The organism is Brevibacterium atlanticum (assembly GCF_011617245.1).
GTDB classification, from domain to species: Bacteria; Actinomycetota; Actinomycetes; order Actinomycetales; family Brevibacteriaceae; genus Brevibacterium; species Brevibacterium atlanticum.
Genome location: NZ_CP050152.1, coordinates 3,106,924 through 3,164,594, shown reverse-complemented (window position 1 = coordinate 3,164,594; position 57,671 = coordinate 3,106,924). Strand labels below are relative to the sequence as shown.

The 57,671-nt window shown below is 66.4% G+C and carries 45 protein-coding genes and 1 riboswitch (1 of these 46 running past the window's edge); of the genes, 30 read left to right on the top strand and 15 right to left on the bottom strand.

Going from position 1 to position 57,671, the window contains the following annotated elements; genetic code table 11:
* Positions 1–81 precede the first annotated feature (81 nt).
* The 4 genes from GUY23_RS14110 to GUY23_RS14095 form a co-directional block, all read right to left on the bottom strand.
* Positions 82–1,365 carry a DUF6716 putative glycosyltransferase gene (locus tag GUY23_RS14110; protein ID WP_228282364.1) on the bottom strand — a complete coding sequence of 428 codons (1,284 nt, stop codon included), beginning with the start codon at positions 1,363–1,365 and terminating at the stop codon, positions 82–84.
* Positions 1,366–1,498: 133 nt separating this feature from the next.
* Positions 1,499–2,599, bottom strand: a complete 1,101-nt coding sequence (locus GUY23_RS14105; RefSeq protein WP_228282362.1) for a hypothetical protein — start codon at positions 2,597–2,599, stop codon at positions 1,499–1,501.
* Complete coding sequence (locus tag GUY23_RS14100; RefSeq protein WP_166973301.1) at positions 2,592–3,998, bottom strand: polysialyltransferase family glycosyltransferase; 1,407 nt, start codon at positions 3,996–3,998, stop codon at positions 2,592–2,594. Before GUY23_RS14100 ends, GUY23_RS14105 begins: the two co-directional genes overlap by 8 nt.
* Entirely contained in the window at positions 3,998–4,969 is a 972-nt protein-coding gene (locus GUY23_RS14095; protein ID WP_166973299.1) for a glycosyltransferase family 2 protein, read from the bottom strand. Before GUY23_RS14095 ends, GUY23_RS14100 begins: the two co-directional genes overlap by 1 nt.
* A gap of 193 nt (positions 4,970–5,162) precedes the next feature.
* On the opposite strand from GUY23_RS14095, the gene GUY23_RS14090 reads away from it, so the two are divergent.
* Positions 5,163–6,857 (top strand): polysaccharide pyruvyl transferase family protein, encoded by a 1,695-nt coding sequence (locus GUY23_RS14090; RefSeq protein WP_166973297.1) that lies wholly within the window; start codon positions 5,163–5,165, stop codon positions 6,855–6,857.
* 152 nt (positions 6,858–7,009) lie between these two features.
* On the opposite strand, the gene GUY23_RS14085 is transcribed toward GUY23_RS14090, so the two are convergent.
* The 3 genes from GUY23_RS14085 to GUY23_RS14075 form a co-directional block, all read right to left on the bottom strand.
* A complete protein-coding gene (locus GUY23_RS14085) occupies positions 7,010–7,897 on the bottom strand; it encodes an N-acetylneuraminate synthase family protein (protein WP_166973295.1) in 888 nt (295 codons plus the stop codon).
* Positions 7,894–9,156 carry a cytidylyltransferase domain-containing protein gene (locus GUY23_RS14080; protein ID WP_166976174.1) on the bottom strand — a complete coding sequence of 421 codons (1,263 nt, stop codon included), beginning with the start codon at positions 9,154–9,156 and terminating at the stop codon, positions 7,894–7,896. The genes GUY23_RS14085 and GUY23_RS14080 overlap by 4 nt, the downstream gene beginning before the upstream one ends.
* Before the next feature lie 322 nt (positions 9,157–9,478).
* On the bottom strand, positions 9,479–11,389 hold the full coding sequence (locus GUY23_RS14075; RefSeq protein ID WP_166973293.1) for a dolichyl-phosphate-mannose--protein mannosyltransferase: 1,911 nt from the start codon (positions 11,387–11,389) through the stop codon (positions 9,479–9,481).
* 236 nt (positions 11,390–11,625) lie between these two features.
* Here GUY23_RS14075 and GUY23_RS14070 point away from each other — a divergent pair, with 236 nt between their 5' ends.
* The 12 genes from GUY23_RS14070 (at position 11,626) to GUY23_RS14015 (ending at position 25,824) form a co-directional block, all read left to right on the top strand.
* Complete coding sequence (locus GUY23_RS14070; RefSeq protein WP_228282357.1) at positions 11,626–12,336, top strand: DUF4190 domain-containing protein; 711 nt, start codon at positions 11,626–11,628, stop codon at positions 12,334–12,336.
* A 225-nt stretch (positions 12,337–12,561) separates the two neighbouring features.
* Positions 12,562–13,053, top strand: a complete 492-nt coding sequence (locus GUY23_RS14065; RefSeq protein WP_166973289.1) for a DUF4190 domain-containing protein — start codon at positions 12,562–12,564, stop codon at positions 13,051–13,053.
* 145 nt (positions 13,054–13,198) lie between these two features.
* Positions 13,199–13,633 carry a DUF4190 domain-containing protein gene (locus GUY23_RS14060; protein ID WP_166973287.1) on the top strand — a complete coding sequence of 145 codons (435 nt, stop codon included), beginning with the start codon at positions 13,199–13,201 and terminating at the stop codon, positions 13,631–13,633.
* Positions 13,634–13,758: 125 nt separating this feature from the next.
* Entirely contained in the window at positions 13,759–14,610 is an 852-nt protein-coding gene (gene rsmI / locus GUY23_RS14055; protein ID WP_208085592.1) for a 16S rRNA (cytidine(1402)-2'-O)-methyltransferase, read from the top strand.
* 397 nt (positions 14,611–15,007) lie between these two features.
* On the top strand, positions 15,008–16,090 hold the full coding sequence (locus GUY23_RS14050; RefSeq protein WP_166973285.1) for a hypothetical protein: 1,083 nt from the start codon (positions 15,008–15,010) through the stop codon (positions 16,088–16,090).
* Positions 16,091–16,624: 534 nt separating this feature from the next.
* Positions 16,625–18,220 carry a methionine--tRNA ligase gene (gene metG / locus GUY23_RS14045; RefSeq protein ID WP_166973283.1) on the top strand — a complete coding sequence of 532 codons (1,596 nt, stop codon included), beginning with the start codon at positions 16,625–16,627 and terminating at the stop codon, positions 18,218–18,220.
* Positions 18,220–19,140: a TatD family hydrolase gene (locus GUY23_RS14040; protein WP_166973281.1), complete on the top strand. Its 921-nt coding sequence runs from the start codon at positions 18,220–18,222 to the stop codon at positions 19,138–19,140. The genes metG and GUY23_RS14040 overlap by 1 nt, the downstream gene beginning before the upstream one ends.
* Positions 19,141–19,414: 274 nt before the next feature.
* The gene (locus tag GUY23_RS14035) at positions 19,415–20,617 is read left to right on the top strand and encodes a resuscitation-promoting factor (RefSeq protein ID WP_166973279.1); all 1,203 of its coding nucleotides are present in this window, start codon (positions 19,415–19,417) and stop codon (positions 20,615–20,617) included.
* Positions 20,618–21,397: 780 nt separating this feature from the next.
* Positions 21,398–21,691 carry a co-chaperone GroES gene (gene groES / locus GUY23_RS14030; protein WP_166973277.1) on the top strand — a complete coding sequence of 98 codons (294 nt, stop codon included), beginning with the start codon at positions 21,398–21,400 and terminating at the stop codon, positions 21,689–21,691.
* A gap of 36 nt (positions 21,692–21,727) precedes the next feature.
* Positions 21,728–23,320, top strand: coding sequence for a chaperonin GroEL (gene groL, locus GUY23_RS14025; protein WP_166973276.1), 1,593 nt, complete (start codon positions 21,728–21,730; stop codon positions 23,318–23,320).
* 255 nt (positions 23,321–23,575) lie between these two features.
* Positions 23,576–24,406 (top strand): ABC transporter ATP-binding protein, encoded by an 831-nt coding sequence (locus tag GUY23_RS14020; RefSeq protein WP_166973274.1) that lies wholly within the window; start codon positions 23,576–23,578, stop codon positions 24,404–24,406.
* Positions 24,403–25,824, top strand: coding sequence for an ABC transporter permease (locus tag GUY23_RS14015; protein ID WP_166973272.1), 1,422 nt, complete (start codon positions 24,403–24,405; stop codon positions 25,822–25,824). Before GUY23_RS14020 ends, GUY23_RS14015 begins: the two co-directional genes overlap by 4 nt.
* Positions 25,825–25,926: 102 nt before the next feature.
* On the opposite strand, the gene GUY23_RS14010 is transcribed toward GUY23_RS14015, so the two are convergent.
* The 3 genes from GUY23_RS14010 to GUY23_RS14000 all read right to left on the bottom strand — a co-directional run bounded on the left by GUY23_RS14010 (position 25,927) and on the right by GUY23_RS14000 (position 30,483).
* Positions 25,927–28,602 carry a PEP/pyruvate-binding domain-containing protein gene (locus GUY23_RS14010; RefSeq protein ID WP_166973270.1) on the bottom strand — a complete coding sequence of 892 codons (2,676 nt, stop codon included), beginning with the start codon at positions 28,600–28,602 and terminating at the stop codon, positions 25,927–25,929.
* Positions 28,603–28,654: 52 nt separating this feature from the next.
* Positions 28,655–29,782, bottom strand: coding sequence for a lysophospholipid acyltransferase family protein (locus GUY23_RS14005; protein WP_166973268.1), 1,128 nt, complete (start codon positions 29,780–29,782; stop codon positions 28,655–28,657).
* Between the two features lie 245 nt (positions 29,783–30,027).
* Positions 30,028–30,483 (bottom strand): hypothetical protein, encoded by a 456-nt coding sequence (locus GUY23_RS14000; protein ID WP_166973267.1) that lies wholly within the window; start codon positions 30,481–30,483, stop codon positions 30,028–30,030.
* A 401-nt stretch (positions 30,484–30,884) separates the two neighbouring features.
* On the opposite strand from GUY23_RS14000, the gene GUY23_RS13995 reads away from it, so the two are divergent.
* From GUY23_RS13995 to GUY23_RS13930, 14 genes are all read left to right on the top strand, one after another.
* Positions 30,885–31,640, top strand: coding sequence for a pseudouridine synthase (locus GUY23_RS13995; protein ID WP_228282355.1), 756 nt, complete (start codon positions 30,885–30,887; stop codon positions 31,638–31,640).
* Between the two features lie 68 nt (positions 31,641–31,708).
* Entirely contained in the window at positions 31,709–32,371 is a 663-nt protein-coding gene (locus tag GUY23_RS13990) for a GntR family transcriptional regulator (protein ID WP_166973265.1), read from the top strand.
* A 212-nt stretch (positions 32,372–32,583) separates the two neighbouring features.
* A complete protein-coding gene (gene guaB, locus GUY23_RS13985) occupies positions 32,584–34,110 on the top strand; it encodes an IMP dehydrogenase (RefSeq protein ID WP_166973263.1) in 1,527 nt (508 codons plus the stop codon).
* Between the two features lie 553 nt (positions 34,111–34,663).
* On the top strand, positions 34,664–36,118 hold the full coding sequence (locus GUY23_RS13980) for a pyridoxal phosphate-dependent decarboxylase family protein (protein ID WP_166976168.1): 1,455 nt from the start codon (positions 34,664–34,666) through the stop codon (positions 36,116–36,118).
* Positions 36,115–37,548, top strand: coding sequence for a lysine N(6)-hydroxylase/L-ornithine N(5)-oxygenase family protein (locus tag GUY23_RS13975; protein WP_166973261.1), 1,434 nt, complete (start codon positions 36,115–36,117; stop codon positions 37,546–37,548). The genes GUY23_RS13980 and GUY23_RS13975 overlap by 4 nt, the downstream gene beginning before the upstream one ends.
* Positions 37,545–40,127, top strand: coding sequence for a GNAT family N-acetyltransferase (locus tag GUY23_RS13970; protein WP_166973259.1), 2,583 nt, complete (start codon positions 37,545–37,547; stop codon positions 40,125–40,127). Before GUY23_RS13975 ends, GUY23_RS13970 begins: the two co-directional genes overlap by 4 nt.
* A 229-nt stretch (positions 40,128–40,356) precedes the next feature.
* The gene (locus GUY23_RS13965) at positions 40,357–41,460 is read left to right on the top strand and encodes a LacI family DNA-binding transcriptional regulator (RefSeq protein WP_166973257.1); all 1,104 of its coding nucleotides are present in this window, start codon (positions 40,357–40,359) and stop codon (positions 41,458–41,460) included.
* Positions 41,461–41,530: 70 nt separating this feature from the next.
* Entirely contained in the window at positions 41,531–42,625 is a 1,095-nt protein-coding gene (locus GUY23_RS13960; protein WP_166973255.1) for a substrate-binding domain-containing protein, read from the top strand.
* 150 nt (positions 42,626–42,775) lie between these two features.
* Entirely contained in the window at positions 42,776–43,600 is an 825-nt protein-coding gene (locus tag GUY23_RS13955) for an ATP-binding cassette domain-containing protein (RefSeq protein WP_166973253.1), read from the top strand.
* Positions 43,597–44,808 carry a sugar ABC transporter permease gene (locus GUY23_RS13950; protein WP_166973251.1) on the top strand — a complete coding sequence of 404 codons (1,212 nt, stop codon included), beginning with the start codon at positions 43,597–43,599 and terminating at the stop codon, positions 44,806–44,808. The genes GUY23_RS13955 and GUY23_RS13950 overlap by 4 nt, the downstream gene beginning before the upstream one ends.
* 224 nt (positions 44,809–45,032) lie before the next feature.
* Positions 45,033–45,166, top strand: a riboswitch (TPP riboswitch).
* Complete coding sequence (thiM, locus tag GUY23_RS13945; protein ID WP_166973249.1) at positions 45,154–46,068, top strand: hydroxyethylthiazole kinase; 915 nt, start codon at positions 45,154–45,156, stop codon at positions 46,066–46,068. It overlaps the preceding riboswitch by 13 nt.
* Positions 46,065–46,868 carry a thiamine phosphate synthase gene (gene thiE, locus GUY23_RS13940; RefSeq protein ID WP_166973247.1) on the top strand — a complete coding sequence of 268 codons (804 nt, stop codon included), beginning with the start codon at positions 46,065–46,067 and terminating at the stop codon, positions 46,866–46,868. Before thiM ends, thiE begins: the two co-directional genes overlap by 4 nt.
* On the top strand, positions 46,865–47,740 hold the full coding sequence (gene thiD / locus GUY23_RS13935; RefSeq protein WP_166973245.1) for a bifunctional hydroxymethylpyrimidine kinase/phosphomethylpyrimidine kinase: 876 nt from the start codon (positions 46,865–46,867) through the stop codon (positions 47,738–47,740). Before thiE ends, thiD begins: the two co-directional genes overlap by 4 nt.
* A 52-nt stretch (positions 47,741–47,792) precedes the next feature.
* Positions 47,793–48,533, top strand: coding sequence for a TenA family protein (locus GUY23_RS13930; RefSeq protein WP_166973243.1), 741 nt, complete (start codon positions 47,793–47,795; stop codon positions 48,531–48,533).
* Positions 48,534–48,842: 309 nt separating this feature from the next.
* Here the strand turns inward: GUY23_RS13930 and GUY23_RS13925 are convergent, their stop codons facing one another.
* From GUY23_RS13925 to nadA, 5 genes are all read right to left on the bottom strand, one after another.
* Positions 48,843–49,058, bottom strand: a complete 216-nt coding sequence (locus GUY23_RS13925; RefSeq protein ID WP_166973241.1) for a hypothetical protein — start codon at positions 49,056–49,058, stop codon at positions 48,843–48,845.
* A 149-nt stretch (positions 49,059–49,207) separates the two neighbouring features.
* Complete coding sequence (locus tag GUY23_RS13920; RefSeq protein WP_166973239.1) at positions 49,208–50,368, bottom strand: cysteine desulfurase family protein; 1,161 nt, start codon at positions 50,366–50,368, stop codon at positions 49,208–49,210.
* Position 50,369: 1 nt separating this feature from the next.
* Positions 50,370–51,221 (bottom strand): carboxylating nicotinate-nucleotide diphosphorylase, encoded by an 852-nt coding sequence (nadC, locus tag GUY23_RS13915; protein ID WP_166973237.1) that lies wholly within the window; start codon positions 51,219–51,221, stop codon positions 50,370–50,372.
* Positions 51,215–53,053: an L-aspartate oxidase gene (nadB, locus tag GUY23_RS13910; protein ID WP_166973235.1), complete on the bottom strand. Its 1,839-nt coding sequence runs from the start codon at positions 53,051–53,053 to the stop codon at positions 51,215–51,217. Before nadB ends, nadC begins: the two co-directional genes overlap by 7 nt.
* Positions 53,053–54,336, bottom strand: a complete 1,284-nt coding sequence (nadA, locus tag GUY23_RS13905; protein ID WP_166973233.1) for a quinolinate synthase NadA — start codon at positions 54,334–54,336, stop codon at positions 53,053–53,055. The genes nadB and nadA overlap by 1 nt, the downstream gene beginning before the upstream one ends.
* 335 nt (positions 54,337–54,671) lie before the next feature.
* On the opposite strand from nadA, the gene panB reads away from it, so the two are divergent.
* The 3 genes from panB to GUY23_RS13890 form a co-directional block, all read left to right on the top strand.
* Positions 54,672–55,625: a 3-methyl-2-oxobutanoate hydroxymethyltransferase gene (gene panB / locus GUY23_RS13900; protein WP_166973231.1), complete on the top strand. Its 954-nt coding sequence runs from the start codon at positions 54,672–54,674 to the stop codon at positions 55,623–55,625.
* On the top strand, positions 55,625–56,488 hold the full coding sequence (gene panC, locus GUY23_RS13895; protein ID WP_166973229.1) for a pantoate--beta-alanine ligase: 864 nt from the start codon (positions 55,625–55,627) through the stop codon (positions 56,486–56,488). The genes panB and panC overlap by 1 nt, the downstream gene beginning before the upstream one ends.
* Positions 56,489–56,721: 233 nt before the next feature.
* A protein-coding gene (locus GUY23_RS13890) for a mechanosensitive ion channel (protein ID WP_166973227.1) crosses the window boundary here: on the top strand, positions 56,722–57,671 show its 5' portion. It continues 478 nt past the right edge of the window; only the first 950 of its 1,428 coding nucleotides appear in the window; it begins with the start codon at positions 56,722–56,724; its stop codon lies beyond the right edge, outside the window.

Here is a 57,671-nt window from a genome sequence, read left to right as displayed (position 1 = left end):
GTTAAGCGCCGAGACCACTGTGTGTGCACCGTGGTTTCGGCGCTCAACCGTTGTCTCGGCGTTCGGTTCGAGACAATCGCGTCAGCGGGCGTAGCGGAGCTTGCGGTAGGCGCTGATGATCGGTGCCGGGGTGACGGTGCGCAGCTCCGCGCGCAGGAGCAGACGCTTCTGTTTGAGTGAGGCCGACCGCCGATTCGGCAGCTGAGCGGCCCGAGCGCGAGTGGCCAAGAGTCCGAGACTGCGACGCAGCTGCCCGTCGTCAGGGTGGAAGTAGTTCTCAGCCAGCCACTCAGGCTCAGGAAACCCGATGTCCCCGGCGGCCACCTCGGCCAGTGTTCCGGTGGCACCGGAATCGGCGAAGACGTCATTGAGCAGCTCGGCGCTGAAACCGAAGTCGGAGACGAGCAGAGTCGGCACACCGCGGTCGATGGACTCGAGTGCCGCTGTCGATGACACGGTGACCAACGCCGATCCCGGGCTCAGGAACTCGCTGAGCGGACCGTATCCCAGCTCGATGCGATCGGCACCGGGAACTCTGCGGGTCCGGAAGTCGGCGAGGATCGCGAAGTAGGAATGCTGCTCGTGATGGGTCTCGAACTCGCCGGGACGCGAGCGCATCTTGACCACGGCCGTCGACTCCGGATTCCGGTCGGCGAACTCGGCGAGTGCCGCAATGATCGCTTCGCGCTCGGCACGCTCGGCTGGGACCTTGGCCTGCGGGGCGAACACGAGGGTACGCGGAACCGCAGACGAGGCGGCGTGCGGGGCACGGGACGATGCGGGACCGGACGTCGGAGGGGCCGCCTCGGTGATGGTGGATGTCGTCAGCTGCGGGATGCCCTCCGTACGGAGCATCGGCAGGCGCCCCAACAGGACCTCACACGGCACCTGAGCTTCGGCGCTGGCCTCGGTGTAGGCGGTCACCTCGGCGAAGGAATGCGCGATGAACGCATCCATCAGCCGGCGATAATTCATGCCCTTGCCGCTGGCCGGCAGGCCCATGCCGGGCAGACCCGAGACCAGAGCCGGCCGGTCGGCACGATTGTGCGCGGTGAGGAAGACCTGCGCGACGATGGGTCCGGTCGCGGCACCGAGGATGATGTCGGGGGAGTGGTCAGCGATGACCTGAGCGAGGTCGGAGCGAGCGATGACGGGGATCTCGCGGTGTTGCCACGCGGTCCCGGCGACGGCATTGGCGATCTGCTCGGCGGTCGGCAGGATCGGGTTGTCGATGAGGAACACGCGGCCCTCGACATCCGGCAGGCCGGACAGAAGCTGGGTCGCCCATTTGAGGTAGGACTCGCTGTCGGAGACCGAGAGGATGCGGATGGGGTCGAGACCGGCCGATCGGCGCGGCGGTCGCATGGGACCGTCCGCGAAGGCCGAGGGGGAAAGGGGGTCGTCCGCGCGTGTGCGCTGCGAAATATGCGACGGCTGCGGCGGCGCGGCAGACAGCGACGGCGGCAGCAGGGGTCCGCTGGCGTGTGGGTCGGTGGGATCAGGAATCGTCATCTGCCTTGACCGATTGGGAGTTGAGGGTCTTTCGCAGACTATCCGGCGAGGCCCCGGTCCACCACTTCGCCGGGATCTCGGTGACCTGGATGTCGACATCGGGGTTGAGCACGGCCAGGGACACCGCCGCAGTCGAGGGCAGACTGCGGATCGTCGACTGCGGGGGCAGGTTGATCAGGCGCAGCTCGATGGGCAGTCCGAGGTTCTTGATCCGCACCCGGTCATCGCGGGCGAGGTCGGTGAGGAAGGCCTCGGTCTCACGACGGTGCGGATAGTAGGTGATCGAGCCGTGGGCGTCGATGATGTCATCGACCCAGGCCCGGTACGCGATGGCGTCGATGAGTCCGTCGGCGGCCAGAGACGAGCCGATGACCGGATTGTCACGTGGGTGGCTGCCGCCGGTGGGCAGCGTCTGGAGGTGTTCGAACCCGTGGCGGGTGATCTCGCCGCCGGCCTTGAGGAACGCCTTGCGCAGCGGTTTGGCCACCGGAAGGGCGGTGTGCCAGCGCAGCTTGCCCACTGTCGCCAGACCGCGCAGCCGATCGGCCACGTGGGCGGCCATCACCGCGCGGGAGGCCTTGAGCTTCTGCCTGGGACGCACCAGGGGGCCGCGCTTGGCGCTGAGGATCTCGATCGTCGAATAGGTGGCCAGGCCGTCGTCGAGGATGACGACCTCGGGCATGCGGCGCTCCAGATACGCCAATGCCAGGGCCTTGTGCACCTGGCCCGAGCAGGCATCTCCGAGGTAGATCCGGTCGAAGGCCGACTTCCGCAGCACTCCCGGCTTCGCGCCGTCGCGTTCGAGACGCACATTCTTCGGCAGCCAGGCGGGATCGAAGGCGTCGAGGAACGAGGCCATGCCCTTCGCGCTCGCCCTGGCCCTGATGAGCAGGTCCTCGTTCGGCTCGTGGGATTCGAGCGCGGAGAGGAACTGCAGCGGGGATTCGACGAAGGCGACCGAGAGCAGCCGCGTGCTCTTCTTCCCCGCGGAGTCGCGGTCCTTCCCCGCGGCCGGCACGGTCGACTGCGCCGACTTCTTGATCTTCTTCGGGTTCGACGTCTTCTCAGCCATCAGCAGTTCAGCCATTCTTCCTCAGCTTCGATGCATCGACGGTGATGCCGTAGTCCTTCAACACGTATTGGGTGCGTTTCGCCTGGGAGACCAGGCGCTGTTTCGCAGCACTGAGGGTCTTCCTGTGCCGAGGAATGTCCTGCTGACCGGGCAGGTCGAGCTTGGTCAGCCGTTTGCGCTTGAAGTACCTCATATCCGGTCCGCCGACCGCCCCGTGAAGGAAGTCGATCGCGTTCTGCCGCAGATAGGCTGCCGAAGTCGACTGCATGCAGTAGGTGACGGCATCGATGAGCGGATTGAGGTCACGTGTCGCGCCGGACCCGGCCCCCACCTCGGCGAGGTCACCCGGCAGCACATACCGGCCCGAGTGGAGAGCGTCGATGATGGTCAGCGGGATGCGGTTGCTGTTCTGGTAGGGCGCGAGCGCGTCCAGCAGTTCCGCGGTGCCGATGGCTGCGGTCTCACACCCGTAGAGTCCCTTCGCAGTCGCCAGTCCCGTCGAGAAGCATGAGACGACGAGTTCGGGACGGGTGGCGGAGACGACGATCTCGGCCAGCAGCGGAACCTCGGCGAGGACGAAGTCGAGGCCGAGCTCCTCACTGCGGCGGCGCAGCGGTCCGATCGTCGTCCGCGCCGACGTGGGGTGAGGTTTGAAGATCACCGTGGACAGTCCTGCGTCCTTGACCTCATCGATCATCTGCAGGTGCAGGTCGAGCTCCTCCTCGGCCGTGATGAGGTCGAGCTGCGCGAGGTACTGCCCGAGGACGAGCGCACTGCCGTCGATCGGCGCATCGAGGTGGGCAGCTCTCAGTTCGTCGGCCACCTCGGCGGTCATCTCATCGATGACCGCGGCGAGGTCCGCGGTCGGAAGCACCACCCGTTCGGGTGCGTGCTCGGCGAGTTGACGTGGGGTGATGCCGGGCAGCAGGTCCGTGTAGAAGATCGTCGACAGTCGCTGCCACTGGGGCAGGGTCAGAGGGTTGCGGATCGGTCCGTAGCTCATCAGACCGTCTGAATGGACGCTGATGTCAGCCGTGGCGAAGATCTGCGTGAGCGCCCCGGCGGGATGACCGGGGAGGGATTCGACGATGAGTGCGAGCGGCTCGTGATCATCGATGTCCCACTCTCGGCGCAGGGCGCGCTCCATGATCGGGGCGCGTTCGCCGGAGATGCCGAAGTCCTTCGGATGGTTCGGCCAGATCGTGGCGTTCCAGTCCACGACCCTATCGAAGTCGTCGAGCAGCCCCGCCGAGCCGGGCATGGCATCGGCAGCCGGGGTCAGCTCCGGAGCGAAGGAATTGTTCGCCACCACGAGGATGCGACGCTCATCCCGATCACCGAGGCGGCCGGAACGGATGAGAGCGGAGAGGTTCGCGAGCTGGTACTGGGTCGAGATCTCGATGATCTGCGTCATCAGCGGGCCCTCCTGACGATCGGTTCGATCACGGGCAGTCGGCGTTCGCCGTAGTTCGTCAGCGCGAGGTCGATGACGTCGTTGCCGATGTTCTTCAGCGTGTTGACGGCGCCGAGGTTGAGCTGCTCGCGCACGGTCCGCGACATCGATGAGCCACGGTTGACGATCTGGAAGTAGAGGATGGAGAGGAAGTTGCGCACGGCCTTCTGTTCGAAGCGGCGGAGACTCGGATCGGTCTCGAGCATCGCGAAGACCGAACGGAAGGCGGGAATGAAGTCGAGCTGACGTTCGTCGAAGATCGCCGTCAACGAGGTGGTGCTGCCCTTGCGATAACACAGGCCGGCGGTGTCGACCACGGCGAAGGAGTCGGACTCGAGATGGTGGCGCCACGTCCAGGGGCGATCCTCGCAGGTGCGCAGGGTCGGATCGAAGTCGAGGAGTCCGCGATCGGCCATCGCGCGCGAGTAGATGCCGGTCCAGCATTCCGGGAAGTCGACCATCGTCGAGGCGTCGTGGGGCAGGATGTGGTCGCGCGGATTGAGCGCCGTGTTGTGCTGTGCGCAGGGCGCCCGCCGCAGCTTCCGGTTGAAGCCGTTGACGATGAGGTAGTTCGTCTTGACGAAGTCGACGCCCAGACCGGTGATCGCATCGGTGAGGGAGCGTAAGTGTCCGGGGGCGTACCAGTCGTCGGCGTCGAGGTAGGTGATCGTCCGTCCGGTCGAGGCCTTGAGCGCGGTGTTGCGAGCCGTGGAGACGCCGCGTGATTGCGCGTTGCGGATCTCGACGAGGTTGAGCCGATCGCTGAACTCGGTGACCACTTCGGCGGTGTCGTCGTCCGAACCGTCATCGACGACGATGACTTCGAGCTCATCCTTGCCGAACCCCTGATTGACGAGGCCTCTGAGGCTGCCGCCGATGGTGTCTTCCGCGTTCTTCGCTGCGATGATGACGCTGACGACTGGAGCTGGCATTGGGTCCTTTCGCGAGACGGTCGTGGCAGTCGACGCTGCCGTGTCCGTGGTGTCCGGGCGGCCGCCCGGGGCTGGTGCTGTGCACGTCCGAACGATGGTAGGTTTCAGATGCGAACAGAAGGTGTCGAAAAGGTGTACAGCAACCGGGATTGCTATTCACCTCGAATTCTTCGGGGGCTCCTAGTCTTGGTCGATGCCGAGTATGCGACTCTTCCACTTCGACATTCCGACCTGGGGCAATTTCGGCGACAAGGCGCTGTTCCCTGTGGTCAGGGATGCTTTCCGCGTGCTCGGCGGCACAGCTGAGGCGGACGGGACACCGAACTTCACCTTCGCCTCGTCGGCCGCTCTGCGGCGCGAGGTCGACGAGGCGGCCGTGGCCCGGATCAATGCCACCGCGGACGCCGTCGTCATCGGCGGAGGAGGGCTGTTCCTCCAGGACACGAATCCGAACCGTCTCTCCGGGTGGCAGTGGAAGATCTCTCCCGAAGCGCTCGCCGCTCTCGACGTTCCGCTCATCGTCTACGCCCTCGGAGACAATCGGTTCCCCGGCCAGCCGGACTTCGACGAGCTCATGCGCACTCATGTCGGGCAGGTGCTCGACCAGTCGGTGTTCTTCGGCCTGCGCAACACCGGCAGCATGACGACGATGAGTGCACTGTTGGGGGAGCAGGATCGCATCATCTTCCAACCGTGCCCGACGACGATCCTCGATCACCTCTACGCCCCGCTGGCGGGCAGCCGACCGGACCCGAGGCAGAAGACCGTGGCCATCCAGATGCTCGTCCATGCTCGTCAGATCGCCGCCGGCTACGATGCCGAGACCATCCACGAGGCGACCGTGCGCGCCGCCCGGATCCTCGTGAGCACGGGGTGGACGGTGGTGAGCACGCCGTTCCACCCCGATGACGCGGAGGTCTCCCATCGCCTCATCACCGAGGTGCCCGAGGTCGAGGAGGTGCGCCTGTACGGCCATGACGTCGACTTCTTCTCCGGCCTCGAACTCTTCACCTCCGTGCCGTATGTGCTCGGTGGCCGCGGGCATGCGCAGATGATTCCCTTCGGGGTCGGGGCGATCCCCGTCTCTGTGGATCTGCATGCGAAGCTGCGGTACTTCGCCGCCGATATCGGTCACCCGGAGCTGGTGGTGCCGGTCGAACCTGAGGGGCTGAGAGGCGGAGAGCCGGGAGGAGCAGTCGATCCCGCCGAGGCGGCCGGGAGCGACGATCCGACGCGGCCCGCCGATTCCGCTGGGTCACGTACCCACGCAGCCCATTCCGCTGGGTCACGTGCCCACACGGCCGCGGCACTGGCCGAACGAATGGTCGCTGCTCTCGAAGACGCGTACGCGTCCGGCCCGGAACTGCAGGCCGATCTTGCCGATTCTCGAGCACGGTTCGCCGCGATCACCGCAGAGAACCTCGCCGCGATCCACGATTCGCTGAGCCCCGGTCCGTCGCAGAGTCACAGAAGTCCGCTCCGCACCGCGGAGGACATCCGTGCCGAAGCCTTCCACGTCGCCGCCATCGCCGAATCCGACGAGGTCGCCGCCCTGCAGACGCGTGCGCTGAAACGGGCCGATCGGGATCTCGACCAGGCACGGCGCGAACACGCACGCGCCCTCGAAGAAGCTCAGATCAGATTCCAGGAGAAGCTGCGCACTGTCGAAGGTGAACGCGACGAAGCGCTCGCCGAGGTCGAGCACCAGCATGGGCGAATCGCCGCATTCGACACGCGGATCGCGCAGCTGCGAGCTGAAGTGACACAGTCTTCCCGGGCGCTCGACGCCGTTCGCGATCGCACTGCCGGTGAGGAGGCGAGGGTGCTCGTCACCAAGCTCCGGCACGGAATCCGGTGGAGGATCCGCCGTCTGAAACGTCGCCGCTGACGACGACGGGCGACTGACCGGCCACCTCGGTGGGCTCGGGAACCCGTCTATCAGCCTCGGCGCCAGAATGCGCATCGGCGCCACCACCTCGGTGAGGTGATGGCGCCGATGCACCGGGCTGTTCCGGGCACGTGCCCGGTGTCAGCTGCGGATCAGACGGTGACCTTGCGCAGCGAATCGATCTTCGATTCCTCACCCGGCATGATGCGCTTCTCGCCGTCGCCGAATGCGGTCTCGAGGACGCGGACGCCCTTGACGAGCGAGGCGAACTCGCGCGGTTCCATCGACGCGGACTGGTCCGAACCCCACATCGAGGAGTCCAGTGTGATGTGGCGCTCGATGGTCACAGCACCCAGTGCCGCGGCGGCGAAGGAGATCTCGAGTCCGAGTTCGTGACCGGAGTAGCCCACGGGCACGCCGTAGCGCTCACGCATGGCCGGGATAGCCTTGAGGTTGACCTCTTCGGGCGGCAGCGGGTAGGTCGAAGTGGCGTGCATGAGCACAAGCTTGTCACGGTCGAAGACCTCGACGGCCCGATCCAGGGTGGCCCAGTCGGACATGCCCGAGGAGCAGAGCACGGGCTTGCCGGTCGCGGCGATCGCGCGCAGCAGCTCGAAGTCCGTCAGCGAGGCCGAGGCCACCTTGTACGTGAGCGCATCGAACTCGGTCTCGAGGAAGTCCACCGAGTCGGTGTCCCATGGGGAGGCGAACCACTGCAGTCCGACCTCCTTGGCGTAGCGGTCGATCTCGGTGTACTCGTCGATGCCGAACTCGACGCGGTGCTTGTAGTCGATGTAGGTCATCTCGCCCCACGGGGTCGAGCGGATCTTCGACTTCTGGTGTTCGGGGACGGCGACCTCGGGGTTGCGCTTCTGGAACTTCACGGCGTTCGCGCCGGCGGTGACGGCGACATCCATGAGCTGCTTGGCGATCTCGACGTCTCCGTTGTGGTTGATGCCGATCTCACCGATCATGTACACGGGCTGATTCGGGCCGACGAGCTGATTGCCGATGGCCACGGGGGCGAGTTGATCAGTCATGAAACCTGCTTTCGATTGGCACGCGGTGTGGCTGCGTGGGTGGTGAGCAGCGGCTGCTGCCCGGTTGACGGTTGACGGTCGGTGAAGGTGGCGGATACGGAGGTCAGGGTCGGTCCGGGGAGGTGCCCGGCCGCCTCGGCGGGGATCGGGATGAGGTCGCAGACCTCGCGGACGGCACCCCTGCCGCCGGGGCGGTCGAGGACCACGCGGGCAGCGGCGATGACCTTGGGGTGGGCGTCGGCGACCGCGATGGGCCAGCCGACGACGTCGAAGGCCTCGAGGTCGTTGATGTCGTTGCCGACGTAGGCGACGCGGGCCGGGTCGAGGCCGTTCGTCTCCATCCACGCGCTGAGGATGTGGGCCTTGTTGTCGATGCCCTGGGCGACGTCGACGTGCAGCTTCTCCGCGCGGCGGGTGACGACCGGGTTGCGTTCCTTCGACAGGATCATCACGGGTACGCCGGCCTTGACGAGGCGGGAGACGCCCATGCCGTCGCCGCGGTGGATGCGGACCTGCTCATTGCCCTCCTCGTCGACGTAGGCGCCGTCGTCGGTGTGGACGCCGTCGAAGTCGGTGACCAACGCGTCGACGTCGATGACCTGTGCGGTCTCCTGCGTGGAGGCGATGGCGCGGACGAGGGAGAGGTCGGACATGTCGTCGATCTCGCGGGCGTGCTCGGGCGGGACCTCTTCGATGCCGATGCGACCGAAGAAGCGGTGCTCGTGCTCGATGAGGCCGGCGGTGCGCATGACGTAGAACGCGCCGGTCTCGTTGAAGTGCTGGGCGCGGTCCTGGCGGCGGGGGCGATAGCTGGCCTCATGACCGACGGCCACGGCGGTGTCGTCGTCATCGAGGCGCCACAGGAAGGAGTGGTCCTCGACGGCGGAGAACACGACGTCGGCGTCATCGTCGCGGACGGTGCGCACCGCATTCTCTATTGAGGCGGAGTCGATGAAGGGGGAGGTGCACTGCATGAACACCGTGATGTCGAAGTCGTCATCGAGGGTCGACAGGGTGTGGATGAGTGCGGATTCGCTGGTCGCGGTGTCCCCGGCGATGGCAGCGGGGCGGCGGGAGACCTCAGCACCGGCGCGCTGGGCTTCGGCGGCGATGCCGTCGTGGTCGGTCGAGACGATCACGCGGTCGATGCTCGGGCTGGCCTGAGCGGCACGGACGGCGCGGGCGAGGAGGGAGACGCCCGCGACCTTCTGCAGGTTCTTCAGCGGGATCCCCTTGGAACCGCCGCGCGCCGGGATGATGGCCACGGTCCGGGATGGTGCGGGGGTCGGCGCAGTGGGGGACGTGCGGGTGGTGCTGGTGCTTTCTGCCGCTGGGTCAGCGGCCGCGGTGGTGCCTGCTCCCGGCGTCGGCTCGGGGGCATTCGGTTCAGGGGTCGTCGAAAGGTCATTCACAATGATTCGACGCTAACGACGCGGTGTTACCTCAAGGTGAACACGCCATGTCTCCGAGACGACCCTTCGATGGCGAACGCATGTCGTTTGCGCACAGGGCAGGTTGAGGTCGGTCGTGCTGAAAGGCGGGATGCTCGCCGAGGTGGCGAGACCTCGAGCTGCGGACCCGTCACCGCCAGGTGATGTTCCACATTCGGTTGTTCCAGGCGGAGAAGGGGATGACTTCGCCGGTGTAGATCGGCCAGAAGTAGGCGAACGCAAGGACGGAAGCGGCCAGGACGAGTCCGACGGCCATCCGGCGGGACAGCAGTCCGACCGAGACGCGGGCGAAGAGCCGCTTGGTCGCTGAGCCGGTGCTTGTCCCCATGCCGGCGCCGGACTTCGCGGCGGTGCCGGACTCGACCTCCGTGCCGGATCTGAGGCCGGCGGGGGCCCTGCCGGCCGGCGCTCGGCCCCACAGCAGGGTGAGGCAATAGGTCACGGCGAGCACCACGAAGGGGACCATGACGATCGTGTAGAACGTGAAGATCGTCCGCTCCTGGTAGGCGAACCACGGCAGCCAGGTCGCGGCGAGTCCGGCGAGGATGACGGCCGGGCGGACGTCTCGACGGATGATCCACACGACCAGGCAGATGAGCACCGCGAAGGGCGCGAGTCCCCAGATCACCGGGTTGCCCACCGAGGTGATCGCCGAGGAGCATTTCTCCGCCATGCACCCCATCGAGCCGTGGTCGTAGGACTCGTAGTAGAACGACGTCGGCCGCCATTGCACGATCCAGCCCCACGGATTCGACATGTACGGGTGTTCGGAATCGAGGCCGACGTGGAACGAATACGCCGTGTAGTGATAGTGCGCCAGCGACGGCAGCCACTGCAGCCAGTCCGGCAGCGACTGCCACCAGCCGAAGTTCTCGGCCGCCCAGTGCCGATCCCACGCATTGTCGGACCGGATCCAGCCGGTCCAGCACACCAGATAGGTGACGAAGGCGACCGGCACGAGTTTGAGGAACGACGGGACGGCATCGCGAAGCAGTGTGCCCAGCCACGGATGCACGACTCCGGCCTTGTACCGCGAATGCACGTCCCAGGCGACCAGGAGGATCCCGAACACGGCGGCCGCATAGAGGCCCGACCACTTCACACCCATGGCCAGGCCGATGCTGATCCCCGCGGCGATCACCCAGGGACGCACGCCGAGGCGGGGCCCGAAATTCACCATGTCCCCGGACTTGGCCCGACGCCTGCGTCGGGTGCGGGTCTCGGGGTGGGCCGCCTCGGCGAGGGTGGAATCGGTGCGGTGGGAATCGGTGGGATGGGAGTCGGTGCGTGTGGGGTCGGTTCGCTGAGCATCGCTGTGCGGGGACGCCGCAGGCGAAGCCGTCCAACGGGCGAGGCGCTTGGTCACCTGTTCGCGATCGAGCACGATGAAGAAGAAGGCGAGGAGCACGAAGGCCATGAGGACGATGTCGAGCAGGCTCGTGCGGGAGTGGACGAAGTGCTCACCGTCGACGGCGAGCAGCCCGGCGGCGACGCAGGCGAAGAACGCCGAGCGGAAGAGCTTCCAGGCGATGACGCCGAGGAGGAAGATCGTCAGGGTGCCGATGATCGCCACGGAGAAGCGCCAGCCGAAGGAATCGTCGGCGCCGAAGAGGTGGATGCCGATGCCGATGAGCCATTTGCCCAGCGGCGGGTGGACGACGTATTCGGGGTCGGGCTCGATGACGCTGGGATCGCCGGCGTTGAAGGAGTCGTCGGCGTTCTCGGGCCAGGAGCGTTCGTAGCCGAAGGTGAAGACCGAGTACCCGTCCTTGACGTAGTAGGTCTCGTCGAAGATCAGACGGTGGGGGAAGTCGAGGCGGTACAGGCGCAGGGCTGCGCCGATGCCGGTGATGATGAGCAGGGCCGGCCACATCCACAGTGGCGCGCGGGTGGCCCACATGCCGGCGTGGAAGGTCTGCCTCCGCATGGCAGCGGCTCCGGCGCGCACCTTCTCGCGTCGCCTCGCCAGGCGTTCGCGGGCGATGCGCCGGGTGGGGGCGACGCGCCGCGTGGCGGTCGGAGAGTCTGCGGTGTGTGTCATCGTCATCCAGTTTAGAGAGCGGGCGCGATCGGACTCTCATACGACCCGCAGGGAAGGTAGTGGCATGTGGGGTGCGTGCGGGGTGGGCGTCGGCGGGAAGCGCTCGCGGAAACTGGACTCGGAGGGGGTGTGGGGGATGAGGTTCGGCACGGACTGTGGTCTCGGCGAGCATTCGCCGGCGCGGACGACTAGGGTAGTCGAAGACAGCCAGAGTCCGAGCCAGAACGGTGAAGCACGTGTCTCACAACCCCGATTACCGACCGAACCCGCCTCAGGTCGGCTCGCAGCAATTCAACAACTACGGGTCCCAGCCCCAGAACGGTTCGGGACAGTATTCACAGGGTCAGGCGAATGGGCAGGGCCAGCCGTACTCGCAAGGTCAGCAGTATGGGCAGAGTCAGCCTTTCGGGCAGAATCAGCCGTATGGGCAGGGCGGAGGCTACGGACAGGGCGGCTACAGCCAGCCGGGTGCTTCCGGGTGGTACGGCCATCAGGGTTCGTACGGGCAGTCAGGGGCCTACAGTCAGCCTGACGCTTACGCTCAGCAGAGTGCCTACAGTCAGCAAGGTTCCTACAGTCAGCCGATGACCTACGGTGCGCAGCCGATGATCGTCCGGCCTGTGGCGAACAAGATGGCTGTGTGGTCGATGTGGATGGGCATCGGCGGCGTCGGCGGCGGGTTCGTCTGCGGTGTGCTCTCGCTCGTCCCGTTCATCGGCTACCTATTCAGCTTCATCGCGATGTTCCTCTGGATCGCACCCGTGCTCGCCATCATCTTCGGACACGTCGGGCTGAGCCAGATCAAGCGCACCGGTGAGGAGGGACGCGGACAGGCCATCGCAGGTCTGATCATCGGATACGTCAGCATCGGTCTCGGACTGCTGAGCATCCTCATCGTAATCGGCATCTTCGGGATCGGTTTCCTGGCCATGATGGGCGGTCACTGAGCGTCTTTGACTGATCCGGCACTCGCCACGCATGGCAACGGGGTGTGGTGGGACACGTGATGACCCGCCTCGGCGCGGAAGATTCCGGCCTTGGCATCCGTGGTGCAGGACTGCAACACGATTCGGAGTTCGGTCGCGCCGCACATCGATAGCGTTGGTGGCAGACAACGGGAACTGCGAACTCGGTTCCCTGAGACCGGCTAGAGCTATCGGAGAGCGACTGACATGGATACGCGCCAACTGCCCATCGGCAGCACCTACACCGGATCGAACCGTTCGTCGGCAGCGAACGGATCAGTGTCGGCCGCCTCGGTGCCGGCTGGCGCTACCGTGGTTCCGGCCCCTGTGCACATGCCCGCCACCTACGGCAACCCGGCCCCGGTGCACACACCTGTCACCTACGGCAACGCGGCCCCGGTCGTCATCTACCAGCAGGTGGCTCCGACGAATTCCGCGGCGATCGTCTCGCTGGTGCTCACGCTCATCTCGTTCGTCTCTTCCGCCTTCTTCTTCGGCATCGTCGGAATCATCTTCGGCCATGTCGCCCGCTCGCAGATCAAGAAGCGCGGTGAGCAGGGAAACGGAATGGCAGTGGCCGGCCTGTGGTTGGGCTACCTCAGCGTGCTGTTCTGGATCGGCTTCTGGCTCGTCTACTTCGGTATCGTCGCCGTGATGATCGGAGTCGGCATCGCAGCAGAAGGCGGAACAGTCAGCTGACGAATCCTGGCGACGAGGACCGGGCCGCTGTGCTCTCCCGACTGCCCCTGACCGCACCACAACTGTGACAGACCTGTAACCGCCCCACCTTTTGCCGGATTCGACGACTCTGTACCGTTGAAGGCACACACAAGGAGACCTCACCATGAGCAGCCAGAACAACTGGAACAATCCGGACATGTACTACCAGCAGCCTCAGTCGAACGCGGGCGGAGGTTACGGGGCACAGTCCTACGGCTCCAACGCGGCCTACGCTGCCAACACGCAGTACGCCGGCGGTCCCGGCTACGTCTACCAGCCGCTGCCGCCGAACAATGTGCTGGCCATCGTCGGTATGTGCGTCTCGATCTTCGGGTTCATCTCGTCGTTCTTCATCGCGGGGATCGCCGGAATCATCATGGGCCACATCGCCCGCAGACAGATCCGGGAACGCGGAGAACGCGGCGACGGCATGGCGCTCGCGGCACTGTGGGTCGGTTATATCGGCACCGCTCTGTGGATCCTCTTCTGGGTTCTCTACGTCGGAGTCTTCGTCCTCATCTTCGGTGTGGCGATGGTCGGCGCAGGCTCGGCCAGTTGAGTTCAGAACCATTCGTGACGCAGGAGCCCGGTATTTCTGAGCCTCTCGCCGGCGACTCCGATACCTCCGAGCCCGGTCGTGACACTGCCGAGCACGAATCCGACCTCGGCGAGCCCTGCGCCGACCTGAGCGAACACCGACCCGACCTCACAGGCGGTCGACTCATCCTCGTCGGGACTCCGATCGGCAACCTCGGCGATGCGAGTCCGCGGATGAGGCAGGCCATCGAAACCGCCGATGTCATCGCCGCCGAGGACACGCGCCGGTTCCTCTCCCTGGCTCAACGGCTGAACCTCACCCACACGAACCGCGTCATCAGCGTCTTCGACCACAACGAGGGGCATCGCGCGCCCGAACTCGTCGACCTCATCGCCGCAGGTGAGACCGTGGTTCTGCTCTCCGACGCGGGAATGCCCGCCGTCTCCGATCCCGGTTATCGCGTGGTCAAGGCCTGCGCCGAGGCGGGGCTGGCCATCTCGTCGACCCCTGGCCCGTCCGCGGTGCTCATGGCCTTGGCGGTCTCCGGGCTGCCGAGTGACCGCTTCAGCTTCGAAGGGTTCCTGCCTCGGAAGTCCGGGCAGAGAAAGTCACTGCTCGAGGAACTCAAGGCCGAGAAGCGGACGATGGTCTTCTTCGAAAGCCCCCACCGCATCGTCGACGCAATGGACGACTTCGCCGAGGTCATCGGCGACGACCGGCCCATGAGTATCAGCCGCGAACTCACGAAGACCTACGAGGAGACCCTGCGTGGGACCGTCGGATCCCTGCGGGAACTCGCCGCAGACGGCTTGCGTGGGGAACTCACCCTGGTGCTCGCCGGCGCCACCGAGGTCGAGACGGCACCGGAGGACCACCTCGGCGAGGTCAGCGCTCTGGTCGATTCCGGCATGCGGGCGAAGGAAGCCGCCGGACAGGTGGCGAAGAGTTTCGGACTGTCGAAACGAGACGTCTACGAGGCCTGGCTCCACCGCGAGTGAGGCCCGCTGGGCGTGTGGCTGGCTGTGGGTGAGCTGCGAGTGACGCCCTCTTCACCGAGAATGAGCCGCGCGTGACGCTCTCGCGGGCGGATCCCAGGCGCGTGAGCGTGCGGTGCACTCAGGGTCCACTTCGACTCAAAGTCTGTTGAAAAGTTCGGCACACCTTTCTCCGAGGTACTCACCGAAGAACGTGAGTACTTCGGAGCAGCGTGTGGCGGAGGTGGCGTGCAAACGTGCTCGCCGCGGGATTGCGCGGGTTGCGGGAGAGTAGCAGCGTTCGACTTGTGTGCACATGGTGAATGACTCAGGCGTTCAGCGTTGTTGATGGCTAGATGCTATCCACAGGCCGTAGATCGGCCAATGACATTGTTCCCCGCGCATCGGCATTCTCAGGAGCATGACCCTTGATTACCTGGATAAGTACAACGTCGTCGACTATCAGACGTTGAGGTCGATGGGAATGTCTCATGATGTCATTGCCGACGCAGTCGATTGCTGCATGCTGAAACTGACTCGTGGGAACTATTCGATCGTGAGTGCCTGCTCGAAACGAAAGCATCAGTCGGCTTCGGTCTTGATCACCGACGAAGACTGGACCGAGTATTTTCGAACGACAACGCCGCGGGACAGAGCCAACGACTTCCGTTTCCGCGAGCACCTGGCTCGCCTGAGCATTGTGCACTATCGCCACTTCAGGTCAGACGACGTTCTCAGCGGAGTATCGGCCGCTCTCGTCCACGACTTGCCGCTCTTCTCCCAGGATCTGCTGCCGATCACCGTTGTCCACCCGTCTGCGTGCTCGGCAAGCGTTGAGATCATCCGCCGACGGCGCAGATTCAGCGCGGACGATCTGTGCATTGTCCACGGCCTCAGGTGCTTCACACACGTAAAAACGGGACTTGACCTGATTGCTGAGCTGAGCCCGGCGGACGGTATGGCTGCACTGGAGGGAGGACTGCGTGCGCAAGTCGAACGAGAGACGGGAAACCGCACGCTCGGAATGAAAGATCCTCGGCGGATGCACAGTATCGGGCGGGAGATCGTCGAGCGCGACTTCGTTCCGGCCGCCCACCGTCTCAGCCGCGGCAAGGTGCGGGCACTGTCGATCCTTTCAGTCATCAGCCCCCTCTCGGAGAACTACGCCGAAAGCCGTACTTCGTTCGCCCTGCATCAGTTGGGTCTGCATGACTTCACGCAGCAATGGAACGTCGGTCTCGACGGCTCGATCCTGGCGCGGCTCGACTTTCTGCACGTGCCGACGAAGACGGTGTTGGCCTTCGACGGCGATCAGAAGTATGCCGATGCCGGCGCCGCCAGGCTCAAACATGAAGGGCGACAGCAGAACGAGCTGATGAATATGGGGTTCCGAATCGTTCACATGAATTTCAGCGATGTGCTCAACCTGAAGCGTTTTGGGACGAAGCTGTTCGGTCAAGCTCCGCAACTTCTTCAGTACAGAAGGAACCCGACTCTGCGATGAACCCGACTGGTGCCTGCGGGTCGGCGGAATAGTAGTGCGGTGGAGTGCGTGCGACGCTGCGGCGGAGCGGTGCGACGCTGCTACAGCGGACCGGGGAATCGGTGAAGCGACAGGCAGGCCGACGGCAACGGGTGATCTGCAACAGGCGACCGACCACTGCGGATTTGGGGTGAACGGCGAGATGGTTGCTTGCGAGGGACACATCTCTCCGAAATACTCACGTTTTTCGGTGAGTCTTTCGGAGAAGGGTGTGCCGAATCCGAGGATCAGCGGGCTGAGTCCGTGCGAGTTGCGCTTTCTGCGCAGAAAGGAGACGTTCAGTCACCATCGGTACGCTGAATGCAAGAGGCCCGCTTCCAGAACTGGGGTGCTCAGCGCAGACCGTGCCGAATGCCGTGGGTTCCGCGGCAACGGCTCCACACCCCCGCCCGTACCGCCCACCTCCCACAGGCCCCTCCCACAGCCGCCGCCGGCGGCCCCACACCGCGGACCCGTGCACGCCCGCAACCGCACGTCCCTTAGACTGAGTGACCTATGGGTTACTACTTGACGACAGCGATTGCCTACCCCAATGGGGCCATTCACATCGGGCATGCCTATGAGTACATTGCGGCCGACACGATCGCCCGGTTCAAGCGACTGGACAATCACGAGGTCTTCTTCGCAACCGGCACCGATGAGCACGGGCTGAAGATGCTGCAGGCCGCGAACAAGCTCGGCATCACGCCCAAGGAACTCGCCGACGACAACGCGAAGAACTTCCGCGACACCCAGCTCGCCCTCGGCTCGACCTTCGACCGGTTCATCCGCACCACGGACGAAGACCACTACGCGGCGTCGAAGGCCATCTGGCGCAAGCTCGAAGAGGCTGGCGACATCTACCTCGACACGTACTCCGGTTGGTATTCGGTCCGTGACGAGGCCTTCTACACCGACGACGAGACCGAGGTCGTCGACGGCGTGCGCCTGTCCAAGGAGACCCGCACCGAGGTGACCTGGACGGAAGAGGAGTCCTACTTCTTCCGTCTCTCGAAGTACCAGGACAAGCTGCTCGAGCTGTACAAGACCCATCCCGAGTTCATCGGTCCCGATTCCCGCCGCAACGAGATCGCGTCCTTCGTCGCCTCCGGCCTCAAGGACCTCTCAGTCTCCCGCACTACCTTCGACTGGGGAGTTCCCGTGCCCGGCAACGAGAAGCACGTGATGTACGTGTGGATCGACGCTCTGACGAACTACCTCACCGCCGCCGGTTACCCCGATGACCAGGAACGTCTGAGCAAGTGGTGGCCCGCCGACGTTCACATCATCGGCAAGGACATCATCCGCTTCCACAGCGTCTACTGGCCCGCGTTCCTCATGAGCGCCGGCATCGACCTGCCCAAGCGCGTCCACGCCCACGGCTTCCTCTTCAACTCCGGAGAGAAGATGTCGAAGTCCGTCGGCAATGTCGTCGACCCGCTCGACCTCGTCGACGCCTTCGGCCTGGACACGCTGCGCTTCTTCCTCTTCCGCGAGTTCTCCTACGGCCAGGACGGGTCCTACACGAAGGACTCGATCATCACCCGGAAGAACTCGGATCTGGCCAACGAGTACGGCAACCTCGCCCAGCGGTCCCTGTCGATGATCGCGAAGAACTGCGACGCCCAGGTGCCGCAGCCCGGTGAGCTCACCGAGGCGGACGAGGCCCTACTCGCAGTCGCCCGGGCCGTGCCCGACACCGCCCGCCGCCATGTCGACACCCAGGCCCTCCACCTCTACGTCGAGGCTTGCTGGAAGGTGCTCTCCGAGGCCAACCGCTACTTCTCCGCGCAGGAGCCGTGGAAGCTGAAGAAGACCGATCCCGAGCGCATGGCCACCGTGCTGTGGGTGACGATCGAGGTCGTGCGCATCATCTCGATCCTCATCCAGCCCGTCATGCCCGAATCCGCCGGCAAGATCCTCGACCTCCTCGGCGTACCCGCAGGCGCTGGTGAGGCCGGAGCGAAGGTTCTGCCGACTGCGACCGAATCCGGGTCCGGCGCCGAGGCGGATCCCCGGTCCTTCGCCGCCGTCGAGTTCCCGCTCGAGCCGGGCACACCCCTGCCGAAGCCCGAACCCGTGTTCCCGAAGTTCGTGGAGGAGACCGAGTAATGGCCTCGCGCGCCGCCGGAACCTATCCACCGGTGCCCGAACCGCTCGCCCACCCCGTCGTCGACACCCACACCCACCTCGACATCTGCACCGGAGTGCGGCTGCCGCTGGGGGCCGGTGAGCCCGAACCCGAGGTGACCCCGAACGAGGACGAGGAGTTCCCCTCGCTCGACTTCTTCCACGACACCGCCGCCGAGGCGGGGGTCCGTCGCATCGTCCAGATCGGCTGCGACCTCCCGGCAGCCCGGTGGACGACCGAGCTCGTGGCATCGCAGTATGCGGCCGGCCGGACGTGGATGCTCGGTGGTGCGGCCCTGCACCCGAACGAAGCTCCGCGGCTGGCCGAGCGTGGTCTGCTCGACGATGCTCTGGACGAGATCGAGACTCTCGTGACCTCGCATGATCGCATGCGTGTGGTGGGGGAGACCGGCCTCGACTACTTCCGCACGGGAGAAGAGGGAGTCGCCGAACAGCAGCGCTCCTTCCGCGCCCACATCGAGATCGCCAAGCGCACCGGACGCGCCCTGCAGATCCACGACCGCGAAGCACACGCTGATGTGCTGCGCATCCTCAAAGAGGAAGGCGCTCCCGAGGTCACGATCTTCCACTGCTTCTCCGGCGACGAAGCGATGGCCAGGGAATGCGCGACAGAAGGCTATTACATGTCCTTCGCCGGCAACCTCACGTTCAAGAACGCCGATGAGCTGCGCCGAGCTGCAGCCGCCGCACCGCTCGAGCTGCTGCTGACCGAGACCGACGCACCGTTCCTCACCCCACACCCGCACCGCGGGAAGCCGGGCGGGCCGTACCTCACCGCGATCACCGCGCGGAAGCTCGCCGAGGTGCGCGACATGAGCGAAGACGAACTCTGCTCAGCCGTGTGGGCCAACGCCGAGAGGGCCATCGGCAGCTGGGACTGAGGCCGGAGCGAATCTCGTCCCCGGCGACGAGGACATGCTCGGAAGCGTCGTACGCTGCCCAAGCCAGCCCCCTGATCTGTGAGCAGGGTAACGGACCGCAGGGCCGCCTCGGCGGGGGATTGTCACGGTCTGAAAACCCCGAAAACACGGGGGAATTCCAGGTCAGACGGGCACTCAGCAAACTCCCATCGTTACATTTCCGTGATATTTTGCCAGCGGTGTAACGAATCGGTTACAGTGGTCAGGTCGATAAACTCTGCTCAGGGATATTTTTGTGATTGATTTTCTGAAGAACCGCAAGGTTCAGATCGCTGCTCAGGCGGTCGTGATCACCGGACTCGTCGGTGGTACGGGCGCTGTTGTAACGATGAACAAGCCTGTGACCTTGGACGTCAACGGTCAGGCCGAGGAGATTCGCACCTTCGGGGGAACCGTCGGTGACATCCTCGACAGCCATGACATCGACGTCGACAAGCGCGACCAGGTCAAGCCCGGCGTCGGCACGAAGGTCGACCGGGACATGACGATCACGGTCAACACCGCGAAGAAGGTCTCGCTGTCGGTCGACGGCAAGAAGTCGAGCGAATGGACCAACGCGAACACCGTGGGTCAGGCACTCGCCGACCTCGGCGTCGACGCGAAGGGCGCCGACCTCAACGCCGATGCCAAGCAGCGGCTGAAGGAAGACGACAACGACATCGACGTGACCACGTCGAAGGACCTCACCGTCGTCGCCGACGGCAAGGACCACAAGGTCTCGGCTGCCGTGGGCACCGCGAAGGAAGCACTGCAGGAATCGGGCGTCAAGCTCAAGAAGGACGATTTCCTGTCCGTGCCGATGTCCGCCGATCTCTCCGACGGACAGGTGCTCACCGTCAACCGCGTTGAGAACAAGACCGTCAAGGACAAGCAGGCCATCAAGGCCAAGGTCGAGACCAAGAAGTCCGACTCCCTCTACCAGGGTGAGACCAAGGTCGAGTCAGAAGGCAAGGACGGCGAGAAGCAGGTCGTCTACAAGGTCAAGACCATCAACGGTGAAGAGGTCAAGAAGGAGAAGAAGGACGAGAAGGTCCTCTCCGAGCCCAAGACCAAGGTGGTCGTCCAGGGAACCAAGAAGAAGGAGACCCCGGCCGACACCGGCGGCTCCGACTCGGGTGACTCCGGCGACTCAGGCGATTCCGGTGACTCGAGCACCGGCGGCGGCTCCGGTTCGAGCGGCGGCTCCATGAGCACCGCCGAGATCAAGGCGATGCTCGGCGGACCCGGATCCAAGTGGTACCAGGTCGTCGAATGCGAGTCGAACTTCGACCCCAAGGCCTCGAACGGCACCCACTTCGGTCTGTTCCAGTTCCTTCCGCAGACCTGGCACTCCATGGGGGGCAGCGGCAATCCGTCCGACGCCAGCCCGCAGGAGCAGTTCCAGCGTGCGAAGAAGCTCCAGGCCCAGGAGGGTTGGGGACAGTGGTCCTGCGCCTGATCTGAGATCAGAGCCGCAGTCGCTGACTGGCAGTCCGTGGCTGGCAGCCTGACGGGCAATAGACCGTCGGCCGCTGTTGACAACAGATATCGACAACTGAGCTGAGGCGGCCGACACAGCGCGGGCCCCGGGAGAGATCCCGGGGCCCGCGCTCTTTTGGCAAGTAGGTGCCTGCCTTGTTGCCGGGCTGTGCCTACTACTCCCGGCCTTGTCTGCCGCTGCCAGCTTTACCTCACGCTGCCAGCTTTGCTTACCGCTGCAGGCCCATGGGCTGGTTGACCCAGGCTTGTGTTGGGCCGGCAGCTCCCAGCTGCGGAATTCACCGCCGCGCCCCCTGAGATGCGGCCCGGCCCGGCGAGTTCCGGACGATTCGTGCGGGAAACGAGTGCCGAATCCCGCGCGAAACGTCCGGAACTCTGCAGGTGAGGCCGGGTCGTGCCCGGGATCTCGGGAGTGGAAGTTCGGCCCGCGCCGAAACTTGCAAGCTGGGGCCTGACTGCGCCGCACGAACAGACGTCGCCCCTCCTTGCCGTTCGGGCGTCGGCCCACCCGCTCTTTTGGCACCCAATCTGAACTTTCGCCCAGAGCATGACGAATTGTTGGCACTCAAGTTGACCGAGTGCTAAGAGCGTTCTAGAGTCGAATTAGCACTAGCACTCAACGAGTGCCAGTTTCATAAGACGGTCGAATCGCTCGGCACCCGCGACGACGAGAGGTTCATGGCAGCAGCCGCCGTCTGACTCAATGAAGAATGAACCCAGCGAAGGGAGAGGGCCCGATATGTCGGTCTCCATCAAGCCACTCGAAGATCGGATTGTCATCCGTCAGGTCGAAGCAGAGCAGACTACCGCCAGTGGTCTGGTCATTCCCGAAACCGCCAAGGAAAAGCCTCAGGAAGGCGAAGTTGTCGCAGTGGGCCCGGGTCGCGTTGCCGACAACGGAAACCGCGTGCCGGTCGACGTCGCCATCGGCGACAAGGTCATCTACTCCAAGTACGGAGGAACCGAAGTCAAGTACGCCGGCGAAGAGTTCCTCGTGCTCTCGGCTCGCGACGTGCTCGCCGTCATCGGCTGAATCCCCTGAACAACTAACCCGCAGACAGGAGGACGAATGCCTAAGACACTGGAATTCAACGACGAAGCTCGTCGTGCGCTCGAAAAGGGCGTCAACACCCTCGCCGACACCGTCAAGGTGACGCTGGGACCCAAGGGCCGCAACGTCGTGCTCGACAAGAAGTGGGGCGCCCCCACGATCACGAACGACGGTGTGACCATCGCCCGTGAGGTCGAGGTCGACGACCCGTACGAGAACCTCGGCGCTCAGCTGGCCAAGGAAGTCGCCACCAAGACCAACGACATCGCCGGTGACGGAACCACCACCGCGACCGTGCTCGCCCAGGCCTTCGTCAACGAAGGACTGCGCAACGTGGCCGCAGGCGCCGCTCCCGGTGCACTCAAGCGCGGCATCGAGACCGCCGTCGAGGCTGTCTCGCAGCAGCTCGGCACCATCGCCCGCGATGTCGCCGACTCCTCGGAGATCGCGCACGTCGCCGGTCTGTCCGCCCAGTCCGAAGAGATCGGCAAGCTCATCGCCGACGCCTTCGACAAGGTCGGCAAGGACGGCGTCATCACCATCGACGAGTCGCAGGCCGCGTCCGTCGAGCTCGAAGTCACCGAAGGTATGCAGTTCGACAAGGGCTACCTCTCGCCGCACTTCGTGACCGATGCCGATCGTCAGGAGGCTGTGCTCTCCGACGCTCTCATCCTCATCAACCAGGGCAAGATCTCCAACATCCAGGAGCTCCTGCCCGTCCTCGAGAAGGTGCAGCAGGCCGGCAAGCCGCTGTTCATCATCGCCGAGGACATCGAGGGCGAGGCTCTGTCGACGCTGGTCGTCAACAAGCTGCGCGGCATCCTCAACGTCGCCGCCGTCAAGGCTCCCGGCTTCGGCGACCGCCGCAAGGCCATCCTCGAGGACCTCGCTGTCCTCACCGGTGGCCAGGTCGTCACCCCGGATATGGGCATGAAGCTCGACCAGATCACTCTGGAGGAGCTCGGCAACGCCCGCACCATCACCGTCACCAAGGACAACACCACGATCATCGATGGTGCCGGTGCCGACGATGCTGTTGCCGGCCGTATCGCTCAGATCCGCGCCGAGGTCGAGAACACCGACTCCGACTGGGACCGCGAGAAGCTGCAGGAGCGCTTGGCCAAGCTCTCCGGCGGTGTCGCCGTCATCAAGGTCGGCGCCGCCACCGAGGTGGAGCTCAAGGAGCGCAAGCACCGCGTCGAAGACGCCGTGTCCGCAACCCGTGCAGCCATCGAAGAGGGTGTCGTCGCCGGTGGTGGGTCGGCTCTGATCCACGCCGCGAAGGTCCTCGAAGGCAACGACCTCGGACTGTCCGGGGACGCCGCCACGGGTGCCGACATCGTCAAGCGCGGTGTTGTCCAGCCGCTGCGCTGGATCGCTGAAAACGCCGGTCAGGACGGATACGTCGTCGTCGCCAAGGTCCAGGACCTCGAGTCCGGCCAGGGCTACAACGCCGCAATCAACGAGTACGGCGACCTCATCGGCGCTGGGATCATCGACCCCGTCAAGGTCACCCGTTCGGCTCTGCGCAACGCCGCTTCGATCGCGGCCCTGGTTCTCACCACCGAGACCCTGGTCGTCGAGAAGAAGGAAGACGAGGACGAGGACTGAGCATCACCCTCGATCCGCGTCAGCGCTGACTGACCCTGGTGGCCCGGAACGCTTCGTTCCGGGCCACCGGTGCATTCACCCCTCGAGCCGGGTGCGCAGACGTTCGAGTTCTTCTCCAGCGGCACGGACAACTCGATCCTGCAACGTCGCGCATGCAGGTGCCTCTCAACTACTGATCAGTCAGTTTTCATGTTCCCGAGCGCCGATGATCGTTAGTCTGGATCAGACAGACAGCACCGACGCTTGAGGGACACCATGACAACCGGCTTGCCGATGCCCATCGCCCGACTCCGTGAGGTCTCGAAGATCTTCGATCCCTCAGGCGCCGCGGTCACCGCGCTCAACCGGGTCAGCCTCGACATCGCACCGGCGCGCCTGACCGCTGTGATGGGTCCCTCCGGGTCCGGCAAGTCGACCCTCATGCACGTCCTCGCCGGACTCGACCGCCCTACCGAAGGCACCGTCCACCTCGGCGAGCAGGAGATCACCGATCTGCGCGACGACGAGCTCACCGCCTTGCGCAGGCGTCGGATCGGCTTCGTCTTCCAAGCGTTCAACCTCGTCCCTACGCTCAGCGTCAAGGAGAACATCCGGCTGCCCTTCGACCTCGACGACCGGAAGCCGAACGCCGAAGAACGCGAGTGGATCTCCACCGTCGTCGCCCGCCTCGGACTCGGCGACCGGCTCAAGCACCGACCGGGCGAACTCTCCGGAGGCCAGCAGCAGCGCACCGCCATCGCCCGCGCGCTGGCCACCCGCCCCGACATCCTCTTCGCCGACGAACCGACCGGCAACCTCGACGGCCGATCGGGACGCGAAGTCATGGCGATCCTCTCCGACGCCGTCCGCGACTTCGGACAGTCGATCGTGCTTGTCACCCATGACCCGCTCGTCGCCGCCCACGCCGACCGCGTCATCTTCATCGCCGACGGCACCCCCGTCACCGAACTGAACGAGACGATCAGCGCCGAGGCGATCTCGCAGGCGATGCTCGACCTCGACGAACGCGCCGAGGCGGCCGATCGTGATCATTCAGCCGCGGCCGGACCCGACGAACGTGCCGCGGCGGCGGGGAGCCGCCGATGAATCCGCTGCGAGAGATCCGGGCCAACCCGGGGCAGTTCTTCCCCAGCGTCCTCGTCGTCTTCATCGCCGCACTCTTCGGCACCGTCATCATGCAGGGCATCGCGATCCTCACCGCCTGGCTGACCTCGGCGAAGATCATCGCCGAATCGACCAACGCGCAGAACCTGCTGTCCGTCGTCGGCTACGTCTTCTTCCTCATCGCCCTCTTCGTCTCCGCCATCGTCATCGCCAACACGTTCTCGATCATCGTCGCCGGTCGCAGCCGGCAGCTCGCGCTGCTGCGCCTCATCGGCGCTTCGGCGAAGCGGCTGCGGCGGGCCGCCTCGGTGGAGGGTCTGCTCATCTCCGTACCCAGCGCGGTCCTCGCATTCGCCGCCTCGACGGCTCTGTCGTGGGCGACGTTGAGCTACCTCGGCGAACGGGTCACCACTGAGGTCGGTCTCCTCGACCCGGTGATGGTCGTGCCCGCACTCGCCACCATCGTCGTGACGTGGCTGTCGGCGTATCTGGGGGCCTACCGGATCACGCGGATCTCGCCGATCGAGGCCACCTCGCAGGCCGTCGAACGCCGTCTGGAGGATGCCCGTGCCTCACTCGGGGCACTGACCGCCACACTGCTCCTGCTGACCATGGGCCTGACCTTCCTCATCAGCGCCGTCGTCGGCGCCGGATCGCAGCGGCTGTCCATCATGGGCGTCCTCCTCGTCGCCCTCGGCGCGGTGCTGACATTCCTCGGCATCATCGTCGGCCACCCCTGGATCCTGCCGCCGGTGCAGTCGGTCATCGGTCGGCTGCTCGGCCGCACTGCGGTGTCCCGGCTCGCGGCGAAGACGATCGCCCAGCATCCGACGCGCAACGCCCGCACGGTCATCGGACTCGTCATCGGCATCACGCTCATCGTCATGTTCGCCACCGCCATGACCACCTTCCGCGATCAGATCGTCGCCTACGCCCGCTCCTTCGGTGAGGAAGGGTGGAACGGCCTCGAGGACGCTCTGGCCGAGGTCGTCGACAAGACGATGCTGTTCTTCCTCGGCCTCATCCTCTTCTCCGTCATCATCGCCGTCATCGGGGTCGCGAACGCCCTCATGCTCTCCGTGCGGCAGCGCACCCAGGAGATCGGCCTGCTCAGGGCGCTCGGCCAGACGCCGAAACGCGTGCGCCGGATGATCGCCGCCGAAGGCCTGCAGCTGAGCCTGACCGCGTGCGTGATCGCCGTGCCCTTGGGCATCGCCTACGGGTGGATCGGGGCGCTGACCCTGCTGTCGCCGCTGCTGGGACTCTTCGCCCCATCCGTGCCCTGGTGGGTCATCATCGCCGTCGCCGGCGGCAGCCTCGTCGCCGTCCTCGCCGCCAGCCGCGGACCGGCCCGCGCGGCGACGTCGATCAGCCCGGTCGAAGCCCTCGAAGCCGTGTGACGCCGGGGCGTGCGACGATATTCGCCGAGGTGGGGCCCAGTTCGGCGGGTGCGCCGAGGTGGGTCCGGAGTCGGGCCGGTCAGACCCGCGCCGAGGTAGGGCTCAGCCGGCCGCGTTCGCCGAGTCGAGGTCGGTCACCGTTCCGTTGGAGCCGTCGATGCGGACTCGCTGTCCCGAGGTGAATCGGCTGGTGGCGTCCCTGATGGCCATGACGGCGGGCAGTCCGAGCTCGCGGGCGGTGACCGCACCGTGCGAGAGTGCCCCGCCGCTTTCGGTGATCACGCCGCTGGCCTGGTAGAACAGTGCCGTCCAGGCCGGGTTCGTGGTGCGGGCGACGAGGATCGCACCATCGGGGAACGACGAGAAGTCGGCAGGGGAATGGACGACGAAGACCTCTCCTTCGACAGTTCCCGGGCTGCCTGCGGTCCCGGTGATCTGGTCGCCGTCGGCGTCCACAGCCGGGGTCGTCGCGCCATACTCCCACTCGGGTGTGCGGTCGACCGCGGTCTGGTAGGCGGCCTTGTTCTGTGCCGCGATCTCCGTGAGTCCTGACAGGGCGGACGTACGGTCCGAGGTTCCTGCTGCGCTGGCACCTGCACCGCCATCGGTGTCGGCGGTGCGGATCGCCTCATCGAGGTGCTCGAAGTCGATGAAGTATACGTCCGAGGCCTCGGACAGGACTCCGGCGTCGACGAGGCGTGCCCCGAGTTCCCGAAGAGCCCGGCGCATCGGCAGGGTCAGCCGAGTCGTCTGATAGTGCTCGAGGTCATCGAGCGCGGTGTAGGTCCGCGCCAGACGGATGACCTCCTGGACGAGGTAGCGCAGCTGCTCCGGTGCGGCATTGACGACGGCACGTTCGGTCTCGGCCTGCACGATCTTGCGCTCCATGTCCGAGGGGACCGCCGACTGCGAGGGCCCTGCCTCGCCGTCGGCACTCCCCACGCCGCCGGCTCCTGCCGTGCCGTTCGCGGAGTCCCGCTCCGCCGCCGTCCGTGCGGCGAGCAGCCGGATCTGGTCGAGCACGATGTGTGGGGCCTCCACCCAGGTCGGATGGTAGGCATCGAAGTCGAGCTCACGGTGGCCGTGCTGAGCCAAGAACTTCTCGAACGCGCCAGCGAACTCCGGGAATCGCTGAAGTGCTGCCACCCCGGCCTCACCATGGTTGTCCTCGAGTGCGGCCAGCAGCTGCGCATCGGCTGCCACGTATGCCGATAGGTCTCTCAACTCGGCGTTGACCTGCGAGGTCTTCGTCTCGGTCGAAGCCATGAGACGTTCGAACACGACCTGCGCCTGCTCTTCGTCGAGAGCGAGCGAGAGCATGTGCTGCAGAGCGGCATAGAGTGTGCCCTGCGTCAGCGAGATCGCGATGTTCGGGCGGAAGTACTCGGTGCCGAGGTCACTGATCGCGATCACGTGCTCCCACACCTCGAGCAGTGACTTGTCCTCGAGCGGTTCATTCGACAGCCGTCCGATTCCGATGAGATACGTGTCGAGATCGCGCATCCACTGCACCGGCAGCTCCTGGACCCACCCGAACTGCCGAGCGATCTGCGGCAGCGATTCCGTGATCGCCTCGACGCTGGAGAGCATGTTCGTCGGCAGCCGCCCGGCGTAGAGGTCGACGGCGGTCTGGTTGCCGTAGATGTAGAAGTCGCGCATGACGAACCATTTGTCGTCGAACGGCGGCAGCCCCATGAGATCGAAGCTGTGATTGAGCGAATGGTGGAACCCAGCCTCCACGAGATCCCAGGTCAACGGGGTCACCGGGGTGGGGAAGCGTTCCGCCGATTCGTCGCGGGTCCACCTCGGGGCGACCCTGGTGATCGGCCGCGACTGGAGAAGGTAGAGCCGCCCGTCGTGGATCGCCCATTCGATGTCCTGCGCGAACCCGAAATGGTTCTCCGCCTCCACCGCGAGTTCGGCCACCGCCCTGGTCTGCTCCTGCGTCAGCGCCGGGCGCGACCGCTGCTCCTCGCCGAGGCGGACGACCGTCGTCCGCGCCTCGTCCCCAACACCGAGGCGGTTCCCGCCACCCCCGTCACCGGCGGGCTCACGCATGACCAGCGCAGTCGGCTTCTCGGCGATCTCGGCAGCGACTTGCTCTCCGGTCTCCCGGTGCACCCGGAATTCGTCGACGGGTTCCTCTCCGCCGACGACCGTTTCGCCGAGGCCGAAGGCCGCATTGATGAGCACCTCGTCGGTGTTGCCGCGCACCGGGTCGACGGAGAACGCGACCCCGGCGGCCTCCTCGGCGCCGACAGCGACCATGAGCTGGACGACGACGGCCATCTTCGCCTCGAGCTGGTCGACGCCGAGCTGCCGGCGATAACGGAAGGCGTGCTCGTTCCACAGGGAGGCATAGCAGTCGCGCACCGCCTCGGCGATCGCACGGATTCCGCGCACGCCGAGGTAGGTGTCGTGCTGCCCTGCGAACGCGGCACCCGGCAGGTCCTCCATCGTGCCCGAGGATCGCACGGCCACGGCCCCGTCGTCGAGACCGGCTGCGGTGGCCGCCTCGGCGAATTCGCTCAGCCACGCCTCGGGGAACGGTGTGGTGCGGATGAGCTCGGCGATCGCCTCGGCGGGGGAGTCGGTGCCGATGAGCTCGGTGATGCGGGTCTGCAGGGGCGCGATGAAACGGGTGTAGGCATCGGCGGTGACGATGAACCCGCCGGGCACGGGCAGGTTCTGCGCGGATTTGGCCAGGCTCGCGCCCTTGCCGCCGCTGCGGGCCAGCTCGGTGGCGAGGGGATCGGTGAAGCTGAGGGTGAGGCTCATCGGTGCTCCTTCGGGTCTGCGGCTGACGCACATCTGCCATTGACGAGGCGGTTCACAGCCGGATGCGGCGCATCCCCAGCAGCAGCCAGCCGATCATGCCGCTGAGGACGCCTGCGCCGATGACCGCGGGCCAGAAGACGGCCGCGACGATCAGCGCCGGTACCCAGACCATAACCGCTGCGAAGCCCGCGAGGAGGCGAAAGAATGTGACAGTATTGCGACCGTCCGCCCGCGACCCGGCGAAGCCTGCGGCGGCGAGGACGGGCGCGAAGACCCACATGAGCGCGAACCCGAGGGCGCGGATGAGTGGGTAGGTGCGTGGTGCTGGCCCGGCGTTCGCCGAGGTGGGGCCGCCCCTCCCATTGCCAGCCCGGGTGCCGGCGCCGTCCCGACCGTCAGCCGAGTCTGCCGCCTGCTGGAGCTCGAGGAACGTCTGCGCGTAGCTCGCTCCTCTGCCGGGAGTCCGTCGTGCGCGTTCGAGCGCCTCGGCTTCGATGCGTTCGAAGGTGGCTTCGTCGGGGCAGTTGACCGAAACTGCGTCGAGGGCCGATCCCATCGCCGAGGCGACCGCCGACTCCCATTCCCGTCGATCCCGGCCGTCACGGGAGGGGAGCGTGACCGCGGGTCCGTGGACCACCTCGGCGCGGGAGCGGAACCGATCCGGGGTCGAGTAGAACAGGCCGACGGGGATGACCTCGAGGTCGATGCCTTCGTCGATGAGGGTGCAGGCGATGCGGGCGGCACCGGACTTGTACGGCTGGGGACGATGGCCCCATTCGCTGCTGGCCTCGGGGAAGATGCCGAGGTCACCGCCTCGGCGCAGGTGGGCGAGGCCGGCGTCGACGGGGCTGGCCACCGAGGCCGGATCGAGGCCGTAGCGGTCGACGTCCTTGGGTCGGACGACGGGGATGCCGGCGATGAACAGGCGGAGGAACCAGTGGCGGAGGAGTTGGATCGAGACGAGGAACTGGGCGCGGGGAAATGCCGCAAGCACCTGGTGGCCGTCGATCGCGCCGTTGCGGTGGCTGGCGATGATGAGGCGGGGACGTCGGGTGGGGGAGGGCGGTGCCTGTCCGTCCTGACTTCCGCTGAGGTCGAGCACGCGCACGCGACCGAAGTACACGGTGCGCATGGCCGCGTTGATGATCCGGTGCCGCAATCCCAGTGAGGCGTCGCTCATGACACCAGTCCACCACAGGTTCCGTCGTGTTCGTCGATCGATCGGGGAGTCTCAGCTTCCGATGAACCTGTATGATGCAAGACAACTTGTAGGTAGATTGGCGAACGAGGGGGAGACGCAATGCCGATCGGGTGAGGCGCCGCAGACGACTCACTCTTCTCTGAAATACTCACCGAAGAACGTGAGTCGTTGAGAGAATTGCATGCCGCAGTGGGCCCGCTGCAATGACTCGGTGCTGGCAGGCCTCAGCTGCGGCGGTGAGCGGAGAGGCAGCGCCTGCGGTCGATGCGCATGACCCGACCGGCGTTGCGGCGACGGCGCTGCGTGCAGTCCTCGGGGGCGAGGAAGTTCGGGCGGGGAGTGCGGATGACTCCGGCTGGTCGGCGATCGTCGTTGTGCTCGTCCGCCGTCCACTCGTCCGTCCGGCGGGCTCCGAGTTCGGAGGAATCGATGAAGGCTTTGAGCTCGTCGATGAGCCGCAGCTGCATCTCGTAGAGACTCTCATCGTTGCCGGGGTAGTCGAGGAGAACCTCCGCGGTCTCGTCTCCGCTGGCGACGATTCTGACGGTGAGCCGTCGTGTGTCCTCCGGGTCGCGGATCATCGCAATGCTGTCCCACTCGTCATTGGCGAACAGACCGAGAACGATCGGCGTGACGACCTTCTCGGAGAGGAAACCTTCCGTCAGTTCGATGCGGTCCATGTCTTCCACCTTAGAGCCTGTCCGGCCGGGATGCATGAGGCGGGTCGGACAATTGCGGGATTCTTCAAAGAGATGCGGAACGCCCGCATAGAATGAACCAATGCCCCGCAGTCCGCTCCCGCCTCGAGAGGGAATCTCGGCGACCGCTCTGCGCGCCCCCGGTGGGAAAGCCACCCACGCAAAGAACCACCTCCCCGTGCCGGCCACGATCGGTGACTGGCTCGAATCCGAATTCCCCGAGGCGGCTCCGGCCTTGCGTCACAGCCTCCTGACCGACGGAGATATGCGCGCCGAGGATGGGCAGCCGGTGAACTGGGACGATCCCGTCATCCCCCGGCGGGTTCTACTTCTTCCACCGGCCGGTGCCGCCCGAGAAGCGGATCCCGTTCGAGGTCGGAATCGTGTTCGAGGACGACGACCTCCTCGTCGTCGACAAACCGCACTTCCTCGCGAGCACTCCGAACGGTCGCTTCGTCCGCGAATGCGTCGTCACCCGCCTGCGCGTCGACCTCGAGCTGCCTGATCTCGTCGCCATCCACCGTCTCGACCGCATCACCGCCGGTCTTCTCGTCCTGTCCAAACGACCCGAGACCCGCGGTACCTACCAGCGCCTGTTCCAGGACCGCCGGGTGACGAAGACCTACCGGGCGCTGGCACCCGCCCCGCCAGCGGACATCGAGTTCCCGCTGGTACGGGAATCCCGGCTGATCAAACCCGTGGGCGGACGGCAGGTCCTCGAAGTCGAGGGGGCACCGAATGCGATCAGTCGGATCAGCCTCGTCCGCACCATGAGCGGAACTGAGCCGTCCGCGGACATGACAGGGCCACCTCGGCGAGGGGATTCCGACGGTGCCGGCAGGGGCGGCACCGGGGAACCCGACGGTGCGCCACCTCGGCGAGGGGATGGGATTGCGGAGTATGCGCTCGAGCCGTTCACGGGCAAGACCCACCAGCTGCGGGTGCACATGAACGCGATCGGGCTGCCCATCCTCGGGGATCCGGTCTATCCGGTCGATCTGGCGCCGGACCCGTACGACTTCTCCTCACCGCTCCAGCTGCTCGCCGCGGAGCTTGCCTTCGATGACCCACTCACGGGGCACCCGCGTCATTTCACCACGCGGCTGAGCCTCGACCCGGGCTGCGTCGTGACATCCTGAGCAGCCTGCTTCGGCCTTCCGGTAGCCGAGTTCGCGCACCTGCGGCGGGGACGCGGTAGCCTGGTGTCATGAGTCCACAGTCCCCCGGATGCACTTCAGAGGCCATCGTCGCCCTTGTCCGCACCCGCATCACCAACGGCGAATACCCGGCCGGAAGCCCGGTTCGCGATGGTGCGCTGGCCAAGGAATTCAACGTCTCTCGCAACACCGCCCGCGAATCGCTGAGCCTGCTGCGCCATGCCGGACTGCTCACGCAGGAACCCAACCGCGGGTTCTTCGTCTCGACCTTCGGCATCGACGAACTCAAAGACCTCTACCGTGCCCGTCGGGTCTTCGAGATCCGCGCCGTCCAGGAGTCGCAGGACGCCACCGACGAGGCGATGGCCGCCGTCGAAGCCTCCGTCGTCCGGGCCGAAACCGCGCCGAAGAACGAGACCTGGGCCGATGCGCAGGAACATTCGGCCTCTTTCCACCGGGCAATCGTCGGCCTGCTCGGATCCCCTCTGCTCGACGAGTTCTACCTCAACCTCATGGCGCGTCTGTCGACGACGTTCTCGCGCTCGCAGGAACCCGGCAAGTACCACTCGCACTGGGCGAACCCGCACCGGGAGATCCTTGAGAAGATGAAGTCAGGGGACCGGCAGGGTGCCGAAGGGCTGCTGCGCATCCACCTCGACGACTCCGAAGCCTCCACCCTCGACCTCGCCCGGTCGGTGGGGGAGGGGCGCTGAGGCTGTCTCGAGGTCGGCGGTTAGGGCCGTCTCGGGGTTGGCGGTTTGGACCGTCTCGGGGTCGGCGCTCGGGGCATCGGCACCGCTGGCCGCGGGGTCGCTCCCGTCCGTGTAGTCAGTCTCACAGTGCTCGGTATTTGAAACCATGGCGGGCGACTCTCTGGCTCCGATACCATTGAGCCACCGTATCTTCGCGTCGAAAGGCTGTTTTCATGGGAAACCCTGAGCAGGAATCACAGGCCGCAAACGATCCGTTCGCCCTCACGGGCCTGACGTATGACGATGTCCTCCTCCTGCCAGGCGACACCGATGTCATCCCCTCCGAAGCCTCCACCACCACGCGGCTGACCAAAGAGATCGAGCTCAGCATCCCGCTCGTCTCCGCGGCCATGGACACCGTGACCGAATCCCGGATGGCCATCGCCATGGCCCGCATCGGCGGCCTCGGCATCATCCACCGCAACCTCTCAGCCGAAGACCAGGCCGACCAGGTCGACTACGTCAAGCGCTCCGAATCGGGCATGATCAACGACCCGCTGACGATCACCGCGGACAAGACGCTCGAAGAGCTCGACGAGATCTGCGGCAAGTACCGCATCTCCGGCCTGCCCGTCGTCGACGAGAACAATGTGCTCGTGGGCATCGTGACCAACCGCGACCTGCGCTTCGTCACCCGCAGCGAATTCCCCACCCGCACCGTCGCTGAGACGATGACGAAGATGCCCCTGGTCACCGCGCCCGTCGGCGTCGCAGCCGAGAAGGCCTTCGAACTGCTCGCCGAACACAAGGTCGAGAAGCTGCCCCTGGTCGATGACAACAACGTCATCCAGGGCCTCATCACCGTCAAGGACTTCGTCAAGACCGAGGAATACCCGCTGGCCACCAAGGACGACGAAGGTCGCCTGCGCGTGGGTGCCGCCGTCGGCTTCTACGGCGACGCCTATGAGCGTGCCGGAATGCTCGCCGAGGCGGGTGTCGACGTCCTCGTCGTCGACACCGCCAACGGTCACGCCAGGGGAGTCACGGACATGATCCGCAAGATCAAGTCCGACCCGGCGTTCGCGAACGTCCAGATCATCGGCGGCAACGTCGCGACGAAGGAAGGCGCGCAGGCGCTCGTCGATGCCGGAGTCGATGCCGTCAAGGTCGGCGTGGGCCCCGGATCGATCTGCACCACCCGCGTCGTCGCCGGCGTCGGCGTCCCGCAGGTCACCGCCGTCCACCTCGCCGCCCAGGCCGCCCGCGCGGCCGGTGTCCCGGTCATCGCCGACGGCGGCCTCCAGTACTCCGGTGACATCGGCAAGGCCCTTGTCGCCGGTGCCGACACCGTCATGCTCGGCTCCCTGCTGGCCGGCTGCAACGAGTCACCGGGTGAACTCATCTTCGTCAACGGCAAGCAGTACAAGGCCTACCGCGGCATGGGCTCGCTCGGCGCGATGGCTCCGCGCAAGGGCAAGTCGTACTCGAAGGACCGCTACTTCCAGGCCGACATCGCCACCGACACCGACCTCATCCCCGAGGGCATCGAAGGCCGCGTCGCCTACCGCGGACACCTCAAGCAGGTCGCCCACCAGCTCACCGGCGGACTGCGCCAGACGATGTTCTACGTCGGAGCCCGCACGATCGACGACCTCAAGTCCAAGGGCAAGTTCGTCCGCTTGACCACCGCGGGACTGAAGGAAAGCCACCCGCACGACATCCAGATGACCGTCGAGGCCCCGAACTACGTCGTGAAGTGATGTAGGCGGGCCCCTGGACGAAGATCCGGGGCCCCTCAACGGTGAGAAGCCGCAGTTTCCGCTTGCACGCGAGGACTGCGGCTTTTTGCGTATGTGCTCTTCGGCATGAGCTCGGGCACGCGACTGCGGCCGTCGTCGTTGTCTCACGATGGCAGACGATCGGAGCTCGTGTGAGGAAGACCACGAGGTGAATTTTCGGGCCGATGCACCCGTAGTCGGCGAGGCCTCTTTGGCCTGCGAACGCTGGGCAGGGCCACATTGCCCCAGGTCAGGATGCTACTCCCGTAGTCGGTGAACTCCGGCGAACGGCCTTCGAAAAGTTCGACACTTAGGGTAGGTTTCCCTAATGCCGACCGCGCTCTGCGGTTCGCTCATCGAAGGAGGAAACCTTACAGTGACGACTTCTCTGCTCTCCGACACCGAAGCGACACCACCCGCAGCACCCCTCCGCGCCCCCGAGACTCCCCACGACGATTCGACGCCCCACGGTTCGAACCCCACCCGCACCGACGCTCTGCTCGGTGCCCACAGCGCCCACGAGTATACGGCGCTCATGCACGACGTCGTCGACTCGCTCGGCCGACGCTTCCACGCCACCGAAACGGCCACCTCGGCGAATGACCGCAGCCAGCTCCAGGCCGCCGTCGACGCCGTCGACCTCGACACCCCCGGCATCGGCAACGCCGAGGCCCTGCGCGAAGTCGACGCCCTCTACGCCGACAACGCGGTGTGGTTCCACCACCCCAGCTACGTCGCCCACCTCAACTGCCCCGTGGCCGTCCCCGCCGTCGCCGCCGAGGCGATGCTCGCAGCCATCAACACCTCGGTCGACACCTACGACCAGTCCGAGGTCGCCACGCTCATGGAGCGCCGCCTCATCGACTGGACGTGCGGACACCTCGGATTCGACGACGGCGACGGCATCTTCACCTCCGGCGGCACCCAGTCGAACCTGCAGGCGCTCTTCCTCGCCCGCGAGAACGTCATGGCCGGGCTTCACGCGAACGCTGACTCCACGACCCGCACGGACGCCGCCCGCCCCGAACTCCTGTCCCGGCTGCGGATCCTCGCCACCGACCAGGCCCACTTCTCCGTCTCCCGCGCAGCCTTCCTCCTCGGCCTCGATGCCGATGCGGTCGTCACCGTCCCGACCGACGTCAGCGGTCGGATGGACGCCGAAGCGCTCAACGCCACCCTGCTGGCGATCGAAGCCAACGACCAGATCCCCATGGCCGTCGTCGCCACCGCCGGAACCACCGACCTCGGCGTCATCGACCCGCTCGAGCCCATCGCCGAGGCATGCGAAGCGGCGAACGTGTGGCTGCACGTCGATGCCGCCTATGGGGGAGGCCTGCTCTGGGCCCCTCGCCGTAGCCACCTGCTCGACGGAATCAGCCGGGCCACCTCGGTGACCATCGACTTCCACAAGACGTTCTTCCAGCCGGTGTCGTCATCAGCCCTGCTGATCAGGGACTCGCGCCTGTTCGCGCCGACCATCCACCACCACGACTACCTCAACCCGGAAGCCGAGGCGCAGTCTCATGAGGCCGAACCCAACCAGGTCGACAAGTCCCTGCAGACCACCCGCCGCTTCGACGCTCTCAAGCTCTGGACGACGCTGCGCGCCCGCGGGGCGAACGAGATCGGAGCGATGATCGACACCGTCTGCGACCTCGCATCCGAGGTCCGGAAGCTGCTCGACGGTCAGGCCGACTTCGAGGTCCTCGGAGCCTCGGACCTCTCCACCGTGCTCTTCCGCTTCACTCCGGCAACTGCCGGTGCCGCGGCATGCGACGAACTCGTGCCGATGATCCGCCGGGTCCTCTTCCGCTCCGGCCGCGCGGCCGTCGCCCGCACCACCATCGACGGCAGACCGTGGCTCAAACTCACCCTGCTCAATCCTGACACCAGCATCGACGACATCACCGCGGTGCTCGACCTCGTCCGCGCCACCGGCCACGGAATCCTCGCCGGCCGGCACATCACCACCGAAGGAGGCGCAGCATGAGCGCACAGTCCACAGACGTCCACGACCTCCTCGGCGTCGGCATCGGTCCCTTCGGACTCGGCCTGGCCGCACTCTCTGAGCCGCTCAATGATGTCGACGCGGTCTTCCTCGACCAGCGGCCCGAATTCCGCTGGCATCCGGGCATGATGATCGAGGGCTCGACCATCCAGGTGCCGTTCCTCGCCGACCTCGTCACCATGGCCGACCCGACCTCGCCGTACTCGTTCCTCAACTTCCTCAAGGAGCGCCGGCGCCTCTACCCCTTCTACATCCGCGAGTCGTTCTACCCCCTGCGCGCCGAATTCGACGAATACTGCCGGTGGGTCGCCGCACAGCTGGAATCGCTGAGGTGGAACCGTCGCGTCGTATCCGTGACCAGGGAAGACGGCATCTTCACCGCCATCGCCGAGGTGACCGACGACTCCGCTGCGGTCGTGACGACCGAAACCTACCGCGCCCGGCACCTCGTGCTCGGCGTGGGCACACAGCCGGTGCTGCCGCCCGCCCTGCAGGGGCTGTCGGTGGCTGGGGTCGAGGATCGTGCGGCGGGCTCGGGCAGCGGTACGGGCCAGTCGGCCGGTGCCGGGCCGCTCATCCACACCGCCGACTACCTCGACAACCGCGAAGCGCTGCTCGATTCCGGCGCGGTGACGATCGTCGGCAGCGGCCAGTCCGCCGCCGAGATCTACCGCGACCTCATCGAGGATGCCGAAGACCGCGGAGTGCGGGTGGACTGGGTGACACGCTCGCCGAGGTTCTTCCCGATGGAGTACACGAAGCTCACCCTCGAGATGACCTCCCCGGAGTACACCGATCACTTCCGCGCCCTGCCCGATGCGCTGCGCGAACAGGTCGGCCGCGAGCAGCGCACCCTGTACAAGGGGATCTCCGGCGACCTCGTCGACGACATCCACGACACCCTCTACCGGCTCAGCGGCGGCGGGCGGACACTGCTGACGAACCTCGTCTCCGAAGCCGAACTCGAGACCGCCGAAGTCGACCCGATCAGCGGCGAATACCTGCTCGGGTTCCGCAACACCGCCCTGAATGAGACCTTCACCCGCAGGTCCGGCTCGGTCGTCGCGGCCACCGGCTACAAGTCACGGGTGCCGGACTTCCTGGCCCCGCTCAGCGACGAGGTGCGCCTCGACTCGCGCGGCCGACTCGACGTCAGCCGCCACTACACGATCAACGACGAGCGCACGATCCACGTCCTGGGCGGCGAAGAGCACACCCATGGCGTCACCGCACCCGACCTCGGCTTCGGTCCGTGGCGGGCCTCGGTGGTGCTCGCCGAGGTGACCGGCCGGGAACCGTACCCGATCGAGAACCGCATCGCCTTCCAGACCTTCGGCGTGCCGGCCGACGAATCCGACGCCGTGCCCGCAGCCTTCGCACTCGACGACTCCAAGGAGATGTCACACGCATGACCACAGAACTCATCACCGACCCGACAACCACCACTGTCGGCGATCCCACAGCGCCTCACGCGGAGGAGGAGCCCACCGGTGCGGAACCGGCTGCGGATCCGACCGCGAACCCGGCGGCCGAGCTCCCGGCCGCCAAGCTCACGGCCGCCTCGGCGAGGGTAACCATCCGACCGCTCGACGTCGACCGCGACACTGCGGCACTCCACGCCTGGCTCACGCATCCGCGCGCCCGCTACTGGATGATGACCGACCTCGACGAGGCCGGAGTGCGGACCTACCTCGAGGGCATCCGCGACTCTGCGGACGATGCCGGCTGGGTCGGCTCCGTCGACGGCCGCGAGAGCTTCTACGTCGAGACCTACACCCCGGACAGCCTCATCCCGCAGAACGTCCTGGCCACCGGGCCCGGGGACATCGGGATGCACCTGCTCGTCGCACCCCCGGCCGGACCGGCCGTGCACGGGCTGACCGATCGCATCATGGCCGAGGTCATCGACTTCTGCCTCAGGCCCTCTGACCAGGGCGGGCGCGGGGGCCAGCGCGTCGTCGTCGAACCCGACGCCCGCAACGACGCGATCATCGAGAAGAACCGAGCCGCCGGCTTCACCCCCGTGCGCGAGGCGACCATCATGATGGGTGAGATCGAGAAGCACGCGCTCGTGAGCGTGTGCACGCGCGCCGACTTCGCCGGCAGCGCACTCGCCCCGCTCATCGGAACCGACGACGGCCGGGACGGTGTCGCGCCCGACGCCTACGCCCACCTCAATGCCGACGCCTTCGCCGTCGTGCAGCGCCACCTCGTAGCCAAAGCCCTGTCCGAATTCGCCCATGAACGGCTCATCGCACCGGTGCGGGTCGACGCCGATGCGGCCTCCGGTGCGGACGGGAACGCGCCCACTGCAGGGGAAGCAGCCTCGGCGAAGGACGGCGGCCAGACGTGGGAGCTTCGCATCGACGGTGCCACGCGGTACACGTTCACCGCCCGCGTCCTGCCGCTTGAGCACTGGATCATCGACGAAGCGAGCATCACCCGCCGGCAGGGTGAGGCCGAGGTTCCGCTCGACGCGCAGGAATTCGTCGTCGAACTCCAGGACGCACTGGCCATCCCCGAGGACCTCATCTCCACCTACCTCGAGGAACTCGCCTCGACCCTGGCCGGCGCCGCATACAAACTCGAGGACGCTCGGGCCGGACGCCGACCGAACTCTCGCGACCTCGTCGACGCGGACTTCCAGACCACCGAGGCGGCCATGACCGAGGGGCATCCCGGGTTCCTCGCGAACAATGGTCGCATCGGATTCGGGCTGTCCGATTTCCGCCAATGGGCGCCCGAGAACGGACAACTCAACCGTCTCGAATGGGTCGCTGCGAAACGCGAGCACAGCCACCTCTCCCTTGGTGAGGGGCTCGACGAGGCAGGCCACCTCGGCGAGGCTCTCAGCGATGCGGAACGGGAACTGTTCGATTCCCGAATTCGGGCGGCAGGGCAGGATCCCGCCGACTTCCACCTCATGCCGATCCACCCGTGGCAGGCCGATCACCGACTGGCGATCACCTTCGCTGCCGACATCGCCCGCGGGGACCTGCTGCCGCTGGGAGCAGGACTCGATGAGCATCAGGCGCAGCAGTCCCTGCGCACGTTCTACAACCATTCGCGTGAGGCCGCCCCGTACGTCAAGGTTGCGCTCGCCGTGCAGAACATGGGGTTCCTGCGCGGGCTCTCACCGAAGTACATGCGCGACACCCCGGCCATCAACGACTGGGTCGCGAATCTCATCGGCTCCGATGACACCTTCGCCGGCGCCGGATTCCGGGTGCTGCGGGAACGCGCGGCGCTCGGCTACACGGGAGATGTCTACCACCGGACGAAGGAGACGAACCCGCACCGGAAGATGCTCGCCTCCCTCTGGCGCGAGAACCCTGTCGACAAGATCGACCCAGGTCAGAAGCTCATCACGATGGCCGCGCTGCTCCACCGCGACCATGAGGGCGTGTCTTTCGCGAGTGAGCTCATCCGCGCCTCGGGGCAGGGCACTGCGGACTGGGTGCGGTCCTATCTGCGGGCGTACCTGTACCCGCTCGTCCACGCGCTGCTCGCCCACGACCTCGTGTTCATGCCGCACGGGGAGAACCTCATCCTCGTCCTCGACGAGCACACCGTGACCGGGGCATTCATGAAGGACATCGGCGAGGAGGTCGCCGTACTCGGACACCGCGAACTGCCCGCCGACGTCGAGCGCATCCGCGCCGTCGTGCCAGGGGAGGAGAAGGCGCTGTCGGTATTCACCGACATGTTCGACGGCGTCCTGCGCCACCTCTCGGGCATCCTCGACGCCGATGGGCTGCTGCCGGCCGAGCAGTTCTGGACGGTCGTCGCCGAGGTGCTCGACGAGTATGAAGCCGCGCACCCGGAAGCCGCAGGCGGAGTGAACGGCGACGTCGACCTGCGGGCCGAGTCCTTCGCCCATTCGTGCCTCAACCGCCTGCAGCTGAAGAACACGAAGCAGATGGTCGACATCGGCAATCAGGCCGAATCCCTGCTCTACGCCGGCTCCATGGACAACCCCGTGGCCCGCTGACCGGGTGAGCAAATCGCCGGCCTGAGCGGTCGGCGAAGCGCCGAAACCGAACCCAGGAATCGCCGAGGTGGGGCACCGTCACGGAGCCCCACCTCGGCGATTGCCGTCCGACCTGTACACCACCGACGTGTCCTGCATTCGCCACGCCAGCGGTTAGTATCATTCCTATGCTCGACCGCGCGGTGCTGCGCGGCGACTCGAACCGGTCCCCAGACTCTAAGGCGTGCTCATGGCGAAGCAGAACGATCGGCCGACCCTGGCCACGGTCGCTGCCCGCGCCGGAGTGAGCATCAAGACCGCCTCCCGCGTCCTCAACGGGGAGAAGCACGTCGCCCAGGCCACCGCCGAGAAGGTCGAAGACGCCGCGGCCGAACTCGGCTTCCGCCTCAATCCCACGGCCAGGCGACTGCGCGCCGGCGGGCGCTCGCCGTATATCGGCGTCGTCCTCTCCGATGCCGATGACGCCTTCCAAGCTCGAGTGTTCTCCGCCCTCGAAGCCGAACTCGCGACCGTCGACCTGCGCCCGGTGGTCACGGTCATCGGCGACGATCCCGATCGTGAACAGGCCTTCCTCGACGAGTGCCTCGCCAATGACCTGTCCGGAATCATCGTCGTCCGCGCCCACCCTGATGCCGCGGACAACTACGCCCGCGCCGCAGCCGCCTCGGGGATCCGGATCGTCTCGTTCGACCCAGCAGTGGCCAGTCGGTCCGGGGAGGGGATCAGCGTCCTTGCTGGTGACGAAGCCGCAGCTGGTCGCCTGGCCGCCCAGCAGCTGCTCGACCACGGGCACATCGCCCTCGGCGTCATCGGCGATCACTCGACCTCGCTCATCACCACTCGACGACTCGAAGGCATCCAATCCGCCTTCACCGGCCGCCACGATGTCGGCTGGCGGGCCTATATGCGCGAAGACGCCCACGACGAAGCCAGCGCGAAGAACGTCGTCGCCGCCTGGCTCGGCTCCCGGAGCGCCCCGAGCGCACTCATCACGCTGTCGGCCACGCTCACTCAGGGCGCCATCGACGCCTGCCGCCGCCTCGACGAATGGCCCGCGCTGGTGGGCATCGACGATTTCCCCACCGCCGAACTCCTCGACGTCACCGTCATCGACCGTGACGTCGAGACCATGGTCGCCGAGGCGGTCCGCAGTCTCCAGGACACGGTCGGGGAGGAGGACGGCCGCCTCGGTGGGGGTGCCGGTGACGAGAACGGCGGCCCCGGTGACGGCGCATCACTGGGACAAGATGTCTTTCCGGTTCGCGTCATCGCGCGCGGCAGCGGCGAGGAATTGCCCGAGCAGGAGCGAAGACTTTCGGCGCGAAACAGTTGACACCGAGGGCCGATGGGCGAATCATATTCAACAGCCTGACAACGTTGTCAGAATGATTGAAAGGTTCACAATGAGGCACAACCTTAAGTCCCATAAGAAGCTGGCCCTCTTCGGTGCCTCGGTCGCGATCGGCGCTCTCGCGCTCAGCGGCTGCGGCAATCAGAAGGGCCAGGGCAACGACGAAGCCGACAGCGGCTCCGGCGCCGACGGAGACGTCACCATCGCGCTGCTCCTGCCCGAGTCGAAGACCACTCGGTACGAATCGCTCGACAAGCCGAACTTCGAGAAGTACGTCGCCGAGGCCAACCCGGACGCGAAGATCGAATACCGCAACGCGAACCAGGACGCGACCCAGCAGCAACAGCAGTTCGAAGCCGCGGTGACCGAAGGCGTCGATGCGATCGTGCTCGACCCGGTCGATGCCTCAGCGGTGTCCTCGGCGCTGTCGAAGGCCGAAGCGAAGAAGATCCCGGTCATCTCCTACGACCGCTTCTTCAAGGGCGCGGACTACTACACCTCGTTCGACAACAAGAAGATCGGCAACCTGCAGGGCCAGGCCGTCCTCGACGGACTCAAGGACGCCGGCGTCGACCCGAAGTCGGGTCCGGTGTGGATGGTCAACGGCGACCCGAAGGACCCGAACGCCGCGGACTTCAAGGCCGGTGCCGAAGAGACACTCAAGGATGCCGGCGTCGACATCGCCGCCAGCCACGACACCCTCGACTGGAACCCCGACGATGCTCGTCAGTGGGTCGAAGGTCAGCTGCAGGGAGGCGGAGAGAAGCCGATCGCGATCTACTCGGCCAACGACGGCACCGCCGGCGGTGTCATCGCCGCGACGAAGAAGGCCGATGTCGAACCCGTCGTCACCGGTCAGGACGCCGAGGTCGACGGGCTGCAGAACATCCTCAAGGGCGATCAGTTCGCCACGATCTACAAGTCGATCCCACCGCAGGCCGAATTCGCGGCGAAGGCCGCAGTCGCTCTCGCGGGAGGGGAGGACGTCGGTGCGGGAACGACCTACAAGGACACCCCCACGGACTTCGTCGAGGCCGAGGTCGTGACCAAGGACAACATCAAGGACATCGTCGGTGATCAGATCAAGGCCGACGACATCTGCTCCGGAAGCGTCGAGAAGCTCTGCGAAGACGCCGGAGTGAAATGATCCGGCGCTGCAGCTGAGTCCGTTCTGCATCCGACCAGGCTCACCAGCGCTGCAGAGGCGACATGACCGTCCCGGCTGCCGGCGCCCATTACGGTGCCGGCAGCCGGGACCACCCAGAGTCGGACCACCGACAGTGACAAGTAGGAACAGATGACATCTGAGACACCCGACCCCGCACCCGCGACTTCGCGGACACCGGGCGGCGGCAGCGACACCGTGCTCGAACTGCGCGGAATCAACAAACGCTTCGGGGCCGTGCAGGCCCTCACCGACATCAACCTCACCGTCGGCCGCGGCGAAGTCGTCGGCCTCGTTGGCGACAACGGCGCCGGAAAATCGACACTGATCAAGGTCATCGCCGGCGTCCACGCCGCGGACGAAGGCGAACTCCAGATCAATGGTGTCGCGCAGAAATTCTCCTCACCGAAGGACGCGCAGAGGGCCGGAGTGGCCACCGTGTTCCAGGACCTCTCCCTGTGCGAGAACCTCGACGTCGTCGCCAATCTCTTCCTCGGGCACGAGAAGACCCGCGGAGGCGTGCTCGACGAGGTGGCCATGGAAGCCAAATCCTGGGAGCTGCTGCGCAGCCTGTCGGCGAAGATCCCGAGCGTGCGGGTCCCGATCGCGGCGCTGTCCGGCGGCCAACGTCAGACGGTCGCGATCGCTCGCTCGCTGCTGGGCGAACCCTCCCTCGTCATGCTCGACGAGCCGACCGCCGCCCTCGGTGTGGCACAGACCGCCGAAGTGCTCAACCTCATCGAGAGGCTGAAGGAACGCGACCTGGGAGTGCTGCTCGTCAGCCACAACATGGCCGACGTGCAGGCCGTGTGCGATCGGGTGCACGTGCTGCGCCTGGGCAAGGACGCCGGTGACTTCCCGGGTGACGAACGCACCGACGTGCTCGTCGCCGCGATCACCGGAGCCAGCGACAACGTCGTGACCAAGCGCGCGGCACGAAGGGGTGAACGCCGATGACCCGCAATTCCTTCATCACCGACGAACGGATCTCCTCCGAAGGCATCGTGGGCACGTTCGTCCGCCGCGTCAAAGAGGGTCAGCTCGGATCGTTCCCGGTCATCCTCGCCCTCGTCGTCATCGTCATCGTCTTCCAATCGGCCGATTCCAACTTCATCTCGCCGGCCAACCTCGTCAACCTCTCCACTCAGGTGGCGTTCCTCGCCATCCTGGCGCTGGGCATCAACCTCATTCTGCTGCTCGGTGAGATCGACCTGTCGTTGGCGCAGCTGGGCGGACTGGCCGCCTCGCTGCTCGGTGTGCTCGTCGTCAGGCAAGGTGTGCCGCCGGCGCTCGCGCTGATCATCATGCTGCTGCTCGGACTGGTCGTCGGTGCGATCCAGGGCTGGTTCTTCGCCGTCGTCGGCATCCCGGCGTTCGTCGTCACCTTGGCCGGTCTGCTCGCGTTCACCGGTCTGACGTTGACGACCCTGGGCACGCAGAAGAACCTGTCGATGTCGGACACCTTCGCCTTCGACTTCGCCAGCTTCTACTTCCCGGCGATCTGGGCGTATGTGTTCGGAGCGATCGCGATCATCGGCTTCGGTGCCGGCATCATCTATTCGAAGCTGCGTCGGCACAGCGAGGGACTCGACGCCCCGAGCTGGACGTCTGTGATCGTGCGCATCGTGCTGTTGGCCGCGATCGTCTTCGGGTTCCTCATCCTCGTCAACCAGGACTTCGGACTCGCGATGCCGTTCTTCCTCATGATCGTCATCGCCATCGTCATCGACCTCGTGCTGCGCAAGACCCGCTACGGCCGCTCCATCTACGCCGTCGGCGGCAAGGTCGAGGCCGCCCGCCGCGCCGGCATCCGCGTGACCTGGGTGCGCATCAGCGTATTCATGGCCGCCGGAGTCCTGGCCGCACTGTTCGGTTTCATCAAGACCGGTGTGACGACGAACGCGGGATCGACGCTGGTGAGCACGCAGGACCTGCTCAATGCGATCGCCGCGGCAGTCATCGGCGGCACCTCGCTCTTCGGTGGTCGCGGAACCGCGTGGGCGGCAGTGCTCGGTGCCCTGGTCGTCGGTGCGATCAACAACGGTCTCTACCTCATCGGCTTCAACTCCGATGCGCAGCAGATCATCACCGCACTCGTCCTGCTCACTGCCGTCGTCATCGACGCGCTCAGTCGCCGCGGTCAGAGGTACGTGGGTCGGGGATAGGCAGTCGCCACTGCCTCTTTTCGAGCGGACCCTGTTGCGGTGAGACCACCCCCAGCACGGGGTGGTCCCGCTACGACAGGGTCCGCTCGCCGGCTGTGTGTGCACAGCGCGGTACAGCGTCGCTGACTTGAGCGGTCGGTGAAGTGGCTTCAGGACGATAGGTCAACTGGGAGTGGGTGCGAGGCACGTGGTCGCCGTGCTTCGGACGGGCTGATACAGTCGGAGCCAATGACATGGGGTGCCTCATGAGGATCCGTTCGCACCAGACAGCTGCGCACGGAGGATACCGAGGCTGAGAGAACACCCATCGAACCTGATCTGGGCCATACTAGCGAAGGGATCGTCATGGTTGACTTCGACCTGCGTTCTGCCAACGCACGACTGCGTGCGTCCAACCCGCTCATCCAATGCATCACGAACACCGTCGTGCAGCAATTCAGCGCGAACGTGCTTCTGGCGCTCGGTGCCTCTCCGGCGATGCTCGACCACGAGGCCGACGCCGGTCAGTTCGCCGGCATCGCGAGCGGCGTCCTCATCAACTTCGGCACAGCTTCGAACCATCAGCTGCTCGCCGCCGATGCCGCCATCGACGTCGCGAACGCCGCCGGCAAGCCCTGGGTCCTCGACCCCGTCAGCGTCGGCGCCGTCGACTTCCGCACCTCCCGCATCCGCCGCGCCGCCGCCGACCACCCGACAGCGATCCGCGGCAACGCCTCCGAGATCGCCGCCCTGGCCGGAGTCGGCCTCGGTGGACGCGGAGTCGACTCCACCGACGAGGTCGACGCCGTCCTCCCCGCCGCGGCTCAGCTGTCGCGAACGACCGGTGCCATCGTCGCGGTCTCCGGACCCACCGACGCCGTCGTCGCTCACATCGACGGTACCGATCACGTCGCCCGCATCGACGGGGGCCACGAGTTCATGCCGCTGGTCATCGGCACCGGCTGCTCCCTCGGCGCCGTCACCGTCGCCTACCTCGCCGCCGCCCGCAGCGGTCTGGCCGATCCCGATGCCGACGCCTCAGCCGTCAACGCAGGTGAACACACCACCGACGGTGGAGCTGCCTCGGCGAGGTTCGAAGCCGTCGTCGCCGCCCACGCCCACTTCGCGGTCGCCGGGGAACTCGCCGCCGACGGGGCGAAGGGACCGGGCAGCTACTCGGTGAACTTCCTCGACGCACTCCATGCCGTCACCGGCGACCAGCTTGCGCAGGCACGGATGAGCCTCAGCACCCTCGATGCCGGCGAAAGCGTCCAAGCATGACCGCCGGACCCGCGCACATTGCCGACAGCGTGCACGGCACCGGGCCGGATGAAAGCGTGACCGACCGCTTCGCCGGCATCGACACCCGCCTCTACCTCGTCACCGATACCGCCCAGTGCGCAGCAGCCGGCCGCACCGTCGCCGAGACCGTGCAGGCCGCCGTCGCCGGGGGAGTGGGCATCGTCCAGGTCCGCGACAAGGTCATCGACGACGGGGACTTCTACTCGCTCACCCGCCAGGTCATCGCCGCTGTCGACACCGCCACCCGCGATACCGACCGCACCGTGCCCGTCGTCCTCAACGACCGCGTCGAGGTGGCCCGCCGGCTCATCGACGAAGGCGAGGACATCCACATCCACGTCGGCCAAAGTGATGCCACCGTCGCCGAGGTGCGCGCCGCCCTTGGTCCCGCACCCCTCATCGGTCTCTCGGCCGCGAACAGCGCCGAATTCGCCGCGGCCCGCGACTCCGGCGTCGTCGACCTCGTCGGCATCGGACCGGTCTTTGACACCACCACGAAGGCCGACGCGCCCGAGGGGATCGGACCCGACCGCCTCGGCGAACTCGTCACAGAGGCCGGGATCCCGGCGGTCGCGATCGGGGGGATCAGCCTCGATCGAGCTTCTGAGCTGCGCGGACGCGGATTGATCGGCATCGGTGTGGTCTCCGCGATCTGCACGGCCGACGATCCGACAGCAGCTGCCGAAGCGCTGCTCGCGGCCTTCGCCGACGGTGATGAGGCGGCCACGGGAAGTGACTCGTCCTCGCACACTGACGCACCCGAGGGCCGCCAGTCATGAGCACGCGCCCGCCGATCACCCTGTCCATCGCCGGCACCGATCCCAGCGGCGGCGCCGGCATCCACGCCGACCTCAAGACGTTCACCGCACGGAAGACCCTGGGCACGACCGTCATCACTGCCCTCGTCGCGCAGAACACCCACGGGGTGTCGCGGGTCTACCCGATCGATGATGACTTCGTCACCGACCAGCTCGACTCCGTGCTGACCGATATGCCGGTCGACGCCACGAAGTCCGGGATGCTCAGCACTCGGTCCCTCGTCGAACTCATCGTCGCCCGTGCCGCCGAGGGCGAGCTCGGCTTCTACACCGTCGACCCGGTGATGGTCGCGACCTCCGGCCACCGCCTCCTCGAGGCCGATGCCGTCGACGCGGTCCGCACCCACCTGCTGCCCGTGGCCGATCTCATCACCCCTAACCTCCCCGAGGCGGCCCTGCTCCTGTCTGATGACGAACCTGAGGCGCAGACCTCCGAGGAGATGCGTGACCAGGCGCTCCGCCTCCTCGAACGTGGGCCCGGAGCCGTCCTCCTCAAGGGAGGGCACGGCAGCGACGGAGACGTGCTCGACATCCTTGCCACCCGTGACGGGCAGATCCGCGAGTTCACCCACCCCCGCGTGGCGACCGCGAACACCCACGGAACCGGGTGCACCCTCTCGGCCGCGATCACCGCCGAGGTGGCCGTCCTCGGGCGCGAAGACGCGCGGCCCGAGATCGGGTCGGACCTCCTCGGCGAGGCCGTCGGCAATGCCCTCGACTACCTCGCCAGGGCGCTGAAATCGGCGGCTGACTGGCAGGTCAGCCTCGATCCCGAGGGTGCGCACGGACCCGTCGACCATCAGGTCGACATCGTCCGCGGCCGACCCGCCTGACCTGTCCTCTCCCACGAACACACTCACGACACACGAGCACACAGGAGTACTGATGAACGTCGATTTCTCCGCCGGACCGCTGACCGCTAAGCTCTGGGACCGTGTCCGCCCGATCATCGAGGAGATCGAAGCCCTACCGTTCCTCGCTCAGCTCGCCGACGGCAGCCTCGACGCGCGCGCCTTCGTCAACTACATCTCCCAGGACAGCCTGTACCTCAACGGTTATGCGAAGGCCATGTCATTCCTGGCCGCCAAGACCGTCGACCGTGACGAGTCCCGATTCTGGGCGGGTTCGGCCGCCGAGGCGATCACCGTCGAAGAGGGAATGCACGAAGAGCTGCTCGCCGATTCGCGGCTGGCAAACGCCCTGACCGAGCTCAACGACGAGGGCTCCCGCTTCAAGGCTTCGCCGACGACGCTCGGCTACGTGTCCTTCCTCATCGCCACGGCCGCCAGCCGCTCCTACGGCGAAGGCGTGGCCGGAGTGCTGCCGTGCTTCTGGGTCTATGCCCACATGGGCAAGGTGCTCGTCGAACAGGCCGGTCAGATGAGTGAGGACCACCCGTACCGGACCTGGGTGCAGACCTACGACTCACCAGGCTTCGACGAATCGACCCGCCACGCAGTGCAGATCCTCGAACAGGAACTCGCGAAGGCGCCGAACGAGGAGGCCACCCGGATGCGCGCGGCCTTCGAACAGGCCTGCGTGTACGAACTGCACTTCTGGGCCTCCGCGCACGCGATGCAGAACTGGGACGCCTCCGTCTTCCTGCCGCAGGACGCGACCGTCTGAGCTGCTCGGCGCAGTCGGTGACCTCGGCGGGCGAAGCCTGTGGAGGAGCCGCCACACGGCGAAACCCCAGGCAACGAGGAAGACCGCGGTCGGGACGAGCGTCAACCACTCCGGCATCGTCGCGCTCCGTGCTTCGCGCATGATGAAGACGAGCATCGAGCCGAGGGCGAAGATGAGCGCGGCGACTTCGCCCGGCGGCTTCCGGCGCGGCTGAGAAGAGGAAGGCATCCTGCGCTCTGACAACAGGGGAAGTCAGCGGTTCAGGGGCTCATACGCGTGGTGGAGCGCCGCCTACGCGAGGCCCAAATCTCAAGCGCGAGACGGGCCCGCCGGATCGTCCGGGTAGTGCATCGTCGGACCGAACGACCCGAGTGCATGCCAGCCGCGGCGCAGTGTCGTCCACAGCAGCACGTGGTCGACCTCGATCAGGGGGACGCGGTCATGCCTCGGGCAGGCGAAGCGACCGATGAAGAACACGACGGTCGTAAACATCACTGCAATCATGAACAGAATCAGCAGATCCATGGCGGCCCCCTCACACCCGTTTCGACTACGTGATCAAAGTGTCGCCCCAAATCACGGAGAAAGAAAGAGCTGATCCCACCTGGTGAGAGCACCGTGTTCAAAGACACTCGCTGCCGTCGTCGAGGCCGAGGTCGTTGCCGGGTCCACGCTCACGCGAACGAGGATGCCAGATTCTCTGCGGCCGAGACGACGGCATGGGCGGCCGCGCGACCCTGTTCGGCCGTGATCGAGGACGGGAAGGTGAAGCGCACGCTCGTCTGCGCGACCTCCGCCGCGATCCCCAGAGCCGTGAGCACATGAGAGGGCTCATCATCGCCGACCGCGCACGCCGATCCGCTCGACGCGGTGACACCGAGGCGCTCGAGTTCGAGGAGCACCGCCTCACCGCTGGTGCGGGAGAAGCAGAACGACGCATGGTTCGGGGTCCGCGATTCGGCACTGCCGGTGAGGAACCCACCGGGGATGTTGTCGACCACCTCGGCGATGAAATCATCGCGAATGGCTCGGACATGGGCGGCGGCTTCGGCCCGCTCCGCCTCGGCGAGTTCGAGGGCGGTGGCGAACGCGACAGCCATGGCCACGTTCTCCGTGCCCGACCGGCGCCCCGCCTCCTGACCGCCGCCGTGGATGAGCGGTTCGACGGGGATGCGGGCGCGGATCGCGGCGATCCCGACACCCTTCGGCGCCCCCACCTTGTGGCCGGCCAGGGTCAGCGCGTCGACGCCGAGCCCGGCCAGCGGCAACCAGCCGGCGGCCTGCACCGCATCCGTGTGGAACAGCGCCCCTGCCTCGTGGGCGATGCCGGCGAGGCTCCTGACATCAGCGACCGTGCCGATCTCATTGTTCGCGTACCCCACGCTCACGAGCACGGTGTCCGGGCGGATCGCCCTGGCCAGCGCCTCGGGCGCGATCGTGCCATCGGACTGAGGAGCCACCTCGGTGACGCCGAATCCGTGGATTCGGTGGAGGAATTCCACCGAGGCGAGCACCGCTTCGTGCTCGATGGGGGAGGTGACGATATGTCGCCGAGGCGGGGCCGCGGTCTGCGCGCCGAGGGCGATGCCGATGATCGCGAGATTGTCCGCCTCGGTGCCGCCGCTGGTGAAGGTGATGTCAGTCGCACGCATTCCGAGCACGCGCGCCACCCGCGCACGCGCATCGGCCAGGGCCTCCGCAGAGATGCGCCCGTAATCGTGGTGGCTCGACGGATTGCCGAAGGCACCGACCAGATACGGCCACGCCGCCTCGAGGGCCTCCCGGCGCACGGGCGCCGCCGAGGCGGTGTCGAGGTAGAGGCGGGCGCCGACCATGTCAGTGCTCCACCACGAGGTCGAGGCCGAGGTCGATGGCGCGCACGCTGTGGGTCAGTGCTCCGGACGAGATGACGTCGACGCCGGTGGACGCGATCTGCGGGATCGTGTCGAGGGTGACGTTGCCGCTGGCCTCGACGATCGCACGGCCGGCGATGAGGTCGACGCCTTCGCGCAGCTGATCGATGGTGAAGTTGTCGAGCATGATGATGTCGGCTCCGCCGTCGAGCACTGCCGGGATCTGATCGAGCCGGTCGACCTCGACCTCGATCGTCGTCGTGTGCGGTAGACGGGCCCGGGCCTCGCGGATCGCATCGGCGATGCTGCGGCCCTCACCTGCGAGGACGGCGAGGTGGTTGTCCTTGGCCATGACCGCATCCGAGAGCCCGAACCGGTGGTTGTGCCCGCCGCCGGCTACGACCGCGTGCTTCTCGAAAGCCCGGAGGCCAGGTGTGGTCTTGCGGGTGTCGACGACGCGTGCCCGCCCGGCGGTCGCATCGACATACGCCCTGGTCTGGGTGGCGATGCCGCTCATCCTCTGGCAGAAGTTCAGTGCGATCCGCTCGGCCCGCAGCACTGCTCGGGCGGGCCCGGAGACGGTGGCGAGCAGCCGCCCGGCAGAGAAGGCATCGCCGTCTGCCGCAGCGAGGTCGACCGTGACCGATGGGTCGATCAGGGTGAAGGCGCGGGCGAAGACCTCGATGCCGGCGAGCACCCCGTCCTCCCGTGCACGCAGTTCGGCCCGTGCCGAGGCGGTCGCCGGGATGAAGGTCTCACCGGTGATGTCGCCCCAGGGGGCGTCTTCGTCGAGGGCGAGCCGGAGCGCGGAGTCGATGGTCGCGGTGGTCAGCATGCGGCGGCCTCCTGGAGTGCGGGGTGGGTCGGAACGGAGTTGGTGGGGTGCAGAGTGTTGGTGGGGTGCGCAGTGTCGGGCTGTGCGGCGCGTGGGCCGTCGGTGCCCGGCCGCGAGCCGTCGGCTCCGGAGAGGGAATCGGTGCGGGTATGTGCGCCGAGGCTGTCCTCCCGACCCAGCGCATGCCTGGCCATGTGTTCGGCGATGAGCGCGAGATTCGCGGTCTCGTACGCCTCGACGAGCGACTCGTGGGCGAGATCTCCGGAGGGCCGATTCCCTTGGGGAAGGTCTTCGCGCGAGAGATCTTCGCGTGTCGGATTCGCAGCCCGAGCTCCGAGGCGGTCGAGCAGAGTCCGCAGGCCCTCGGCCGTGCGCTCGACGCCGAGGTTGTCCCAGGTGAGGGCCTGCAGCTGCGTTCGTGTCAGTGCCGACTGGTGCACTGTATCGATGGGGGAGAACAGCGGAGTGTGGTCGCGGTGGACGTTGCGGTGGACCGACGTCGAGCTGTCGACAGCGAGGTCGCCGCCAGACGAGGTGGGCCCGGTGCTCGTGGGCACGGAGGCGTCGGGCAGCGCGTCGATGGCTGCTGCCGCCCGGGCGGCGAATACTGCTCCTTCGAGCAGGGAGTTCGAAGCCAGACGGTTCGCACCGTGGACCCCGGTGCACGCGACCTCGCCGACGGCGAAGAGGCCGTCGATGGTCGTGCGGCCGTCGAGGTCTGTGGCCACTCCGCCCATGAAGTAGTGGGCGGCGGGAGTGACGGGAATGAGATCGGTGGACAGATCCAGACCATGAGGGGCCAGGCCTGCGGTGATGCTCGGGAATCTCGCGCTCACCTCGGGCACGGCCCGGGCATCGAGGAAGCAGGGTCGTCCGTCCTGAGCTGCCGAGGTCCGGTGCAGAGCCAGGGCCACCACGTCGCGTGGGGCGAGCTCGGCGCGGTCGTCGACTGTGAGCATGAACCGACGGCCGTGCTCATCGAGCAGAAGCGCACCGGCTCCGCGCAGCGCCTCGGAGAGGAGGAACCCCGGCCCGGCCAGCGCGGTCGGATGGAACTGGAAGAACTCGAGGTCACGCACCTGTGCACCGGCTCGGATGGCCGCGGCCAGACCGTCACCGGTCGCCGCCGCCGGATTCGTCGTGTGTGCGAAGACCTGCCCGGCCCCGCCGGTGGCGAGCACGACCGCCTCGGCGCCCAGCCGTTCGAGGCGGCCCTCGCGCAGGACGGTGACACCGGTGACGCGGTCGGATTCGCGCGCGTCCGCCTCGGTGGTCACACCCGAAGTGGCCGCGCCCGACTGGGCGGTCGCGCCCGAAGTGGGTACGCCTGATGAGGCAGTCGCGCCGTGGTCGGTCGTGATGTCGATGAGCATCGTGTGCTCGAGCAGCCTCACGCGGCCGGCGTCCACCTCGGTGCGCAGCCGTGCCGTCAGGGTAGTGCTGATGGCACGCCCGGTCGCGTCACCTCCTGCGTGGACGATGCGGGGACGCGAATGCGCCCCCTCCATTGCGCGCGCCCATGACCCGGTCGGGTCCGTGTCGAAGACGACCCCCGCCTCGGCGAGGGTGGTGATCGCCTCTCCGCCGGCCTCGCACAGAGTGCGCACGGCCGCGGCGTCGCAGTGCCCTGCCCCAGCAGACAGGGTGTCGGCAATGTGCGCGTCGACGGTGTCGTCGGGGCCGATGACACCGGCGATCCCACCCTGCGCCCACGCGGTGTTCGACTCACCGAGGTGACCCTTCGTGACCACGGTGACGTCGTGGCGACCGGACAGTCGCAGGGCCGCGCTCAGACCGGCGATCCCGGTCCCGACGATGACGACCCGGCGCATCAGATCCGCGGCTTCGCGGCGAGCATCCGCTCGAGGGAGACCCGAGCGGGCTCGGCCACCTCGGCGTCGACGGAGATCTGATTGACGACCTCGCCGTCGAGGAGGGACTCGAGCACCCAGGCGATGTAGCCGGGGTGGATGCGATACATCGTCGAGCACGGGCAGATGACGGGATCGAGGCAGAAGATCTCGTGCTGCGGATATTCGGCGGCCAGCCGCTGGACGAGGTTGATCTCGGTGCCGACAGCGAACGTGGTCGGCTCGGTCGCGTCGGCGATGGCCTTCGTGATGTAGGCGGTCGACCCGGACTCATCCGCGGCCTCGACGGTCTCGCGCGGGCATTCGGGGTGGACGATGACGCGGACCTCGGGGTGCTCGGTCCGAGCCTTGGTGATCTGGGCGGGGGTGAAGCGTTTGTGCACGGAGCAGAACCCCTGCCACAGGATGACCTTCGCGTCGGTGAGTTCCTGCTCGGTGTTGTTGCCCAGCGGTCGGGCGGGGTTCCACAACGGCATCTCGTCGAGTCCGATGCCCATGTCCACCGCGGTGTTGCGTCCGAGGTGCTGGTCGGGGAAGAACAGGACCCGCCGCCCGCGTTCGAATGCCCATTCGAGGACCACCTCGGCGTTGGACGAGGTGCACACGATGCCGCCGTTGCGGCCGCAGAATCCTTTGATCGCCGCGGAGGAATTCATATACGTGACGGGGATGACCGGGACCCGGCCCTCAGCATCCGGGGCGGTGCCGAAGATCTCGGCCAGCTGCTCCCAGCAGTCCTCGACCTGATCGATCGAGGCCATGTCGGCCATCGAGCAGCCGGCGGCGAGGTTGGGCAGGATGACCGACTGGTTCGGCTTCGAGAGCAGGTCGGCGGTCTCGGCCATGAAGTGTACGCCGCAGAAGACGATGGCCTCGGCCTCCGGGCGGTGTTGGGCGGCCTGGGCGAGCATGAACGAGTCGCCGATGTAGTCGGCGTGTTCGACGACCTCGACCCGCTGATAGTGATGGCCGAGCATGACGACCCGATCGCCGAGGGAAGCCTTGGCCCTGCGGATGCGGGCATCGAGCTCCGCGGGGGAGGCCCGCTTGTACTCCTCCGGGATCTCGCCCTGACGAGGTGCAAGAGCAGGGATCGGGTCGGACAGCGAGGCACCGGGGCCGTAGCCGGGCCGTTCGTCGACGTCCCACGGGGCATCGAGCAGTTCGGACGAACACATGTCGTCGCCTTTGCGACTGGCAGAGATGTCCTTGAGGGTGAGTTCGATCGAAGCTGTCGTGGTCATCATCGTCCTTCGTTCCAGGTTTTGCTCAAAGTTGATTTAATGCTTTGCGCAGATTTGAGCTTAATCCTGTGGTGGCGGAATAGACAACTCCGGCGTCCGCGTCCGCGTCGGCGCGGCGAGGCCGGCGGCGAAAGCAGCGGTGGGCGTGGCGCTGACGGCGGTGATGCAGATGGCCGGGGAGGCGGCGGATGCTCTAGGCTGTGGTCTGGCTCGCAACCCGAGTCGATGCGCACTGCGGTGGGCGCCCCGTGAGAGGACTTGTCGCTCCCGACCGGAGCACGGGCCTCACCCCGCCCGCGCCGACGCCGAAGACAACGCACATCCGAAGGATTCTCATGCCCGAAGCGGCACATTCGAACCAGACAGCATCGACGACCTCAGCCGAAGAGCCGTCCCCGTACGGCGGGGGAGCAGCCAAGCCTGCCGCAGGCGGCACGGCAGCGAGCAGCGGGAGTGCGGCTGCCGCAGGCGGCGGCGCACCGGCGGCCCCGCCTCGGCGGATCCGCACGCTCGACCTCGTCAAGGCCAAGGCCGAGGGGAGGCGTTGGGCGATGCTGACAAGCTATGACCAGTACACGGCCGCGCTGTTCGAGCAGGCCGGTGTCGAGGCCCTGCTCATCGGCGATTCGGCGGCGAACAACGTCTACGGTCACGACACGACCCTGCCGGTCACCGTCGACGAACTCATTCCGCTGGCTCGTGCGGTCGCTTCGGCGACGTCGCGGGCTCTCATCGTCGCCGACCTGCCCTTCGGCAGTTACGAGATCTCCGACGAACAGGCCGTCGCCACGGCCGTGCGGTTCATGAAGGAAGCCGGCGTCCACGCCATCAAGCTCGAAGGCGGTGTGCGGATGGCCTCACGGATCAAGGCGATCACGAACGCAGGGATCCCCGTCATGGCACACATCGGCTTCACCCCGCAGGCCGAGCACAACCTCGGCGGATACAAGGTCCAAGGCCGCGGCGGTGCCGGTGACGCGCTGCTCGAGGACGCCCGCGCCGTCGCCGAGGCGGGCGCGTTCTCCGTGGTCATGGAGATGGTGCCCTCGGGGCTGGCCGGGCAGGTCACGGCCGAGCTGGACATCCCGACCGTGGGCATCGGCGCCGGCGCCGACTGTGATGCGCAGGTGCTCGTGTGGCAGGACATGGCCGGACTGCGCACGGGCAGGGCCCCGCGGTTCGTCAAGCGCTACGCGGACCTCCATTCCGTGCTCACCGAGGCGGTCGGGACCTATGTCGACGAAGTGAAGTCCGGGGTCTTTCCTGAACCCGAGAGGAGCTTCGACTGATGGAGGTCGGCGGCATCCAAGCCCTGCGGCAATGGCGGTCGCGGCAGACCGGCCGAGTCGGACTCGTACCGACGATGGGTGCGCTGCATTCAGGACACCAGGCGCTGATGACCCGGGCCCGCGCCGAGGCCGACCTCGTCGTGACGTCGATCTTCGTCAACCCACTGCAGTTCGGTCGTGACGAGGACTTCGTGCAGTACCCGCGTCCGTTCGCCACGGACCTCGAGAAGTGCGAGGAGGCCGGGGTCGACTTCGTCTTCGCGCCCGCGCTGGGGGAGATGTACCCGTCAGCGCCCGAGGTCAGAGTGGTCGCTGGGCGGATGGGCGCCGTGTTCGAGGGTGAGGCCCGGCCCGGTCACTTCGACGGTGTGCTCACCGTCGTGGCGAAGCTGTTCACCCTCATCGACCCCGACCTCACGGTGTTCGGGCTCAAGGACATCCAGCAGTTCTGCCTGGTCAGGCGCATGATCGCCGATCTCAACTTCGACATCGAACTCATCGGACTGCCTGTCGTCCGCGATGCCGACGGCCTGGCGATGTCGAGCCGCAACGAATACCTCTCACCTGAGGATCGGGCTCGCGCGCTCGCGATTCCGCAGGCTCTCGATGCCGCCGCCGCGGTGGCCCGAGGGGCGGGTGCGAGTGGTCCCGGCGGGAACCTGCCGGGAGCAGTCGAGGACGCAGCCAGAGCTGTGATCGACGAGGCGGTCGAGCGCAGGGACCTCGACCTCATCTACCTCAGCCTCGTCGACGAGGCGACATTGCAGCCGTGCGGTCCGGACTTTCGGGGATCCGCGCTGCTGCTCGTCTCTGCGACCGTCGGCGGCACCCACCTCATCGACAATCTGCCGCTCGAATTCTGAGGGTCGGCGACGGAATCCGCGCTTCGATAGGCAATCGTGATCGGTCTATGAACATTCTGTTAACGCATTGACATGTACTTATGCGACATGGGTGTGATGTGCTCACACGTGTGGTTTCGAGAATAGGCATCGGTCGAATAGGTCTTGTCCTGAAAGTTCGCTAAGAATAGACTCCAAAACAGCAAGCGAAAAAACGCCTTGTCAATTCGCTGTAGCCGAAGGAGAAAAGCGACATGCAAAGCCAAGACATATGGTCGGTCCTGACGAAAGTCGGACTGGCAATCGTCATTCTCATCGTCACCTGGATCCTTGCCGCCATCGTCAAGTGGGCGATCGGCAAACTCGTCACGAAGGTGCCCGCTCTTCAGAAGGACGGAAGCAACGGGCAGCAGATCGGAAAATCGGTCGGACAGATATCCGGATTGGTCGTCTGGCTGCTCGGCCTCATCGCCGTCCTCCAGCTCTTCGAACTCGATCAGGTCCTCACTCCGCTGCAGGGGCTGCTAGACGGAATATTCGGATTCCTGCCCAATGTCATCGGTGCGGGATTCATCTTCTTCATCGGCTACGTCTTTGCGAAGATCGCCAAGCAGCTCGTCCAGACGGCCCTCAACGCCGTCGATCTGACGAAGCTGACGTCGAAGTTCCGGTCACTCGGCGACAAAGCCACCGGTGTGGTCGACGGTTCGGCGAACGCCGGACGGCCCCAGCACGATGCCGCCACCCAGCAGGTACCGCAGGGTCAGCAGGGAGCGCCGCCCCAGGGCCAGCCGCAGCAGGGTCACCCGCAGCAGGGTCACCCGCAGCAGCCCGGCTACGCTCCGAACCCGAACGCCGAGGCGAATGCGAAGATCTCGAATCTCATCGGCAACCTGGTCTTCGGAATCATCATCATCGTCGTCGCGATCTCCGCTCTGCAGGTGCTCGGCATTGAGGCGATCTCGGGTCCGGCCGAGCAGATGCTGCAGATCTTCCTCAATGCGATCCCGCTCATCATCGCCGCCGGCATCCTGCTGGCCATCGGCTTCGTCATAGCGAAGTTCCTCGGCAATCTGCTCGAGCAGATCCTCGAGGGCATCGGCACCGATAAGGCGATCGCCGAGATCGGCATCGTCCCCGAGGGAACGAGCGCCTCGAACGTGATCACCCGCATCGTCCAGGTCGCCATCATGATCTTCTTCGC

Coding starts and splice junctions, on each gene's coding strand:
- GUY23_RS14050 (WP_166973285.1), top strand. CDS start 15,008: ATGACCCTTGATTACCTGGATAAGTACAACGTCGTCGACTATCAGACG.
- nadB (WP_166973235.1), bottom strand. CDS start 53,053: ATGCGCCGGGTCGTCATCGTCGGGACCGGGATCGCCGGTCTGAGCGCG.
- GUY23_RS13975 (WP_166973261.1), top strand. CDS start 36,115: ATGAGCGCACAGTCCACAGACGTCCACGACCTCCTCGGCGTCGGCATC.
- GUY23_RS13950 (WP_166973251.1), top strand. CDS start 43,597: ATGACCCGCAATTCCTTCATCACCGACGAACGGATCTCCTCCGAAGGC.
- thiE (WP_166973247.1), top strand. CDS start 46,065: ATGACCGCCGGACCCGCGCACATTGCCGACAGCGTGCACGGCACCGGG.
- GUY23_RS14105 (WP_228282362.1), bottom strand. CDS start 2,599: ATGGCTGAACTGCTGATGGCTGAGAAGACGTCGAACCCGAAGAAGATC.
- GUY23_RS14100 (WP_166973301.1), bottom strand. CDS start 3,998: ATGACGCAGATCATCGAGATCTCGACCCAGTACCAGCTCGCGAACCTC.
- GUY23_RS14015 (WP_166973272.1), top strand. CDS start 24,403: ATGAATCCGCTGCGAGAGATCCGGGCCAACCCGGGGCAGTTCTTCCCC.
- GUY23_RS14090 (WP_166973297.1), top strand. CDS start 5,163: ATGCCGAGTATGCGACTCTTCCACTTCGACATTCCGACCTGGGGCAAT.
- GUY23_RS14060 (WP_166973287.1), top strand. CDS start 13,199: ATGAGCAGCCAGAACAACTGGAACAATCCGGACATGTACTACCAGCAG.
- GUY23_RS14075 (WP_166973293.1), bottom strand. CDS start 11,389: ATGACACACACCGCAGACTCTCCGACCGCCACGCGGCGCGTCGCCCCC.
- metG (WP_166973283.1), top strand. CDS start 16,625: ATGGGTTACTACTTGACGACAGCGATTGCCTACCCCAATGGGGCCATT.
- GUY23_RS14085 (WP_166973295.1), bottom strand. CDS start 7,897: ATGACTGATCAACTCGCCCCCGTGGCCATCGGCAATCAGCTCGTCGGC.
- GUY23_RS14095 (WP_166973299.1), bottom strand. CDS start 4,969: ATGCCAGCTCCAGTCGTCAGCGTCATCATCGCAGCGAAGAACGCGGAA.
- GUY23_RS14010 (WP_166973270.1), bottom strand. CDS start 28,602: ATGAGCCTCACCCTCAGCTTCACCGATCCCCTCGCCACCGAGCTGGCC.
- GUY23_RS13960 (WP_166973255.1), top strand. CDS start 41,531: ATGAGGCACAACCTTAAGTCCCATAAGAAGCTGGCCCTCTTCGGTGCC.
- nadC (WP_166973237.1), bottom strand. CDS start 51,221: ATGCTGACCACCGCGACCATCGACTCCGCGCTCCGGCTCGCCCTCGAC.
- thiM (WP_166973249.1), top strand. CDS start 45,154: ATGGTTGACTTCGACCTGCGTTCTGCCAACGCACGACTGCGTGCGTCC.
- GUY23_RS14000 (WP_166973267.1), bottom strand. CDS start 30,483: ATGGACCGCATCGAACTGACGGAAGGTTTCCTCTCCGAGAAGGTCGTC.
- GUY23_RS14065 (WP_166973289.1), top strand. CDS start 12,562: ATGGATACGCGCCAACTGCCCATCGGCAGCACCTACACCGGATCGAAC.
- GUY23_RS13990 (WP_166973265.1), top strand. CDS start 31,709: ATGAGTCCACAGTCCCCCGGATGCACTTCAGAGGCCATCGTCGCCCTT.
- GUY23_RS13920 (WP_166973239.1), bottom strand. CDS start 50,368: ATGGTCGGCGCCCGCCTCTACCTCGACACCGCCTCGGCGGCGCCCGTG.
- nadA (WP_166973233.1), bottom strand. CDS start 54,336: ATGACCACGACAGCTTCGATCGAACTCACCCTCAAGGACATCTCTGCC.
- GUY23_RS14040 (WP_166973281.1), top strand. CDS start 18,220: ATGGCCTCGCGCGCCGCCGGAACCTATCCACCGGTGCCCGAACCGCTC.
- GUY23_RS13970 (WP_166973259.1), top strand. CDS start 37,545: ATGACCACAGAACTCATCACCGACCCGACAACCACCACTGTCGGCGAT.
- GUY23_RS13930 (WP_166973243.1), top strand. CDS start 47,793: ATGAACGTCGATTTCTCCGCCGGACCGCTGACCGCTAAGCTCTGGGAC.
- GUY23_RS14020 (WP_166973274.1), top strand. CDS start 23,576: ATGACAACCGGCTTGCCGATGCCCATCGCCCGACTCCGTGAGGTCTCG.
- guaB (WP_166973263.1), top strand. CDS start 32,584: ATGGGAAACCCTGAGCAGGAATCACAGGCCGCAAACGATCCGTTCGCC.
- GUY23_RS13980 (WP_166976168.1), top strand. CDS start 34,664: ATGCACGACGTCGTCGACTCGCTCGGCCGACGCTTCCACGCCACCGAA.
- GUY23_RS13965 (WP_166973257.1), top strand. CDS start 40,357: ATGGCGAAGCAGAACGATCGGCCGACCCTGGCCACGGTCGCTGCCCGC.
- panC (WP_166973229.1), top strand. CDS start 55,625: ATGGAGGTCGGCGGCATCCAAGCCCTGCGGCAATGGCGGTCGCGGCAG.
- GUY23_RS14005 (WP_166973268.1), bottom strand. CDS start 29,782: ATGAGCGACGCCTCACTGGGATTGCGGCACCGGATCATCAACGCGGCC.
- GUY23_RS14110 (WP_228282364.1), bottom strand. CDS start 1,365: ATGCGACCGCCGCGCCGATCGGCCGGTCTCGACCCCATCCGCATCCTC.
- groES (WP_166973277.1), top strand. CDS start 21,398: ATGTCGGTCTCCATCAAGCCACTCGAAGATCGGATTGTCATCCGTCAG.
- panB (WP_166973231.1), top strand. CDS start 54,672: ATGCCCGAAGCGGCACATTCGAACCAGACAGCATCGACGACCTCAGCC.
- GUY23_RS13955 (WP_166973253.1), top strand. CDS start 42,776: ATGACATCTGAGACACCCGACCCCGCACCCGCGACTTCGCGGACACCG.
- thiD (WP_166973245.1), top strand. CDS start 46,865: ATGAGCACGCGCCCGCCGATCACCCTGTCCATCGCCGGCACCGATCCC.
- GUY23_RS13925 (WP_166973241.1), bottom strand. CDS start 49,058: ATGGATCTGCTGATTCTGTTCATGATTGCAGTGATGTTTACGACCGTC.
- groL (WP_166973276.1), top strand. CDS start 21,728: ATGCCTAAGACACTGGAATTCAACGACGAAGCTCGTCGTGCGCTCGAA.